General features: G+C 69.5%; 52 protein-coding genes (2 of these 52 running past the window's edge). 30 read left to right on the forward strand and 22 right to left on the reverse strand.

Going from position 1 to position 57,391, the window contains the following annotated elements; translation table 11 throughout:
• From HEP74_RS13680 to HEP74_RS13690, 3 genes are all read right to left on the reverse strand, one after another.
• Positions 1-363, reverse strand: partial view of a YhdP family protein gene (locus tag HEP74_RS13680; RefSeq protein WP_185813343.1) — the 5' end (the start) only. Its footprint begins 3,537 nt before the window's first position; only the first 363 of its 3,900 coding nucleotides appear in the window; it begins with the start codon at positions 361-363; its stop codon lies off the left edge, out of view.
• A gap of 124 nt (positions 364-487) precedes the next feature.
• Positions 488-1,978: a ribonuclease G gene (gene rng, locus HEP74_RS13685; protein WP_185813344.1), complete on the reverse strand. Its 1,491-nt coding sequence runs from the start codon at positions 1,976-1,978 to the stop codon at positions 488-490.
• Positions 1,978-2,544, reverse strand: coding sequence for a Maf family nucleotide pyrophosphatase (locus HEP74_RS13690; RefSeq protein WP_185813345.1), 567 nt, complete (start codon positions 2,542-2,544; stop codon positions 1,978-1,980). Before HEP74_RS13690 ends, rng begins: the two co-directional genes overlap by 1 nt.
• A 132-nt stretch (positions 2,545-2,676) precedes the next feature.
• Between HEP74_RS13690 and HEP74_RS13695 the strand changes: the two genes are divergently transcribed.
• From HEP74_RS13695 to HEP74_RS13705, 3 genes are all read left to right on the forward strand, one after another.
• Positions 2,677-3,414 carry an SIMPL domain-containing protein gene (locus tag HEP74_RS13695; RefSeq protein ID WP_185813346.1) on the forward strand — a complete coding sequence of 246 codons (738 nt, stop codon included), beginning with the start codon at positions 2,677-2,679 and terminating at the stop codon, positions 3,412-3,414.
• A gap of 235 nt (positions 3,415-3,649) precedes the next feature.
• On the forward strand, positions 3,650-4,321 hold the full coding sequence (locus HEP74_RS13700; protein WP_185813347.1) for an energy transducer TonB: 672 nt from the start codon (positions 3,650-3,652) through the stop codon (positions 4,319-4,321).
• 225 nt (positions 4,322-4,546) lie between these two features.
• Positions 4,547-7,264: a TonB-dependent receptor gene (locus tag HEP74_RS13705; protein WP_255427977.1), complete on the forward strand. Its 2,718-nt coding sequence runs from the start codon at positions 4,547-4,549 to the stop codon at positions 7,262-7,264.
• Positions 7,265-7,425: 161 nt separating this feature from the next.
• On the opposite strand, the gene rlmH is transcribed toward HEP74_RS13705, so the two are convergent.
• From rlmH to HEP74_RS13745, 8 genes are all read right to left on the reverse strand, one after another.
• Positions 7,426-7,896 carry a 23S rRNA (pseudouridine(1915)-N(3))-methyltransferase RlmH gene (gene rlmH, locus HEP74_RS13710; RefSeq protein ID WP_185813349.1) on the reverse strand — a complete coding sequence of 157 codons (471 nt, stop codon included), beginning with the start codon at positions 7,894-7,896 and terminating at the stop codon, positions 7,426-7,428.
• A 10-nt stretch (positions 7,897-7,906) separates the two neighbouring features.
• Positions 7,907-9,076, reverse strand: a complete 1,170-nt coding sequence (locus HEP74_RS13715; protein ID WP_185813350.1) for a J domain-containing protein — start codon at positions 9,074-9,076, stop codon at positions 7,907-7,909.
• Positions 9,069-9,488, reverse strand: coding sequence for a ribosome silencing factor (gene rsfS / locus HEP74_RS13720; protein WP_185813351.1), 420 nt, complete (start codon positions 9,486-9,488; stop codon positions 9,069-9,071). Before rsfS ends, HEP74_RS13715 begins: the two co-directional genes overlap by 8 nt.
• 55 nt (positions 9,489-9,543) lie before the next feature.
• On the reverse strand, positions 9,544-10,323 hold the full coding sequence (gene nadD, locus HEP74_RS13725) for a nicotinate-nucleotide adenylyltransferase (protein ID WP_255427746.1): 780 nt from the start codon (positions 10,321-10,323) through the stop codon (positions 9,544-9,546).
• Positions 10,324-10,346: 23 nt separating this feature from the next.
• Positions 10,347-11,381, reverse strand: coding sequence for a DNA polymerase III subunit delta (gene holA / locus HEP74_RS13730; protein ID WP_185813353.1), 1,035 nt, complete (start codon positions 11,379-11,381; stop codon positions 10,347-10,349).
• An 86-nt stretch (positions 11,382-11,467) separates the two neighbouring features.
• Positions 11,468-12,070, reverse strand: a complete 603-nt coding sequence (locus HEP74_RS13735) for an LPS-assembly lipoprotein LptE (protein WP_185813354.1) — start codon at positions 12,068-12,070, stop codon at positions 11,468-11,470.
• Positions 12,071-12,221: 151 nt separating this feature from the next.
• A complete protein-coding gene (leuS, locus tag HEP74_RS13740) occupies positions 12,222-14,864 on the reverse strand; it encodes a leucine--tRNA ligase (protein ID WP_185813355.1) in 2,643 nt (880 codons plus the stop codon).
• 266 nt (positions 14,865-15,130) lie between these two features.
• Entirely contained in the window at positions 15,131-15,754 is a 624-nt protein-coding gene (locus tag HEP74_RS13745; protein ID WP_185813356.1) for a DUF998 domain-containing protein, read from the reverse strand.
• Between the two features lie 210 nt (positions 15,755-15,964).
• Here HEP74_RS13745 and trxA point away from each other — a divergent pair, with 210 nt between their 5' ends.
• A complete protein-coding gene (trxA, locus tag HEP74_RS13750; RefSeq protein WP_185813357.1) occupies positions 15,965-16,828 on the forward strand; it encodes a thioredoxin in 864 nt (287 codons plus the stop codon).
• A 153-nt stretch (positions 16,829-16,981) separates the two neighbouring features.
• Complete coding sequence (locus HEP74_RS13755; protein ID WP_185813358.1) at positions 16,982-17,431, forward strand: DUF4442 domain-containing protein; 450 nt, start codon at positions 16,982-16,984, stop codon at positions 17,429-17,431.
• A gap of 26 nt (positions 17,432-17,457) precedes the next feature.
• On the opposite strand, the gene HEP74_RS13760 is transcribed toward HEP74_RS13755, so the two are convergent.
• Complete coding sequence (locus tag HEP74_RS13760) at positions 17,458-18,798, reverse strand: hypothetical protein (protein ID WP_255427747.1); 1,341 nt, start codon at positions 18,796-18,798, stop codon at positions 17,458-17,460.
• A gap of 87 nt (positions 18,799-18,885) precedes the next feature.
• On the opposite strand from HEP74_RS13760, the gene HEP74_RS13765 reads away from it, so the two are divergent.
• The 3 genes from HEP74_RS13765 (at position 18,886) to HEP74_RS13775 (ending at position 22,512) form a co-directional block, all read left to right on the forward strand.
• Complete coding sequence (locus tag HEP74_RS13765) at positions 18,886-19,563, forward strand: DUF502 domain-containing protein (protein ID WP_185813359.1); 678 nt, start codon at positions 18,886-18,888, stop codon at positions 19,561-19,563.
• Between the two features lie 10 nt (positions 19,564-19,573).
• Positions 19,574-20,347 (forward strand): queuosine precursor transporter, encoded by a 774-nt coding sequence (locus HEP74_RS13770; protein ID WP_185813360.1) that lies wholly within the window; start codon positions 19,574-19,576, stop codon positions 20,345-20,347.
• Positions 20,348-20,640: 293 nt separating this feature from the next.
• Positions 20,641-22,512, forward strand: a complete 1,872-nt coding sequence (locus tag HEP74_RS13775; RefSeq protein WP_185813361.1) for a DUF885 domain-containing protein — start codon at positions 20,641-20,643, stop codon at positions 22,510-22,512.
• Between the two features lie 185 nt (positions 22,513-22,697).
• On the opposite strand, the gene mmuM is transcribed toward HEP74_RS13775, so the two are convergent.
• Positions 22,698-23,651, reverse strand: a complete 954-nt coding sequence (gene mmuM / locus HEP74_RS13780) for a homocysteine S-methyltransferase (protein ID WP_185813362.1) — start codon at positions 23,649-23,651, stop codon at positions 22,698-22,700.
• A gap of 224 nt (positions 23,652-23,875) precedes the next feature.
• On the opposite strand from mmuM, the gene HEP74_RS13785 reads away from it, so the two are divergent.
• The 19 genes from HEP74_RS13785 to HEP74_RS13875 all read left to right on the forward strand — a co-directional run bounded on the left by HEP74_RS13785 (position 23,876) and on the right by HEP74_RS13875 (position 44,366).
• A complete protein-coding gene (locus tag HEP74_RS13785; protein WP_185813363.1) occupies positions 23,876-24,241 on the forward strand; it encodes a bleomycin resistance protein in 366 nt (121 codons plus the stop codon).
• Positions 24,242-24,243: 2 nt separating this feature from the next.
• Complete coding sequence (locus HEP74_RS13790; RefSeq protein ID WP_185816634.1) at positions 24,244-24,633, forward strand: VOC family protein; 390 nt, start codon at positions 24,244-24,246, stop codon at positions 24,631-24,633.
• Between the two features lie 151 nt (positions 24,634-24,784).
• Positions 24,785-25,678 (forward strand): ABC transporter ATP-binding protein, encoded by an 894-nt coding sequence (locus tag HEP74_RS13795; RefSeq protein WP_185813364.1) that lies wholly within the window; start codon positions 24,785-24,787, stop codon positions 25,676-25,678.
• Between the two features lie 13 nt (positions 25,679-25,691).
• Positions 25,692-29,297, forward strand: a complete 3,606-nt coding sequence (locus HEP74_RS13800) for an ABC transporter permease/M1 family aminopeptidase (protein ID WP_185813365.1) — start codon at positions 25,692-25,694, stop codon at positions 29,295-29,297.
• A 223-nt stretch (positions 29,298-29,520) separates the two neighbouring features.
• Positions 29,521-29,973: a DUF2147 domain-containing protein gene (locus HEP74_RS13805; protein WP_185813366.1), complete on the forward strand. Its 453-nt coding sequence runs from the start codon at positions 29,521-29,523 to the stop codon at positions 29,971-29,973.
• Positions 29,974-30,146: 173 nt separating this feature from the next.
• The gene (gene metG / locus HEP74_RS13810; protein WP_185813367.1) at positions 30,147-32,216 is read left to right on the forward strand and encodes a methionine--tRNA ligase; all 2,070 of its coding nucleotides are present in this window, start codon (positions 30,147-30,149) and stop codon (positions 32,214-32,216) included.
• Positions 32,217-32,303: 87 nt separating this feature from the next.
• A complete protein-coding gene (locus tag HEP74_RS13815) occupies positions 32,304-32,906 on the forward strand; it encodes an HAD family hydrolase (protein WP_185813368.1) in 603 nt (200 codons plus the stop codon).
• 43 nt (positions 32,907-32,949) lie between these two features.
• Positions 32,950-33,366: an Rnf electron transport complex subunit RnfB gene (gene rnfB / locus HEP74_RS13820; RefSeq protein ID WP_185813369.1), complete on the forward strand. Its 417-nt coding sequence runs from the start codon at positions 32,950-32,952 to the stop codon at positions 33,364-33,366.
• Between the two features lie 295 nt (positions 33,367-33,661).
• Positions 33,662-34,450: a hypothetical protein gene (locus tag HEP74_RS13825; protein WP_185813370.1), complete on the forward strand. Its 789-nt coding sequence runs from the start codon at positions 33,662-33,664 to the stop codon at positions 34,448-34,450.
• 88 nt (positions 34,451-34,538) lie between these two features.
• Positions 34,539-34,910, forward strand: a complete 372-nt coding sequence (locus HEP74_RS13830; RefSeq protein ID WP_185813371.1) for a DUF4345 domain-containing protein — start codon at positions 34,539-34,541, stop codon at positions 34,908-34,910.
• Between the two features lie 58 nt (positions 34,911-34,968).
• Positions 34,969-35,526 carry a sigma-70 family RNA polymerase sigma factor gene (locus HEP74_RS13835; RefSeq protein WP_185813372.1) on the forward strand — a complete coding sequence of 186 codons (558 nt, stop codon included), beginning with the start codon at positions 34,969-34,971 and terminating at the stop codon, positions 35,524-35,526.
• Entirely contained in the window at positions 35,523-36,305 is a 783-nt protein-coding gene (locus HEP74_RS13840) for an anti-sigma factor (protein WP_185813373.1), read from the forward strand. Before HEP74_RS13835 ends, HEP74_RS13840 begins: the two co-directional genes overlap by 4 nt.
• Before the next feature lie 1,194 nt (positions 36,306-37,499).
• Positions 37,500-38,492, forward strand: a complete 993-nt coding sequence (locus HEP74_RS13845; RefSeq protein WP_524540740.1) for an acyl-CoA desaturase — start codon at positions 37,500-37,502, stop codon at positions 38,490-38,492.
• Complete coding sequence (locus HEP74_RS13850) at positions 38,489-39,751, forward strand: NAD(P)/FAD-dependent oxidoreductase (protein WP_179563757.1); 1,263 nt, start codon at positions 38,489-38,491, stop codon at positions 39,749-39,751. Before HEP74_RS13845 ends, HEP74_RS13850 begins: the two co-directional genes overlap by 4 nt.
• Positions 39,748-40,611 (forward strand): DUF1365 domain-containing protein, encoded by an 864-nt coding sequence (locus HEP74_RS13855; RefSeq protein ID WP_185813374.1) that lies wholly within the window; start codon positions 39,748-39,750, stop codon positions 40,609-40,611. Before HEP74_RS13850 ends, HEP74_RS13855 begins: the two co-directional genes overlap by 4 nt.
• Entirely contained in the window at positions 40,608-41,939 is a 1,332-nt protein-coding gene (locus HEP74_RS13860) for an SAM-dependent methyltransferase (RefSeq protein WP_255427748.1), read from the forward strand. The genes HEP74_RS13855 and HEP74_RS13860 overlap by 4 nt, the downstream gene beginning before the upstream one ends.
• Positions 41,936-42,487 carry a DUF2878 domain-containing protein gene (locus HEP74_RS13865; RefSeq protein ID WP_185813375.1) on the forward strand — a complete coding sequence of 184 codons (552 nt, stop codon included), beginning with the start codon at positions 41,936-41,938 and terminating at the stop codon, positions 42,485-42,487. The genes HEP74_RS13860 and HEP74_RS13865 overlap by 4 nt, the downstream gene beginning before the upstream one ends.
• Positions 42,484-43,266 (forward strand): DUF1295 domain-containing protein, encoded by a 783-nt coding sequence (locus HEP74_RS13870; RefSeq protein WP_185813376.1) that lies wholly within the window; start codon positions 42,484-42,486, stop codon positions 43,264-43,266. The genes HEP74_RS13865 and HEP74_RS13870 overlap by 4 nt, the downstream gene beginning before the upstream one ends.
• A gap of 23 nt (positions 43,267-43,289) precedes the next feature.
• On the forward strand, positions 43,290-44,366 hold the full coding sequence (locus tag HEP74_RS13875; RefSeq protein ID WP_185813377.1) for an SAM-dependent methyltransferase: 1,077 nt from the start codon (positions 43,290-43,292) through the stop codon (positions 44,364-44,366).
• A gap of 161 nt (positions 44,367-44,527) precedes the next feature.
• On the opposite strand, the gene HEP74_RS13880 is transcribed toward HEP74_RS13875, so the two are convergent.
• Both HEP74_RS13880 and HEP74_RS13885 read right to left on the reverse strand, forming a co-directional pair.
• The gene (locus tag HEP74_RS13880) at positions 44,528-44,872 is read right to left on the reverse strand and encodes a RidA family protein (RefSeq protein WP_185813378.1); all 345 of its coding nucleotides are present in this window, start codon (positions 44,870-44,872) and stop codon (positions 44,528-44,530) included.
• Positions 44,869-45,555, reverse strand: a complete 687-nt coding sequence (locus tag HEP74_RS13885; RefSeq protein WP_185813379.1) for a DUF998 domain-containing protein — start codon at positions 45,553-45,555, stop codon at positions 44,869-44,871. Before HEP74_RS13885 ends, HEP74_RS13880 begins: the two co-directional genes overlap by 4 nt.
• Positions 45,556-45,835: 280 nt before the next feature.
• On the opposite strand from HEP74_RS13885, the gene mprF reads away from it, so the two are divergent.
• Complete coding sequence (gene mprF, locus HEP74_RS13890) at positions 45,836-48,406, forward strand: bifunctional lysylphosphatidylglycerol flippase/synthetase MprF (RefSeq protein WP_185813380.1); 2,571 nt, start codon at positions 45,836-45,838, stop codon at positions 48,404-48,406.
• 173 nt (positions 48,407-48,579) lie between these two features.
• Here mprF and HEP74_RS13895 read toward each other — a convergent pair whose 3' ends face one another.
• The 5 genes from HEP74_RS13895 to HEP74_RS13915 all read right to left on the reverse strand — a co-directional run bounded on the left by HEP74_RS13895 (position 48,580) and on the right by HEP74_RS13915 (position 52,367).
• Positions 48,580-49,983 (reverse strand): AcvB/VirJ family lysyl-phosphatidylglycerol hydrolase, encoded by a 1,404-nt coding sequence (locus tag HEP74_RS13895; RefSeq protein WP_185816637.1) that lies wholly within the window; start codon positions 49,981-49,983, stop codon positions 48,580-48,582.
• A 204-nt stretch (positions 49,984-50,187) separates the two neighbouring features.
• Positions 50,188-50,376, reverse strand: coding sequence for an oxidoreductase-like domain-containing protein (locus tag HEP74_RS13900; protein WP_185813381.1), 189 nt, complete (start codon positions 50,374-50,376; stop codon positions 50,188-50,190).
• A 70-nt stretch (positions 50,377-50,446) separates the two neighbouring features.
• Entirely contained in the window at positions 50,447-51,052 is a 606-nt protein-coding gene (locus tag HEP74_RS13905) for an HD domain-containing protein (protein ID WP_185813382.1), read from the reverse strand.
• Positions 51,049-51,732 carry a 2'-5' RNA ligase family protein gene (locus HEP74_RS13910; protein WP_255427750.1) on the reverse strand — a complete coding sequence of 228 codons (684 nt, stop codon included), beginning with the start codon at positions 51,730-51,732 and terminating at the stop codon, positions 51,049-51,051. Before HEP74_RS13910 ends, HEP74_RS13905 begins: the two co-directional genes overlap by 4 nt.
• A gap of 179 nt (positions 51,733-51,911) precedes the next feature.
• Positions 51,912-52,367, reverse strand: coding sequence for a PA2169 family four-helix-bundle protein (locus HEP74_RS13915; protein WP_185813383.1), 456 nt, complete (start codon positions 52,365-52,367; stop codon positions 51,912-51,914).
• A 466-nt stretch (positions 52,368-52,833) separates the two neighbouring features.
• On the opposite strand from HEP74_RS13915, the gene HEP74_RS13920 reads away from it, so the two are divergent.
• Entirely contained in the window at positions 52,834-53,910 is a 1,077-nt protein-coding gene (locus tag HEP74_RS13920) for a tetratricopeptide repeat protein (RefSeq protein ID WP_255427751.1), read from the forward strand.
• A 109-nt stretch (positions 53,911-54,019) separates the two neighbouring features.
• On the opposite strand, the gene HEP74_RS13925 is transcribed toward HEP74_RS13920, so the two are convergent.
• Positions 54,020-55,228 carry an MFS transporter gene (locus HEP74_RS13925; protein ID WP_185813384.1) on the reverse strand — a complete coding sequence of 403 codons (1,209 nt, stop codon included), beginning with the start codon at positions 55,226-55,228 and terminating at the stop codon, positions 54,020-54,022.
• 434 nt (positions 55,229-55,662) lie between these two features.
• On the opposite strand from HEP74_RS13925, the gene HEP74_RS13930 reads away from it, so the two are divergent.
• Positions 55,663-56,751: an alkene reductase gene (locus tag HEP74_RS13930; protein WP_185813385.1), complete on the forward strand. Its 1,089-nt coding sequence runs from the start codon at positions 55,663-55,665 to the stop codon at positions 56,749-56,751.
• Positions 56,752-56,796: 45 nt separating this feature from the next.
• Here the strand turns inward: HEP74_RS13930 and HEP74_RS13935 are convergent, their stop codons facing one another.
• Positions 56,797-57,391: the end of an alpha/beta hydrolase family protein gene (locus HEP74_RS13935; protein WP_185813386.1), read on the reverse strand. The gene runs 1,913 nt beyond the window's last position; only the last 595 of its 2,508 coding nucleotides appear in the window; the start codon falls outside the window, past its right edge; its stop codon occupies positions 56,797-56,799.

Below are 57,391 nucleotides of genomic sequence, written 5' to 3' on the forward strand. Positions count from 1 at the left end.
GGTCAGCGCCAGCCCGCGCAGGCGCAGCTCGGTGAACGAGCGGCCCGGCAACAGGCCGGCGTACATCGACACCAGCACCTCGGCCTGGCCGACGCGCACGCCGTCGCCGGCGCCCACGCGCAAGCCGTCCAGGCGCAGCAGCGGACCGCGCCGGGTCCACGCGGTCTCGACCCGGTCGAACTGGATCGGGCGCCCGGCGCGCTCGCTGAGCCAGGCCTGGATCCGCTGCGGATGCCGCTCCACGAACGGCAAGGCCTGGCTCAACGCCCCCACCACCAACGCCACGCACACCAGCCCGATCGCCACCGCGTAGAACGCGAAACGGCGAGCCAGGCGCAGGCGGCGGCGCAGGGGGGTAGGCATCAGAGGCGGGGATTGGGCATTCGGGATTGGGGATTCGCAAATGCCGAAGCGACGCGTGCGGACAGCAACCGGTTGCGATCACGCCGCTCAACCAATCCCCAATCCCGAATCCCGAATCCCGGCTTCACAACAACACCACGTCGAACTGCTCCTGCAGGTATTGCTCGTCGGCCTGGAAGCGGATGGTCTTGCCGAGGAACTCTTCCAGCTCGGCCACCGCCGAGGATTCCTCGTCAGTGATCCGCGCTACCACCTTGCTCGAGGCGATCACCAGCAGCCGCGCCGCGTCGAACTGGCGCACCGCGCGGGTGATCTCGCGGAAGATCTCGTAGGTCACGGTCTCGGCGGTCTTGATCGAACCGCGTCCGCTGCATTCCGGGCACGGCTCGGACAGCTGCCGCTCCAGGCTCTCGACGGTGCGCTTGCGGGTCATTTCCACCAGGCCCAGCGGCGAGAATTCGTACACCGTGGTCTTGGCGTGGTCGCGCGACAAGGCCTTCTCCAGCGTGCGCAGCACCTGGCGGCGATGCTCGGCATCGTCCATGTCGATGAAGTCGATGATGATGATGCCGCCCAGGTTGCGCAGCCGCAGCTGCCGCGCCACCGCCTGCGCCGCCTCCAGGTTGGTGCGGAACACCGTTTCCTCGAGGTTGCGCTGGCCCAGGAACGAGCCGGTGTTGACGTCGATGGTGGTCATCGCCTCGGTCTGGTCGATGACCAGGTAGCCGCCGGACTTCAGCGGCACCTGCTTGTCCAGCGCGCGCGCGATCTCGTCCTCCACGCCGTACAGGTCGAAGATCGGGCGGTCGCCGGTGTACAGCTCCAGGCGCTCGGCCAGGATCGGCATGTACTTGGCGACGAACGCCTGCAGCCGTTCGAAGGTCTCGTGCGAATCGACCTTGACCTTCTCCACGTCCTTGCGGATCAGGTCGCGCACCGCGCGCAGCGGCAGGCTCAGGTCTTCGTAGATGATGCTGGCCGGGGCGCCGTCGCGGCCGCGCCGCTCGACCACGGCCCATACCCGCGACAGGTAGGCGATGTCCTCGGCCAGCGCTTCGGCCGGCTGGCCCTCGGCGTTGGTGCGGATGATGTAGCCGAAGCCGCCGTGGCTGGCGGCCAGGTCGGCGACCAGGGTCTTCAGGCGCAGCCGCTCGGCTTCGTCCTCGATCCGCGCCGACACCCCGATCACCCGCGACTGCGGCAGCAGCACCAGGTAGCGCGAGGGAATGCTGATCTGCGTGGTCAGCCGCGCGCCCTTGCTGCCGATCGGGTCCTTGACCACCTGCACCACGATGTCCTGGCCGTCGCGCAGCAGCTCCACGATCGGCACCCCCGACGCCACCGGCAACGGCGGCGCCTCGTCGGTGTCGCCGTTGGCCACCGGCGCCGGCCGCACCACGTCGTTGGCGTGCAGGAACGCCGCGCGCTCCAGCCCGACCTCGACGAACGCCGCCTGCATGCCCGGCATGACCCGCTGCACCCGGCCCTTGTAGATGTTGCCCACCACCCCGCGGCGCCAGCCGCGCTCGATGTGCAGTTCCTGCAGCATGCCGTTCTCGATGACGGCCACCCGGGTCTCGCGCGGTGTGACGTTGACCAGGATCTCTTGCGACATCAAAGCACTCCGAAGGCGCGCAGCAGTTGGGAAGTTTGGTGCAGGGGCAGGCCCATCACCCCGGAATAACTGCCGTCCAGGCGGCTGACGAAGCGCTCGGCGCCGCCCTGGATCGCGTAGGCGCCGGCGCGCCCCATCGGTTCGCCGCTGGCCACGTAGTCGGCGATGTCCTGCGCCGACAAGGCCGCGAAGCTGACCTGGGTCGGCACCAGCAGCACCTCCTCACGCGCCGCGGCGACCAGCGCCACCGCGGTGATCGCCTGATGAGTGCGCGCGGACAGCGCGGACAGCATCGCCGCCGCGTCGGCGGCGTCGGCCGGCTTGCCGAACACACGATCGTCCAGCACCACCTCGGTGTCGGCGCCGAGCACCACCGCATCGGCCGCACCGGCCAGCTGCGCCATGCCGGCGCGGGCCTTGTCCAATGCCACGCGGCGCACATAGGCTTGCGCAGATTCGTCGGCCGCGCGCACTTCCGGCACCTCCAGATCAAGGATCCGGAACGGCACGCCCAGGCGCGTCAGCAGTTCGTTTCTGCGGGGGGAACGGGAAGCGAGATACAGCATGGCTGAAGGATAACCCGGCGGGCCTGACTGAACGATCGCTAATTCCGCAGGCGCACACTCGACCCCGCTCCGAATCACGACGCGTTCATCGTCGCGGCAACACCCTCGCCTCACTTTCAAGGAGAACCTCCAATGCGTGCACCCTCGATCCGTCCGCTGCTGCTGGCCCTGACCCTCGCCCTAGGAGGCACGATGACCGCCCATGCCCAAACCGCCGCACCGGGCTACGCCGTGCCCGCCGACGGCACCCTGCTCAACATCGCCGCCCAGGCCGAGGCCAAGCACGCGCCGGACGTGGCTACGCTGTCGGCCGGCGTGGTCAGCCAGGCCAGCGACAGTGCCGCGGCGATGCGCCAGAACGCCGAGCAGATGACCAAGGTGCTGGCCGCGGTGCGCGCCGCCGGCATCGCCGACAAGGACGTGCAGACCAGCGGCATCAATCTCAGCCCGCAGTACAAGTACGTCGAGAACCAGGCCCCGCAGATCCTCGGCTACCAGGCCAGCAACTCGGTCAACCTGAAAGTGCGCGACATCGCCAAGCTCGGCAAGGTGCTGGACGCGCTGGCCGCGCAGGGCGCCAACCAGATCAACGGCCCCACCTTCGAGATCGACGATCCGGAACCGCTGTACGACCAGGCCCGGGTCGATGCGCTGAAGAAGGCGCAGGCCCGTGCGCAGACCTACGCCAAGTCGCTGGGTCTGCGCGTGCGCCGCATCGTCAGCATCTCCGAAGGCAGCGGCGGCGGCGTACGGCCGATGCCGATGATGCGCACGATGGCGATGAAGGCGGAGATGGACAGCACCCCGGTGGCGACCGGCGAGAGCAGCGTGTCGGTCAACCTGGACGTGGTGTTCGAACTGGGCAAGTAAGCCCCGCTCGCACCAGCTTGCCGACGACGGCGCCTGCGGGCGCCGTCGTCGTTTCCGCGCCATGCGATCGCGTGGCGCGGCGCTGCCGTGCGGTCCGCTGCCGGCGCTTGCCATGGCAGCTGCAACAGGCGCAATGTCGGAGACGCGGGCGGGTGCCGCATCGACCCCGTCCGCCGCGCTGGCGCGTTTGGTCGTACCGCAAGTCCACAAGACGCACTCATCATGGAGGTGGATCATGGTTCGCACGCAACTCCCCGCTCCCTCGTTCGGTATCGACCTGTCGCGGATCCTGGCGCTCAGCGCCGCGATCGGGCTGCACCTGTTGGCAATGCTGCTGTTGCTGATCCCGCTCTCGCACGTGGCGCCGCCGCAGGAGCCGGCCAAGGCGCAACCCGTCTGGCAACAACCGATCGTGGTCCCGGTCACGCCAACGCCGCCGCAAGCCACGGTGCTGCCCGAGAAACGACCCATGACCCAGCCGCGGGTGCCGACCGCCGTACCGGTCCCGACCCCGGTGCAGGCGCCGCTGGCCGACACCAGCCCGATGCCGATGCAGGCCGAGGCCGCCGATCCGGCGCCCACCGCGGCCGAGCCAAGCGTGCCGTCGGATCAGGTCAGCGCACCGGTCGCCGGCATGCAGCTGCAATACCTGCGTGCGCCGGCCCCGCCCTACCCGCGCGATGCGCTGCGCGACGGCCTGCAGGGCAGCGTGTTGCTGCGCGTGCTGGTCGGCGTCGACGGGCAGCCGCTGGAGGTCAGCATCGCCAAGAGCAGCGGCCACCGGATCCTCGACCAGGCCGCGCGTGAGCAGGTGCTGAAGCGCTGGAAGTTTCATGCTGCATTGCAGCAAGGAGTGCCGGTTCAGGCGTATGGCTTGGTGCCGGTGGATTTTTCGCTAGGCCGTTGATGGGCGGGGAACGGTCCCGGCGCAGCGGCTATCCGCCGGGGCCGTTCAATCGAAAAATTCACTATTTATTCACGATAAATGCACCTAGATGGCACGCAGCCGGACACCATAAGTCGGCGCCAATTGCTCCATTAGAAATTAAAACTTGCGTTTCCAGTTAGGAGAGAAACTGTGAACACCCAGAATCAACGGCGTGCGACCCGCCGCCTTGCGCTATGCGCGTGCATTGCCAGCGCCCTGGCCACCACCGCGGCAGCACCGGCGGCATTCGCGCAGGAAGCGGCGACCAACCTCGACCGCATCACCGTCACCGGCTCCAACATCCCCCGTACCAATACCGAAACCCCGTCCCCGGTCCAGGTGGTCACCCGCCAGGAAATCGACCGTACCGGCAAGAGCACGGTGGCCGAATACCTGCAGACGCTGACCTCCGATGGCGCCGGCTCGATTCCCAAGAGCTTCGGCAACGGCTTCGCCGGCGGCGGCGCCGGCATCTCGCTGCGCGGCCTCGGTGCCGGCTCCACCCTGGTGCTGTTGAACGGCCGGCGCATGGCCACCTACGGCCTGGCCGACGACGGCCAGAAGGTGTTCACCGACCTGAGCACCATCCCGCTGGACGCGGTCGAGCGGATCGACATCCTGAAGGATGGCGCCTCGGCGATCTATGGCTCCGACGCCATCGCCGGCGTGGTCAACATCATCCTGCGCAGCGACTTCGAAGGCGCGATCCTGCGCGGCTCCTACGGCATGTCCGGCGACAGCGACGGCGACACCCGCAAGGCGACCCTGACCGCCGGTACCGGCAACTTCGCCAACGACGGCTGGAACGCGTTCTTCAGCCTGGACGTGGGCAAGTCCGACGCGATCAAGATCAGCGACCGCAAGGACCGCAAGTGGATCGGCACCGGCGATATCCGCCGCTACGGCTACGACGCCGCCGACGTGCAGTTCCTCGGCGGCGCCTACCTCAGCGGCGGCACCGCTGGCGGCGTGGGTCCGAACGGCTCGGTGTTCAACAACGCCGCCACGCCGCAGTTGGTGGCTCTGCCCGGTTGCGCCGGCTTGACCACGATTCCCGGCCAGTCCGATGCCACGGCCCAGGCCCAGGGCTGCCTGTGGGATCCGGCCCAGCTGTACCGCGACCTGAGTCCGGAAGAGAAGTACGTCAACGTGTTCGGCCGCGCCAGCTTCGCCTTCGGCGAAGGCGGCGAGATCTACACCGAGATCGGCTACTCGAAGAAGGAGACCGTGTTCTCCAATACCCCGTCCAGCGTGTCCGGCGGCTGGGGCTATCCCGGCGGCCCGGTCAACGCCAACAGCGGCGCTGGCGCCACCACGCTCTATGCCGGCCATCCCGACAATCCGCTGCCCTACGCCGCGCGCGTGCGCTACAGCGCCTGGGATGTGGGTCCGCGCGTGACCGACAACACCAACGAGTTCAACCGCTTCCTGGTCGGGGTCAAGGGCAACTGGGGCGAGTGGAGCTACGACACCGCCTACCTGCATTCGGGCACCGACCTGGTCAACAAACGTACCGGCTTCCTACGCTACAGCGCGGTGCAGTGCGTGCTGGGCAACCCGGCCTGCGCGGCCGGCACCTGGCGCATCGGCGACAACGCCGGGCTGAACTCGCAAGCGTTGTACGACTACATCTCGCCGACCATCAGCGCGACCGCCAAGTCCAGCCTGGACATGTTCGACTTCAAGGTCTCGCGCAGCCTGGCCGACCTGCAGGGCGGTCCACTGGGCCTGGCGCTGGGTACCGAATGGCGCAAGACCAGCAACAGCCTGACCCCGCAGACCTTCACCGACGTCGGCGACATCATCGGCCTGGGCTACTCGGCCTACGACGGCACCCAGAACGTCTATGCCGCCTACGCCGAGCTGTCGGCGCCGGTGCTGGAGCAGTTGGAACTGTCGGCGGCGGTGCGTTACGACAAGTACGAGAGCGGCGACGGCAAGGCTACGCCGAAGCTGGGCGTGAAGTGGACCCCGGCCGAGTGGATCGCCCTGCGCGCCAGCTATGCCGAAGGCTTCCGTGCGCCGAACCCGGCCGAGAACGGCGATGGCGGCCTGGCCGCGTTCTCCAACGCACGCGATCCGGTGCGGTGCGCCATCGATCCGGCCAACGAGTGCACCGCGCGTTCGGTGGCGATCATCACCCGTCCCAACTCGGCGCTGGTGCCGGAAGAGTCGAAGAGCTACTCGGTAGGCTTCGTGCTGCAGCCCACCGCCAGCACCTCGCTGACCGTTGATGCGTGGCAAATCAAGCGCACCAACGAGATCGCCCAGGGCAGCACGGCCGACGCGATTGCCGCCGGCAATGTGCTGCGCGACAGCAACGACATCGGCGGCGTGGCCGGCAGCGGCACCATCCTGGCGGTGAACACCGAATACGTGAACGCCAACTCCTCGCGCGTGCGCGGCATCGATACGGATATCCGCCAGACCTTCGAGATCGGTCCGGGCCAGCTGGAGCTGGACGCGCAGTGGAGCCACCTGCTCAAGTTCGAGCGCACCGAAGGCGACACCACGGTCGACTACGTCGGCACCCACGGCAACTGCGACGTGACCAACTGCATCGGCACCCCGCAAGACCGTGTCAACTTCGGCACTACCTGGAAGCAGGGCAGCTGGAGCGTCAGCGGCGTGGTCAACTACATCGACAGCATCGAGAACAAGGACCGCCGCGGCGGCGACTACCTGGCGTTCTACGCGGACGGCAGCCCGGTCGAGAAGATCGCCTCGTTCACCACCTTCGACCTGTCCGGCCGCTGGAACGTCACCGACGCGTTCGAACTCAACGCCTCGGTGCAGAACGTGTTCGACCGGATCGCGCCACTGGATCCGTCGACCTACGGCGGCGTCAACTACAACCCGCTGCACTTCAGCGGCGCGGTCGGCCGCTACTTCACGGTGGGCGCCAAGTACACGTTCAACTGATCGAACGCGTCGCGCTACACGAAAAAGCCCGGGCGCGAGCCCGGGCTTTTTTGTTTGCCGATGCTGCAGAGATGCTGCAGAGGACGCATTGCGATGTCGCCGTGGGCGACGCGCGGCTGGCGCGTCGTGCACGCACCAGGCGTATCAGGCGAACCCGACGATCACGCGCGATGGTAGGGGTGGTTGGCCAGCATCGCCGCGGCGCGGTACAGCTGTTCGGCCACCACCAACCGCACCAGCATGTGCGGCAGGGTCAGCGGACCCAGCGACCAGGATTCGCTGGCCACCGCCAGCACTTCGGGCGAATGGCCTTCGGGACCGCCGATCAGCAGCGCCAGGTCGCGGCCCTGGCCGCGCCAGTGTTCCATGCGCTGCGCCAGCTGTTCGGAACTGTACGGCTTGCCGGGCACATCCAGCGCCACCACCAGCGCGTTCTTCGGCAGCGCGGCGAGCACGCGGCGGCCTTCGTCCTCGATCGCGCGATGCGCGTCGCGGCCCTTGCCGCGCAACCCGGGTTCGATCTCTACCAGCTCCAGCGGCAGCCAGTGCGACAGGCGTTTGCGGTATTCGGCGAAGCCCTGCGTGACCCAGGCGGGCGCGCGTTCGCCGGTGGCGATGAGTCGCGCCTTCACAGCGCGCGCCTCACCAGCGCTCCGGCACGAACGCCACGTCGAACATCCCGTCGTCGATCTGCTGCTCGATCAAGCGCGCACGGTATAGCTTGATCCACTGTTTGAGCGTATCCGGCCGACTTGCCGCGGCACGGTCTTCGGCGCATTGCTGGATCTCGTCCTGCAGCTGGCGCTTGAACTGCGCCAGCAACGCGTCCAGGCGCTGCGGCTGCGGACGACGCTCTTCGTACAGGCCATAGCGCCCCATGAAGTCATCGACCACCTGCGCCAGCTCCAGCTCGACCTGCTTCAGTTGCGTGGCGAACATGCTGTTGTAGTCGCGAATCCGTTCCTCGGCCATCGCCGCGATTGCGGCCTGATCCAGTTGACCGATCTCCAGTTGCAGTTCCAGCAGGGTCAGCAGGTCGTCGTCGCGATAGGCCTGGTTGAGCCGCTGCATCAACGTGGTCTTGCGTTCGCGCTGCTGCGGATCGGGCTCGCGGTCCGGATGCAGGGCCGCGACCAGGTTGCGGTACAGCGCGCGGCGCGCCTGTTGCGGATCGGCGACGCTGTCCGCTGGCTTGCCGGCACCGGCGCGGCGACGCTTCGCGCGCTGCTGCGCGCGCCCGTCCGCGTGCGCCTGTTGCGCCTGCAGGCGCTCCTGCACCTGCGCGTACAGCGCCTCGGGCGACTGGACATGCCGCAACTCTTCCTCGGTCAGGCCGAACTCCTCGCCGATCACCGACTTCAGCAGCGCCTCGGACTCGGCCAGTCCCTGGTCGAAACCGACCGGACTGTGGCGGTCGTAGATGCGCTTGAGTTCGTCGCCGCCACCGTCCTGGATCAGCAGCGCGGCCAGTTCGCAGATCGCCTCGGACAGATCGGCGCGATCGCGCTTGCTCAGCTTGTAGGCGGCATGCGCCGCATCCAGTTCCCGCAGCAGCTGCGCCTGCGCCGCATCGCGCGCCTGCAGCAACGGCTCGACCTGTTCGTGGAAACGCTGTTCCCAACGCGGCAACGCCTCGTGCCAGGCGCGCAATTGCACGCGCGTGCGCTCGAGACGTTCGATCAGTGCGCCGAAGCGCTTGCGCGCGGGGGTCGCGCGCGACTGCGCGACCTCGCCGACCGCGACGCGCACCCGCACCCGCACCGGCGACGCATCGCCGCCGGCGCCGCGCGCGTCGTCGTGCCGCTTAGGCATCGCGTGCCGGTGCGTCGCCGTCGTCATCGCTCGGCGGCTGGTCGCCGACCGTCCACAGCCGCTCCAGCGCATAGAACTCGCGCACCCGCGGCAGCATCACGTGCACCACCACGTCGCCGAGATCGACCAGCACCCACTCGGCCTCGCGCTCGCCTTCCACGCCCAGCGGCATCACGTCCAGCTTCTTGGCGTGCTTGATCACTTCGTCGGCGATCGACTTGACGTGGCGGGTGGAGGTGCCGGAGACGACGATCATGTAATCGGTGACGCTGGACTTGCCGCGCACGTCGATTTCCACCGCGTCCTTGGCCTTGAGCTCGTCGAGCGCGTTGCGGACATGGGCGAGCAGTACCGGCAACGACGGCGGCGGGTTGGGCAGTTGGGTCTTGATGACGTGGGCTTGACTGGACAAAGGTGCGAACTCGATGGAATGGGCGAATTATAGGGAACTGTGCGAAGACGCGTATTCAGCTAGTCGGCGCGGGAGCGGCAGGGTCCACCGCATACAGCCCGGCGGCACGGATGTAGTCGGCGACCGCGGGCGGCACCAGCGCCGCCCAGTCGCCGCCGGCGGCGATGCGCGCGCGCACCTGGCTGGCCGATTCGCTGCGCAGCGGCTGCCGCAGGCACCACAGCAGGCCGCCCGGCGCGCCGGCCAGCGCCTGCGGCGACGCCGCCCAGCGCCCGGCCACCGCCTGCGCCAGTTCGGCCGGCAAGGCGCGTTCCCAGCCGCTGCCGGCACGGTCGGCGACGACCAGATGCGCCGCGTCGAGCAGGCCGCGCCAGTCGCGCCAGCTATTGAACCCGACGAAGCTGTCGGCGCCGATCAGCAGCGCCAGCGGCGCGGCGGCGCCGAGTTCGGCGCGCAGTTCGCGCACCGTGTCGATGCTGTACGAGGCCACGCCCGGCTGCGCCAGCGCGCGCTGCAGCTCGTGCCGGTCGAGCAGCAGCCCGGCTTCGCCGTCGATCGCCAGCGCCAGCATCTCGCAGCGCTGCCGGGCATCGGCGCCCGGCGCCTGGCGATGCGGCGGATCGGCCGCCGGCATCAGCCGCACCGGTACCCCGAACGCATCGCGCGCCGCCCGCGCGATCGCCAGGTGGCCGTTGTGGATGGGGTCGAAGGTGCCGCCGTAGATCAGGTGGAGGAAAGGCCGGGATTCGGGATTGGGGATTGGGGATTCGTCAACGGCGGGAAGTTCTGCGCTCGCATCCGGCATCACCGGATCGCCGCTGTTGCCAATCCCCAATCCCGAATCTCCAATCCCGGCCTTCATACCACCAACAACCGCACCGCCCGCGCCTCGGCGATGGCCAGCAGGAGGCGCTCCAGTGCGATCCAGGCGTCGCCGTCGGCGCGGCCCTTGGCGATACGGTCGATGCGCCCGGCTTCGGCGGCGAAGCGTTCCCAGCGGCGCGGTTCGGCATGCCGCTGCAGGGCGCGCTTGAACGGGGCCTGGCGCGACTCCCAGATGCCATGCCCCTTCATCTCCGCGGCCAGGTTGCCGCCGGCCGCCTGGACCTTGGCCAGCGCCGCGGTGCGCAGCAGTTCCTTGATCAGGATCGGCAGCAAGGCCGCCACCGCTTCGCCCTCGGCGCGCAGGCCGGCGAGCATGCGTCCGACCGCCGGCGCCTGCCCGGCCAGGGTGGCCTCGGCCAGGCGGAACACGTCGTAACGCGCGGCATCGGCGACCAGCGACTCCATCGCCGCCACGTCCAGGCTCTGCCCGTCGGCCAGCAACGCCAGCTTGTCGATCTCCTGCGCGGCGGCCAGCAGATTGCCTTCGACCCGCTCGGCCAGGCGCTGCACCGCGCCGGCGTCGGCACGCAGGCCCTTGCTGCGCAGGCGGCGCTCGATCCAGTCGCCCAGTTCGTGCGGCTTGATCGCCCAGGCCACCGCGATCACCCCGAGCCGGCCGACCGCGTCGGCCCACTTGCCCTGGTGCGCCTTGCTCCATTCGTTGCAGGTGATCAGCAGCACCACGTCCGGCGGCGGATCGGCGCAGAACGCGCTGATCACCTCGCCGCCTTCCTTGCCGGGCTTGCCGCTGGGCAGGCGCAGTTCGATCAGCCGGCGCGGGCTGAACAGGCTCGGCGCGTTGAAGCTGGAATACAGCTGGCTCCAGTCGAAATCGCGGCCGTCGGCGTCGAACACCTCGCGCTCGCCGATGCCTTCGGCGCGCGCACGTGCACGCACCGCATCGGCGGCTTCGAGCACGCGCAGGGTTTCCGGGCCGGCGATCAGATAGACCGGATGCAGCGGCTGTGCGGCCGGCTGGGTGACGAGCTGTTCGGGACGCAATTCCATGGCGGCAACCTAGGGCCTGTCGCTGCGCGCCGCCAGCGGATCGCCGGTTACGGGCGAGCGACAGGCGGCGGACGGTGGCCGGCCGATCAAGGCTGCGGCGAGGTCGCCGGCGGCGTGCCGGGGTCCGGCGTGCCTTCGACCGGCGTGCCGGTGGCGGCCGGCGGCGCTTCGTTGACGTTCTTGCCGCTGCGCACTTCGGCGCGTACCACGCTGTCGATCCGGCGCAGCATCGAGGCCGACATCTCGCGGCGCAGTTCGTCGGCGAGGATCTCGCGCTCGGTGGTGGTGCCGGTGGCGTCGGTCGGCGGCGACACGTAGTCGCGCGACAGCTCGATCACCTGCTGCGGCACCAGCACGCTGCCGTCGGCGCGGCGGAACACGAAGATCGCCGCGTAGCGCAGGCTGTATTCCTGGGCGCGGCCTTCGGCGTCGAGCGCGATCGGCAGGTCGCCCCAGCGCTCGGACAGCACTTCCAGGCGCGCCACGCCGGTGTTGACCTCTTTCGGCGCGATCTCCGCACCGGCGGCGCGCAGGCCGCGTTCGAGCAGCTTCACCAGCTCGCTGTAGGGCGCCGAGGAGACCACCTTTACCGAGGGCGTGCCGGCCGGCAGGGTCAGCTTGTCGCGCAGATGGAAGCCGCAGGCGGTCAGGGTCGTCGCGAGGACGAGGGCGAGCAGGAGTCGGGTCATGGACACAGTCTGGAGGAGCCGGCTGGGCGCGGCAACAGGCGGCTAGCCTGCCCGATGCCGCGTGAACGAAGGTTGAGACGTACCGAAGCGCGCGCCGACGCTGCCGCCGCACCCGGCGCCGCGACACCGCGTGCGCCCGCGGTGGCGCGGTTCACGCCGCCACCAGGTTCACGATCTTGCCCGGCACGATGATGATCTTGCGGATGCTCAGGCCTTCCAGGAACTTGGCGGTGTTCGGCTCGGCCTGGGCCAGCGCCTCGATCTGCTCGCGCGGGGCGTCGGCCGCGACCTCGATGGTGCCGCGCAGCTTGCCGTTGACCTGCACCGCCAGGGTCAGCGCGTCGCGCACCAGCGCGGCCGGGTCCGGCTGCGGGAACGGCAGGTCTTCCAGCAGCGTCGGCGCATGCCCCAGCGCCTGCCACAGCGCATGGCTGGCGTGCGGGGTGATCGGGTTGAGCAGCAGCACCGCCGCTTCCAGCGCTTCCTGGCGCACCGCGCGGCCCTGGTCGCCGGCATCGTCGAACTTGGCCAGCGCGTTGGTCAGCTCCATCACCGCGGCGATCGCGGTGTTGAAGCTGTGGCGCCGGCCGTAGTCGTCGGCGACCTTGCCGATGGTCTCGTGGGTCTTGCGCCGCAGCGCCTTGTGCTCGGCGCCCAGCGCGGCCGCATCCAGCGCCGGGGCGGCGCCGTCGGCGACATGCTTATGCACCTGCGCCCACAGCCGGCGCAGGAACCGTGCCATGCCGTCCACGCCGGCCTCGTTCCACTCCAGCGACTGCTCCGGCGGCGCGGCGAACATCGAGAACAGGCGCACCGTGTCGGCGCCGTACTTGCCGACCATCGCCTGCGGGTCCACGCCGTTGTTCTTGGACTTGGACATCTTCTCGGTGCCGCCGATCTGCACCGGCGCGCCGTCGGCGATCAGGCTGGCGCCGACGATGCGGCCGCGCTCGTCGCGCTGCACGTCCACGTCGGCCGGGTTGATCCAGTCCTTGGAGCCGTCGCCGTTGTCGCGGTAGTAGGTCTCGGCGATCACCATGCCCTGGGTCAGCAGGTTGGTCGCCGGCTCGTCGCTGTCCACCAGGCGCGCGTCGCGCAGCAGCTTGTGGAAGAAGCGGAAGTACATCAGGTGCAGGATCGCGTGCTCGATGCCGCCGATGTACTGGTCCACCGGCAGCCAGTAGTTGCCGCGCTTGTCGACCATGTCCTTGGCGCCGGGCGAGGTGTAGCGCGCGTAGTACCAGCTCGACTCCATGAAGGTGTCGAAGGTGTCGGTCTCGCGCTCGGCCGCCGCGCCGCACTGCGGGCAGGTGGTCTTGCGCCATTCCGGATCGGTCTTCAGCGGCGACCCGGTGCCGCTCAGCGCCACGTTCTCCGGCAGCAGCACCGGCAACTGGTCTTCCGGCACCGGCACCGCGCCGCAGCTGGCGCAGTAGATCACCGGGATCGGGCAGCCCCAGTAGCGCTGGCGACTGACGCCCCAGTCGCGCAGGCGGTAGTTGATGCGGCGCTGGCCCTGGCCCTTGCGCTCGAAGCGCTCGGCCAGCGCCTCGAACGCGCCGTGGTAGTCCAGGCCGTCGAACTCGGCCGAGTTGACCAGTTCGAACTCGCGGGTCTTGTCGGTGTACCAGTCGCGCCAGACGCTCGACTCCCAGGTGCGCTCCTCGTCGTTCTTCGGCGCCGTCAGCGCGATCACCTGGCGGATCGGCAGCGCGTACTTGTTGGCGAACTCGAAATCGCGCTGGTCGTGGCCGGGCACCGCCATCACCGCGCCGGTGCCGTAGCCCATCAGCACGAAATTGGCGACCCACACCGGGACCTGCTCGCCGCTGATCGGATGCACCGCCACCAGGCCGGTGTCCATGCCGCGCTTTTCCTGGGTTTCCAGTTCCGCCTCGGACACGCCGCCCTGCTTCAGCTCGGCCAGCAAGGCGGCCAGCTGCGGGTTGGACTTGGCCGCATGCAGCGCCAGCGGATGTTCGCTGGCGATGGAGACGAAGGTCAGCCCCATCAGCGTGTCCGGGCGCGTGGTGAACACGCGCAGCGGATCCAGCGCCGCGCCGTCGGCGTCGCGCACCTCAAACTGGATTTCCAGGCCTTCGGAACGGCCGATCCAGTTGCGCTGCATGGTCTTGACCGATTCCGGCCAGCCCGGCAGCTGGTCCAGGCCGTCGAGCAGTTCCTGCGCGTAGTCGGTGATGCGCAGGAACCACTGCGGGATCTCGCGCTTCTCCACCAGCGCACCGGAGCGCCAGCCGCGGCCGTCGATGACCTGCTCGTTGGCCAGCACGGTCTGGTCGACCGGATCCCAGTTCACCACCGCATTGCGGCGGTAGGCCAGGCCCTTGCGCATCAGCCGGGTGAACATGCGCTGCTCGTGCACGTAGTACTCGGGCCGGCAGGTGGCGAATTCGCGCGACCAGTCGATCGCGTAGCCCAGCGACTTGAGCTGGCTGCGCATGTGCTCGATGTTGGCGTAGGTCCACTTCGCCGGCGCGGTCTTGTTCTTGATCGCGGCGTTCTCGGCCGGCAGGCCGAACGCGTCCCAGCCCATCGGCTGCAGCACGTTCTTGCCGTTCATGCGCTGGTAGCGGCTGATCACGTCGCCGATCGTGTAGTTGCGCACGTGGCCCATGTGCAGCGCACCGGACGGGTACGGCAGCATCGACAGGCAGTAGAACTTGGGCTTGTCGGAGGTCTCGTTGACCTCGAAGGCGCGGGTGGCGTCCCAGAACTGCTGGGCGGACGATTCGACCTGCTGCGGGTCGTAGGCGGTGGGCTCGACGGCGGACATGGAAACGGGCAAGGGCCAGGCGGCAACAAAGCAGGCAAGGGTACCGCAGCGCAGCAAGCGGCTCCAATCCTGGCGACGAGCGGTGCCGGCGCCGCTCGCCCGCGCCCGGCCCGGGGAACCGCGCGCGCATCGCTGCCAGCGCGACGGAGACGGGGAAAACCACGCTTGCCGCGCCGCCCGGCGCGGCGGACGGACCGCGCAACGGCCTTGCGCCGGGCGGGTTGGAGGCGCTGCGGGACAGCGCCGATTGCGCGGCGGCGACGGTTTCAGCCGCTGCGCGGCAGCGCCTGCGGCCCGGGCCAGCAGGCCAGCAGCGCCAGCCAGGCCCACCACAGCGCGAACACCAGCCGCTGCGCCACCGCCGCCGACAGCAGCGCGTCCAGCGCGAACGCGCCGAGCGCGGCCAGCAGCGCCACCGCCAGCGCGACCCGCGCCCAGCCGCGCGCGCCGGGCTGGCGCCAGGCACCGACGGCCAGCAGGCTGGCGGCCGCCACCAGCGCCACCACCCACAGCAGCCAGGCGCTGGCATGCAACTGGGTGGCGCGCGACTCCAGGTCGGCCGGGTCCAGCGGCAGCAGGCCCATGCCGGCGAAGGCCAGCCCGGCCAGCAGCAGCAACTGGCCGCCGACGCGCAGCGACCAGGGCGCGCCACGGCCGCTGCGCAGCAGCAGGCGCAGCGCCAGCGCCACCGCCAGCGCCCCGGGCAGCACGAAGGCCAGCAGGTCGAAGGCCCCGGCATGGGGGATGCCGGTGGCGCCGAGCAGCGCCACCGGATGCGACCACGGCAGGTAGCCCGGCAGGGCCAGCCCGAAACCCACCACCGCGGCCACGGCGACCAGCGCCAGCAACGGCCCTGCATAGCGCAGCGCCTGATCGTATCGGTTCGCCATCGTGTCTCCGGGCACCTGCGCCGCCACGCCACCGCGGCGCGCCAAACGCCCATTGTCGCCGCTGCGGCCGCGGCTGGCACCCTGCGTGCCCGCCACGGCCGCGATCGCCGCGGCGCCGGCGCGGAGGCCATCGCCGCCCTGCTTACCCTTGCGTCGCCGCCGGTCTGCCACCATAGAACCCATCATTCTTCGCCAGCCACGATGCCTCCCATGTCCGACATGCCCCACGTTTTCGACGCCAAGACCGAGACCTTCGAAGCGGAAGTGCTGCAGAAATCGCTGCAGACCCCCGTGCTGGTGGACTTCTGGGCGCCCTGGTGCGGCCCGTGCAAGACCCTGAGCCCGATCCTGGAGAAGCTGGCCGCCGAGTACCACGGCGCGTTCGAGCTGGCCAAGGTCGATGTGGACCAGGAGCAGCAGATCGCCGCCGCGTTCCAGATCCGCTCGGTGCCGACCGTGTTCCTGGTCAAGGATGGGCAACTGGTCGACGGCTTCCCCGGCGCCATGCCCGAAGGCCAGCTGCGCGAGTTCCTGACCCAGCACGGCATCGCGCCGCTGCCGGCGCCGGCCGAGGTCCAGGACGACGCGCCCGCAGCGCCGCTGGACCCGCACGCCGAGGTGCTGCGTTTGCGCGACGCGGTGGCTGCGGAGCCGGACAAGGACGAACTGAAGCTGGACCTGGCGCTGGCGCTGGTGAAGACCGGTGCGGCCAGCGAAGCCGAGGCACTGATCGACGCGCTGCCGGCCAACCTGGCCACCGACGAACGCGCGGTGCGGGCGCGGGCGCGGCTGGGCTTCGTCAGCGCGTTGCAGTCGGCGCCGCCGCTGGAATCGCTGCAGGCGGCGATCGCGCAGGACCCGGCCGATCTGAAGTCGCGCTACCTGCTCGGCGTGCAGCGCCTGGTCGGCGGCGAGGACGAAGCGGCGCTGGAGCAGTTCCTGGAGATGCTGCGGCAGGACCGCAGCTTCGAGGACGGCCTGCCCAAGAAGTCGCTGATCGACGCGTTCCGGGTGATCGAGGACGAGGACCTGGTCGGCCGCTACCGGCGCAAGATGTCGGCGCTGTTGTTCTGAAGCTTGCACGGAAGGCAGCAACCGGCCGTGCCTATGTCAGGCCGGCCGTTGCGTGACGTGGGAGGCGGCGCACCGGCATTACCCGCCGCCCAATCCCACCATACCCATGCGAATGGTAAGCTCACCCTCCCCTAGCGCCGCTCACCGTTCGCCATGAAAGCCTCCCTGTTCCGCCTGGGCCTGAACCTGTGGCCGCCGTTTCTGTTCGCCGGCATCCATCTGGTGGAACTGAGTCCGGACTATCGCTACGCGCGGGTCGAGTTGCGCATGCGGCCATGGAACCGCAACTACGTCGGCACCCATTTCGGCGGCAGCCTGTTCGCGATGACCGATCCGTTCTGGATGCTGCTGGCGATGCAGAACCTGGGCAGCGCCTACTACGTCTGGGACAAGGCCGGCAGCATCGAGTTCGTGCGCCCGGGCCGCGGCACGGTGACCGCGCAGTTCCGTCTCGACGACGCACTGCTGGACGAACTGCGCACCGCCACCGCTGGCGGCGACAAGTACCTGCGCTGGTTCGACAACGAGATCCTCGACGCGCAGGGCGAGGTGGTGGCGCGCACGCGCAAGCAGCTGTACGTCAAGCGCAAGCCGGCGCGGTAATGCACGCGGCGCGCATGTCGCCATTTTCAGTTTCTGTGCGGCAGCCTGCTGCCCGGCAACGGCAAGCGCAGCGCATCGCCTTCGCTGTGGGCGTACAGCGCCACCTGCACGCCCTGTCCGTCGGCTGTCGCCTGCAGCGGCCGCTGCGCCCCGCGCAGATCGAGCGGTAGCGCTGCCAAGCGCTGCGACAGCGGCTGGACGCCGGGATGCGCACGCAGCCACAGCAACGCCGAGGTCAGCCGCATCGCCGCAGCGGTATCCTGCAGCACCCGTTGCGCACCGCCGACGAAATTGGACGCCGGCAAGCTCACCAACGCGCATCCGAACTGATTGGCCAGGCAGGAGAACGGCGAGCCCACCGGCGCGGTCATCTGCGCCTGGGCCAGCCGCCGGTCCGCGCGCAGGCTCGCACGCACGTCTGCCGCGCACGTCCGGGTGTAGGCCGGCGCGACCAGCGCCTCGCTGCGCGCGCGGTCGAACAGCAGGGTCACCCCCAATGCTTCGTACCAGCGCTCATCCGGCGCAGCGCGCGTGCGATCGAACGCGTCGAGCGACGCGAACAACGCACGCGCCTCGCCACGCAACGGCCGGCATAGGCTGACCTCGTCGACCGACAGCGGCGCGAACGCCTGTGCGCACTGCGCCGGCAGCGCCTGCTGCGCGGGCAGCTCGGCGAGCATGGCGGCGAACAGGCGCGCATTGCCGCGCAACATCGCCGCCCCGATCGTCGTCGCCAGCATATTGTCGCCACTGCGCAGCAAGACCCGCGCCACACTGGCGTCGTTGCAGACTCCGGCCAGGGCCGGATCGGTCCGACCCTCGACGAAATCCAGAGCGCGGCGCATCGGCGGCGTCTGCAGCACCGAGAACGCAGGCAGTGCCCCTTCCTGGTGCACCGGGAAGGGCGTGCGATAGCCAGATGCCGCCGTCGGCACCGGCATGCGCGCCAACAAGGCGTCCTGCGCCGCCAGCGCCTGCGCATAGTCCTGCCGCCGCGCACGCACCTTGGCCAGGCAATCGTCCTCGTCCCAATTGCAACGCGATACGCGCTCGGACGGCCAGTCCGGCGTGCGCGGATAATCGCTGGCCGCACTGCGCAACGGCTGCCCGGCCAGCCCCTGGCGGAACCTGCGCAGGTCTTCGTCGAGCACCGCCTGCCGCTGTGCCGGCGGAATGGCGTAAGGCAGCAGCCACAGGTCGACGAACAGGTTCGGCCCCTGCAGCGGCGGCGGCGCTTGCCGCAGCTGCGCCAGCGCAGCGCGCTGCGCCGCCGGCACCGGCCACCACCGCGATGCCAGATACAGCGCCACGGCCAGCAGCAGCACCGCGCCGAGCCCGCCCCCGATCCACTTTCCGATCCTCGCCACGCCGCTTCCCCAATCGCACCTGCACGGAGTGCGCCATCTTAGCCGCCGTGCGCAGCGGCCAGCGCAGTGCGCCGCTACACTAGGCGGATGTCGCCCGATACCCCCGCTCCGCACCCCCGCCCGTCCCTGCAACGGCTGTTCTTCACCGGCCTGCTGACCCTGCTGCCGATCTGGCTGACCTGGGTCGTGGTCAAGTTCGTGTTCGTGCTGCTGTCGGGCATCAGCAGTCCGTGGGTGGTGCCGCTGTCGGCGCGCATCGCGGCCTCGTTCCCGCGCGAGATGGGCTGGGCCACCGCGCTGTGGGTGCAGAATACCATCGCGCTGATCGCCACCCTGGCGGTGATCCTGCTGGTCGGCATCCTCAGCCGGCGGGTGATCGGGCAGCGCCTGCTGCGCTGGTTCGAGGCGGTCATGCGCCGCATTCCGCTGGCCAGCGTGGTCTACGACAGCGCGCGCAAGCTGCTGGACATCCTGCAGACCCAGCCCGGCAGCACCCAGCGCGTGGTGCTGATCGACTTCCCGCACCGCGACATGAAGTCGGTGGGCCTGGTGACCCGGGTGATCAAGGAACAGGGCACCGGCCGCGAGTTGGCCGCGGTGTACGTGCCGACCACGCCGAACCCGACCTCCGGCTATCTGGAGATCGTGCCGGTGGAGCTGCTGACCCCCACCGACTGGAGCGTGGACCAGGCGATGAGCTTCATCATCTCCGGCGGCGCGGTGGCGCCGGACAGCGTGCCGTTCACCCGCACCATGGACCGCTGAGGGAAGGCGCATGCGCAACGGCACGCTCGACGATCGCGCCGTCCGCCTGTTCATCGGCCTGGCCGCGTTCTTCTGCGTCAACGCCGCGCTGGCCGAATTCATCGGGGTCAAGATCTTCGCCCTGGAAGACACCCTGGGCATCGCGCCGCTGAACTGGAACCTGTTCGGCCAGACCGGCTCGATGAACTTCACCGCCGGCACGCTGCTGTGGCCGCTGGTGTTCATCCTCACCGACACCATCAACGAATTCTTCGGCCGCCGCGGGGTGCGCTTCATCTCCTGGCTGGCGGTGGCGCTGATCGGCTACGGCTTCCTGTTCGCGTTCGCGGCGATCGCGCTGGCGCCGGCCGGGTTCTGGGTCGGCGCGGCGCAGAACCAGGGCGTGCCGGACTACCAGGCCGCGTTCGCGGCGGTGTTCGGCCAGGGCCTGTGGACCATCGCCGGCTCGCTGGTCGCGTTCCTGGCCGGGCAGCTGATCGACGTGGCGGTGTTCCACCGCATCCGCAACGTCACCGGCGAAAAGCACGTGTGGCTGCGCGCCACCGGCTCCACCGCGGTGTCGCAGCTGATCGACAGCTTCGTGGTCATCTACATCGCCTTCGTGCTCGGCCCGCAGCACTGGTCGATCCCGCTGTTCCTGGCGGTGAGCACGCTCAACTACATCTGCAAGATGCTGCTGGCGGTGCTGCTGATCCCGCTGCTGTACCTGATGCGGCGGTTGATCACCGACTACCTGAGCCCCGAGCGCGCCGAGCAGCTGCGCGAGGAAGCCGCGGCCGACTGAGTGCGCGGATCGGCCGCGCTGGCGCAGCATCGAGCGGGGCCGTGCATGCCGTCGCATGCCATCTGCACACGCCGGCGACGCTGCCGCTGCACCCTGGCGGCGGCCCCTGCGCGGCCGCCGCAAACGCCGAAGACAACCGCCCGGCCTGGCCCATGCCCCGTCACGGACCTGCCGTCCAGGCATCAGCGGCCCTCCGCCTTACCGGTTTTTTCCTGACCGTGCGCGCGGCGGCGGGTGGCCTCCACGGTGCGGATCGGGCAAGCTCCCGTGCTCGCTTGTCGTTGGAGCCCGTAATGCCGCCCAGCTTTCCCCGCCTGCTGTCGCTCGCCATCGCCGCCGTCCTGAGCCTGTCGTTGGCCGCACCGGCGGATGCGGCCAAGAAGAAGGCCGTCAAGAAACAGCAGACCGTGCAGACCCGCAGCAAGGCCAGGAAGGCGCGACCGGCGCAAGCGCCGGTGGTGTTGAGCAAAGCGCAGCAGCTCAACCGCCTGTACGACGACTACTGGGAAGCATCGCTGAAGCTCAATCCGCTGCAGGCTACGTTCCAGGGCGACAGCCGCTACAACGACCAGCTGCCCAACTTCCTGTCCCCCGCCTTCCGCCAGCAGTCGCACGACTTCACCGTGCTGTGGCTGGGCAAGGCCGAGGCGATCGGCAAGGACGGGCTGAGCGGGCAGGACCTGCTCAGCTACGAGATCTTCGTCAGCGATGCGCGCACGGCGCTGGAAGCGGAGAAGTACCCGAGCTGGATGCAGCCGGTGAACCAGTTCTACAACGTCGGCAGCATCATGGTGATGCTCGGCTCGGGCACCGGCGCGCAGCCCTTCCACACGGTCAAGGACTACGACAACTGGTCGCGGCGCGCGCTCGGCATTCCCGTCCTGTTCGACCAGGCCATCGCCAACATGCGTGAGGGCATGAAGGCCGGCGTGGTGCAGCCGCGCGCCCTGGTGGAAAAGGTGCTGCCGCAGCTGGACTCGATCATCAAGCCCAGCGCCGAGGAGAGCCTGTTCTGGGGTCCGGTGCGCAACCTGCCGGCGGACATGCCCGAGGCCGACAAGCAGCGCATCACCGCCGACTACAAGCGCCTGATCGAGTACCGGATCATGCCGGCCTACCGTGAGCTGCGCGGCTTCATCGCCACCGAATACCTGCCGGCCACGCGCAACACCGCCGGCGTCGGCGCGCTGCCCGGCGGCGCGGATTGGTACGCGTACAACGTGCGCCAGAGCACCACCACCGACCTGAGCCCGGCGCAGATCCACCAGATCGGCCTGGACGAGGTCGCGCGCATCCAGGCGCAGATCCAGGTGGTGATGAAGCAGGTGAAGTTCCGCGGCTCGATGCCGAAGTTCTTCAAGTTCATGCAGACCGACAAGCGCTTCAATTTCAAGAGCGAAGACGAGCTGCTGAGCTATTACCGCGGCCTGGAGTCGCGGGTGGACGCGGCGGTGCCGCGCCTGTTCGCGCTGAGGCCGAAGGCCGCGTTCGAGATCCGTCCGGTGGAGCCGTACCGCGCGCAGTCGGCGGCCAGCGGCTCGTACATGCGGCCCAGCGAGGACGGCTCGCGCCCGGGCATCTTCTACGTCAACACCTACGACCTGCCCAGCCGCAAGACCTGGGACGCGGAAGACCTGTACCTGCACGAGGCCATCCCCGGCCATCACTTCCAGCTCGGTCTGCAACAGGAATTGAGCAACCTGCCCAAGTTCCGCCGCTTCGGCGGCGAAACCGCCTACATCGAAGGCTGGGGCCTGTACACCGAATCGCTGGGCAAGGAACTGGGCCTGTACCAGGATCCGTACAACTACTTCGGCTACCTGCAGAACGAGTTGTGGCGGGCGATCCGCCTGGTGGTGGACACCGGCCTGCACAGCAAGGGCTGGACCCGCGAGCAGGTGATCGACTACATGCTCGAGAACTCGGCCACCAGTCGCACCGATGCCGAAGCGGAGGCCGAGCGCTACATGGCCATCCCCGGGCAGGCGCTGTCCTACAAGATCGGCGAGATGAAGATCATGCAGCTGCGCGAATACGCGCGCACCCAGCTCGGCGCCAAGTTCGACATCCGCGAGTTCCACGCCGAGATCCTGAAGGACGGCTCGGTACCGCTGGACGTGTTGCAGGAGAAGGTCGAGCGCTGGGTGGCGAGCAAGAAGGGCTGAGCGCAATCGCGCTACACCTGTAGGAGGGGTTTCAACCCCGACCGGGCGTTACTGATAACGTCTGGTCGGGATGGATGGCCCGAGACCATCCAGGGCCCCGCCTATATCGCATGGTCGACGCACCGAGGCAGCCCGCCTCGTTCTTGCGGAACCGGTATCGGCACTGCGTTGATGCGCTCGTCGCGTCAACCGCCCGGCAACCCGCTCGTCGCCAGACGCTGCGCCAACAGCGCGATATCACGCGGCCTGGTGCGGCAGCAACCGCCGATCAGGCGCGCACCGGCAGCACGCCAGGCATCCAGACGATCGACCAGCGCGCAGGCCTCGGCAGCGCCGCCGTCCCAGCGCTTGCCGGCAGCGTCGTAGCGCTCGCCGGAGTTCGGATACGCCACCAGCGGCAACCGGGTCAACGGCGCCAGATGCTGCAGCGCCGGGGTGCACAGCGCCGGCGCGATGCAGTTGACGCCGAGCGCGACCACCTGCGGATGGCCATCGAGCAACGCCACCACCTCGCGCAGCGGCGTGCCGTCGCTGAGATGCATGGCATCGCGCAGGGTGAACGAAAACCACGCCGTGCTCTGCGGGAACTCCTGCAACAACGCCAGCAGCGCGGCGATCTCCGCCGCCGACGGCTGCGTCTCGCAGGCCAGCAGGTCCACGCCGGCTTCGACCAGCGCGGCAATGCGTGGGCGGTGGAAATCCAGCATCGCCGCCTGCGGCAGCGCGTAGTCGCCGCGGTATTCCGAACCATCGGCCAGGTAGGCGCCATACGGCCCCACCGAGCCGGCGACCAGCAGTGGGCCTGCCTCGGGATGCGCGGCCAAATGGGCGTCGCGCGCCTGCAGCGCCAGCTGCGCGCTCAAGACGATCAGCCGCCGCGACTGCACCGGATCGATGCCGCGCGCGGCGAACCCCAGCGGCGTGGCCTGATAGCTGGCGGTGATCGCGCATTGCGCGCCGGCTTCGAAATAGTCCTGATGCACCTGGCGGATCAGCTGCGGCTGCTCAAGCAGCACCTTGGCCGACCACAGTGCATCGCCGAGATCGCAACCGCGCGCCTCCAGCTCGGTGGCCAGTGCGCCGTCGAGCACGATGCAGCGGTCGTCGGCCAGCAACACGGTCAACGGGTTGTGCGGCATGCTCGCGTCCTCGCGGGCGAAACGTGATGCCGCCATTGTGTCAGGCAGTGGCCGCCGCGCGGAATCTGGGCGGTGGCGCGTAGCGCCCGTTGCGCGTACGCAGCGGATGGCGCCGCCACCGCATGCGAACGCCGATCTCCAACAGGTATCGTCCAGACGCACACCTGACGCTGCGCTATGCTCGGCGCATGGCTGACCATCTTCCTTCCTTGCCGGAGCAGCGCATGACGTTCACAGCGTTGACGCCGATGCTGCGCAGCACCGATCTCGCCGCGGCGCTGGCGTTCTACACCGACACGCTGGAGTTCCACATCGACGGCGGCGGTGCGGACGCCGGCTGGGCATCGCTGCGGCATGGGTCGCTGGCACTGATGCTGGCCGCGCAGCAAGCACCTACCGGTGTCGCTGCTGCCGGTTTTCCCGGCTCGCTGTACTTCCGCACCGACGACGTCGACGCCTGGTGGCAGCGGCTGCAGCCGCGCGCGCGCATCGCCTATCCGCTCGAGGACTTCGCCTACGGCATGCGCGAATTCGCGATCCACGATCCGGACGGCCACCTGCTGCAGTTCGGCCAGGCGCTGTGCCGATGAGCCTGACCCTGCGCGGCGTGCACCACGTGGCGATCATCGCCGCCGACTACGCGCGCTCGAAGGATTTCTACTGCCGCATCCTCGGCCTGCGCGTGATCGCCGAGGTCTACCGCGACGCGCGCGACTCCTGGAAGCTGGACCTGGCCCTGCCCGACGGCACCCAGATCGAACTGTTCTCCTTCCCCGCGCCGCCGCCGCGGCCCAGCCGCCCGGAAGCCTGCGGCCTGCGCCACCTGGCGCTGCGCGTGGACGACCTGGACGCCGCCGTCGCCCACCTGCAGGCGCACAGCGTGGTCACCGAACCGATCCGTGTCGACGAATACACCGGCCGCCGCTTCACCTTCTTCGCCGACCCCGACGACCTGCCGCTGGAGCTGTACGAGATCGGCTGAGCGGCGCCATGCCTGGGCCGTCCAGCCCCGTTGCACATCACCCGCAGCCGCACTAGCCAGCTCGCAGCGTCGCCGCTGGCAATGACTTCCGGCGCATGCGGCAACGCACGATCGCGCCAATACTCGGATATCGACCAGGGGAAGGTGCGCCATGCTGCAGATCCGCGAGTTGTCCAAGACCTACGCCAATGGCGTCCATGCGCTCAAGGGCGTCACCCTGGACATCCCGCGCGGCATGTTCGGCCTGCTCGGCCCCAACGGCGCCGGCAAGTCCTCGTTGATGCGCACCCTGGCTACGCTGCAGGAAGCCGATTCCGGCAGCGCCACGCTCACCACCGCCGATGGCCAGACGATCGATGTGCTGCGCGACAAGGACGCGCTGCGGCGCAAACTCGGCTATTTGCCGCAGGATTTCGGCGTCTATCCCAAGGTCAGCGCGCTGGACCTGCTCGACCATTTCGCAGTGCTGAAAGGACTCACCGAGCGCCGCCAGCGCAAGGAGCTGGTCGAGGCACTGCTGCAGCAGGTCAACCTGTGGGACGCGCGCAAGCGCAAGCTGGGCACCTATTCCGGCGGCATGCGCCAGCGCTTCGGCATCGCCCAGGCGTTGCTCGGCAATCCGCAGCTGGTCATCGTCGACGAACCCACCGCCGGCCTGGATCCGGAGGAACGCAACCGCTTCCTCAACCTGCTGGCCGAGATCGGCGAGAACGTGGTGGTGATCCTGTCCACCCACATCGTCGAGGACGTCACCGACCTGTGCCCGGCGATGGCGATCATGAACAAGGGCCAGGTCCTGCTGACCGGCCGCCCCGCCGACGCGATCGCCACGCTCAGCCAGCAGGTCTGGCGCAAGCAGGTGGCCAAGAGCGCGCTGGCGGAGTACGAAGCGCGCTTCACCGTGCTGTCCACCCGGCTGGTGGCCGGCAGCCCGGTGATCCATGTGTTCAGCGCCGAATGCCCGGAAGCGGGCTTCGAACCGGTCTCGCCCGACCTCGAGGACGTGTATTTCCAGCGCCTGCGCCAGCAAGCGCGGGCCGCCTGACGGAGCGCCGACCATGATCCTGGCTTTCCTGCGCTTCGAGCTGCGCGAGCAGTTGCGTTCTCCCCTGCTGTGGCTGCTGGCCGCGCTGCTCGCCCTGCTCGCCTTCGGCGCCACTTCCAGCGACGCGGTGCAGATCGGCGGCGGCATCGGCAACGTCTACCGCAACGCGCCCTCGGTCATCGCCACGATGATGACCGTGTTCACCCTGATCGGCCTGCTGGTGGCCACCCTGTTCGTCAGCAACGCGCTGCTGCGCGACTTCGAGCTGGGCACGGCCGAACTGGTGTTCTCCAGCCCGGTACGGCGCCGCGACTATCTGCTTGGACGCATCGGCGCGGCCTTGCTGGCCTGCATGGTGATGTACCTGATCGTCGCGTTCGGCATCTTCATCGCCCAGTTCATGCCATGGATCGATCCGGTCCGGCTGGGGCCGGTGGCCGTCTCGTCCTACCTGTGGACGCTGGCGGTGATGGTGCTGCCGAACGTGCTGTTCGCCACCGCGCTGCTGTCGCTGCTGGCGGTGACCGCGCGCAACATCCTGTGGGTGTACGTCGGCGTCATCGTGTTCCTGGTGCTGTACGGGGTCAGCCGCGCGGTGCTAGCCGACCTGGACAACGTCTGGGCGGCCACCCTGTCCGACCCGCTCGGCATCCGCGCGCTGGCGCAGACGCTGCGCTACTGGTCGGCGGAAGAGCGCAACCACAACCTGCCCGAACTCAGCGGCTACCTGCTAGCCAACCGCGCGCTGTGGCTGGGCGTGTCGGTGCTGCTGTTCGCGGCGACCTTCGCCCTGTTCCGCACCGAGCGCAGCGGCACCCGCCGCCGTTTCGGCCGCAAGCAGCCGGCGCCGGCCGTCGCAGTGCCCGTGGCCGCAGCCGTGACCGCTGCGCGCACCGTGCGAGTGCCGGCAGTCACGCCGTTCGCGCAAACCGGGACCGGCTGGCGGCAACTGCTGCGGCAGGTGCGCTTCGACACCCTGGGCGTGTTCCGCAGCGCGCCGTTCGTGGTCCTGCTGCTGCTCGGCATCGCCAACTTCGTGCCGCAGGCCTTGTTCGGCGGCAGCCTCTACGGCACCGACATCTGGCCGGTGACCTCGATCATGCTGCAGGGGCTGCAGAACAGCTACAGCTTCCTGCTGGTGATCATCGTGCTGTTCTATGCCGGCGAACTGGTGTGGAAGGAACGCGGCGTGCGCATCGACGGCATCACCGATGCGATGCCGGTCCCGAACTGGGTGCCGCTGCTGGGCAAGCTGTTGACCCTGATCGCGGTGATCGCGGCGTTCCAGGCGGTCGGCGCGCTGGCTTCGGTCGCGGTGCAGCTGGGCAAGGGCTATACCCAGATCGAGCCGCTGCTGTATCTGAAGACGCTGGCGCTGGGTTCGGTGTTCTACGTGTTGATGGGCGGCATGGCGCTGGTGCTGCAGGTGCTGAGCAACAACAAGTTCTTCGGCTATGCGCTGTTGATCCTGCTGCTGATCGGGCAGGTGGCGCTGTCGATGCTCGACTACACGCAGAGCCTGTACAACTTCGGCAGTTGGCCGAATGCGCCGTATTCGGACATGAACGGCTTCGGCCACTTCCTGCCGGGGCAGCTGTGGCTGCAAGGCTATTGGGGCCTGTTCCTGCTGACCTTGCTGTTGCTGGCGGCCGCGTTCTGGCCGCGCGGCGTCGGCAACGGACCGCGCCAGCGGCTGCGGCTGGCGCGGCAGCGCCTGCGCGGCGGCGCCGGGGTCGCGACCGCGCTGTCGCTGCTGGCGTTCGCCGCGGTCGGCGGCTGGATCTACTGGAACAGCAATATCTACAACACGTTCCGCTCGCCCGACCAGGAACTGGACCTGCAGGCCCGCTACGAGCGCGACTACCGCAAGTACAAGGACCTGCCGCAGCCACGCATCGTCGCGGTGACCAACCAGGTCGATCTGCACCCGGAAACGCAGTCGGTCGTGGTGGATGCCACCTGGACGGTGCGCAATACCCACGCCACGCCGATCGGCGACGTGCACCTGGGCATGAGCGGCGAGGATGGCGACGACACCTTGGTCGCGGTGGACCTGGGCGGGCAGACCCTGGTCAAGCACGACAAGGCGCTGGGCTACCGCATCTACCGGCTGACCACGCCGCTGCAGCCCGGCGAGCAGCGCAGCTTCCGCTTCCGTATCGATCGCCATCCGCACGGGCTCACCGTGCGCCAGGCGCAGAGCGAGATCGTGGGCAACGGCAGCTTCTTCAACAGCGGCATGCTGCCATGGTTCGGCTACAACGAGCGGCAGCAGATCGAGGACCGCAACGAGCGACGCAAGCGCGGGCTCGGCGAACCCACGCGCATGCCCAAGCTCGAAGACCAGGCCGCGCGCGCCAACACCTATATCAGCGACGATGCCGACTGGATCGATTTCGCCACCACCATCTGCACCGCGCCGGACCAGATCGCACTGGCGCCCGGCTATCTGCAGAAGGAATTCGTCCGCCAGGGCCGGCGTTGCTTCAGTTACGCGATGGACCGGCCGATGCTGAACTTCTACGCCTACCTGTCGGCACGCTGGCAGGTGAAGAAGGCGCGCTACAAGGACATCCCGATCGAGGTCTACTACGACGCCAAGCATCCGTACAACGTGCAGCGGATGATCGAGGGCGTACAGAAGTCGCTGGCCTACTACGAGCAGCACTTCTCCCCGTACCAGCATCATCAGGTGCGCATCATCGAGTTCCCCGGCTACCAGAGCTTCGCCCAGTCCTTCGCCAACACCATCCCGTACTCGGAGTCGATCGGCTTCATCGCCGACCTGCGCGACCCCGACGATATCGACTACGTGTTCTACGTCACCGCGCACGAAGTGGCGCACCAATGGTGGGCGCACCAGGTGATCGGCGCCAACGTGCAAGGCGCGACGATGCTGTCCGAATCGCTGGCGCAATACTCGGCGCTGATGGTGATGGAGCAGGAGTACGGACGTGCGCACATGCGCCGCTTCCTGAAGTACGAACTGGACCGCTATCTGAGCGGGCGCGGTGGCGAAAGCCTGGAAGAGCTGCCCCTGTACCGCGTGGAGAACCAGCAGTACATCCACTACCGCAAGGGTTCGCTGGTGTTCTACCGGCTGCGCGAGGAGATCGGCGAGCAGGCGTTGAACCGCGCGCTACACAAGTTCCTGCTGGCCAAGGCCTTCCAGCAGCCGCCCTACACCACGTCGGCCGAGCTGTTGCAGTTCATTCGCGCCGAGGCACGCCCCGAGCAGCAAGCGCTGATCACCGACCTGTTCGAGAAGATCACCTTCTACGACAACCGGGTCGAGGCGGCGAGCGCGCGCAAGCGTGCCGATGGCCGCTACGACGTGACCCTGAAGTTGCACGCCGCCAAGCACTATGTGGACGGCAAGGGCAAGGAGCGCGACGGCGCGCTGGACGACTGGATCGAGGTCGGCGTTTTCGCCAAGGGACCGTCGGGGAAGGAACGCGACGAGCAGGTGCTGTACCTGCAGCGCCTGCACGTGACCACCACCGCGCCGACGATCACGGTGACCGTGGAGCGCTTGCCCAGCGAAGCCGGCTTCGATCCGTACAACAAGCTGATCGACCGGGTCTCGAACGACAACCGCAAGCAGGTGACGCTGCAGTAACGGGGGGGCTGCCGCTTCGGCGGCGGCGGGCGCGCCGGCGGCCAGCCGGGGGCCACGCGCCGCCGCTTGGATCGCGCGGCGCCGCCAGCCGCCGGCCCGCCAGCGCCGGCGACTCGCTGAACCGCCCGCGGCCGGCGATTCCCAGCACCATACGCTTGGGTATACAGTCGGCCCCAGGTCGGCAGTGCGCCGACCGCTTCGCACACACCCTGGGAGGGGACACATGCGCACCACCTTCAAGACCCTGCTGCTGGCCCTGCCGTTGAGCGTGGCTGCGTTCGTCGCGCAGGCCGCCGACACCTCGCCGGTCGGCCGCTGGCAGACCATCGACGACGAAACCGGCAAGCCCAAGTCCATCGTGCAGATCGAGCAGGCCGGCAATGGCACGCTGAGCGGCAAGGTCGTCGAGATCCTGCAGTCCAACCACGGTCCGAATCCGCTGTGCGACAAGTGCGATGGCGCGCAGAAGGGCAAGCCGATCAAGGGTATGACCATCCTGTGGGGGCTGAAGCCGGACGGCGCCGCGGTATGGAGCGGCGGTTCGGTGCTGGACCCGGCCAAGGGCAAGACCTACAAGGCCAAGGTCACCCTCACCGACGGCGGCAAGAAGCTGCAGATGCGCGGCTACATCGGCATCGAGGCACTGGGACGGACGCAGACCTGGATCAGGGAGTAGGAGCCGGGAATCGAGAACCGGGAATCGGGAATCGACAAAGCAGGGCGCCCGCGAGGGCGCCTTTTTTGTGCGCGGCGGCCAGCGGCCTGCTCTTGCTTCGACCGATTCCCCATTCCCGATTCCCCATTCCCGAGTAATGCGATAATCGCAATCCCCCAGGATCGCCGTTCGCCATGACCCGCACCGCTCTCGTCACCACCGCCCTGCCCTATGCCAATGGTCCGCTGCACCTGGGCCATCTGGTCGGCTATATCCAGGCCGACATCTGGGTGCGCGCGCGGCGGCTGCGCGGCGACCGCACCTGGTTCGTCTGCGCCGACGACACCCACGGCACGCCGATCATGCTCGCCGCGGAGAAGGCCGGGGTCACCCCGGAGAACTTCATCGCCAACATCCAGGCCAGCCACGAGCGCGACTTCGCCGCGTTCGGCGTGGCCTTCGACCATTACGACTCGACCAACTCGACTGCCAACCGCGCGCTGACCGAGGCGTTCTACGCCAAGCTCGAGGCTGGCGGGCACATCGCGCGGCGCTCGGTGGCGCAGTTCTACGATCCGGCCAAGGGCATGTTCCTGCCCGACCGCTACATCAAGGGCATCTGCCCCAACTGCGGCAGCGCCGACCAGTACGGCGACAACTGCGAGGTCTGCGGCGCCACCTATGCGCCGACCGAGCTGAAGGAGCCCAAGTCGGTGATCTCCGGCGCCACCCCGGAACTGCGCGACTCCGAGCACTTCTTCTTCGAGGTCGGCCGCTTCGACGGCTTCCTGCGCGAGTGGCTGGCCGGCGACGTGGCCCTGCCCGGGGTCAAGGCCAAGCTGATGGAGTGGCTGGACAGCGAGGGTGGGCTGCGCGCCTGGGACATTTCGCGCGACGCGCCGTATTTCGGCTTCGAGATCCCCGGCCAGCCGGGCAAGTATTTCTACGTGTGGCTGGACGCGCCGATCGGCTACCTGAGCAGCTTCCAGAACCTGTGCGCGAGCCTGGGCGAAGCGTTCGAGCCGCACCTGGCCGCAGGCACCGCCACCGAACTGCACCATTTCATCGGCAAGGACATCGTCAACTTCCACGGCCTGTTCTGGCCGGCGGTGCTGCACGGCACCGGCCACCGCGCGCCGACCCGGCTGCACGTCAACGGCTACCTGATGGTGGACGGCGCGAAGATGTCCAAGTCGCGCGGCACCTTCGTGATGGCGCGCACCTATCTGGACGTGGGCCTGGAGCCGGAAGCGCTGCGCTACTACTTCGCTGCCAAGTCCTCCGGCGGCGTGGACGATCTGGATCTGAACCTGGGCGACTTCGTGGCGCGGGTCAATGCCGACCTGGTCGGCAAGTTCGTCAACCTGGCCAGCCGCTGCGCCGGCTTCATCGACAAGCGCTTCGGCGGCAAGCTGGCCGACGCGCTGCCGGACCCGGCGCAATACGCGCGCTTCGTCGCCGCGCTGGCGCCGATCCGCGACGCCTACGAGCGCAACGACGCGGCCAGCGCGCTCCGCCAGACCATGGCCCTGGCCGACGAGGCCAACAAGTACATCGACGAACACAAGCCGTGGGTGATCGCCAAGCAGGACGGCGCCGACGCGCAGTTGCAGGCGGTCTGCACCCAGGGCCTGAACCTGTTCCGCGTGCTGGCCGGCGCGCTGAAGCCGGTGCTGCCGCGCACCAGCGCCGAAGCCGAAGCCTTCCTGTCCGCACCGCTCAGCGCCTGGGAAGACCTCGACGCGCCGCTGCTGGCGCACGTCATCCAGCCCTACGCCCCACTGTTCACCCGAATCGACCCCAAACTGATCGACGCCATGACCGAAGCCTCCAAGGACACCCTCGCCCCCGCCCCCGCCGCGACCAAGCCGGCGCCAGCCAAGCCCGAAACGAAGGCGGCTGCCACTCCCGAATCCCAAATCCCGAATCCCGGCCTCATCGGCATCGACGATTTCGCCAAGCTCGACCTGCGCATCGGCAAGGTGCTGGTGTGCGAATTCGTCGAGGGTTCGGACAAGCTGCTGCGCTTCGAACTGGACGCCGGCGAACTGGGCAAGCGGCAGATCTTCTCCGGCATCCGCGGCAGCTACGCCGAGCCGGAAAAGCTGGTCGGCCGCAGCGTGGTGTTCATCGCCAACCTGGCCCCGCGCAAGATGCGCTTCGGCCTGAGCGAAGGCATGATCCTGTCGGCCGGCTTCGACGGCGGCGCGCTGGCGCTGCTCGACGCCGACAGCGGTGCGCAGCCGGGGATGCCGGTGCGTTGAAGGCTGGGATTCGGGATTGGGGATTCGGGATTCATTGAAGCGAATCCCTTGCCCGATCCGCTCCATGACGCGCTTTGCGAATCCCCAATGCCGAATCCCCAATCCCTTGCTCTTTTCGACTTCGACCACACGGTCACCACCACCGATACCTATTCGCGGTTCCTGCGCCGCGTCGCCACGCCGCGGCAGCTGGCGCGGGCGAAATGGTCGGTGGGGCCGTGGTTGGCCGGGTATCGGCTGGGCCTGGTGTCGGCGCAGGCGATACGCAGGCGGGTCACGCGGATCGTGTTCGCTGGCCGGACCGCAGAGGAGATCGCCGCGCACGCCCGGGCGTATGCGCGCGAGGTGCTGCCGACGCTGCTGCGGCCGGAGATGATGCAGCGCATCGCCTGGCATCAGGCGCAGGGCGACAGCCTGGTGCTGGTGTCCGGGTCGCTGGACCTGTACCTGCAGCCCTGGTGCGAACAGTATGGGCTGGGGCTGATCTGCAACCGCCTGGAAGCGCGCGACGGCCGACTGACCGGGCGCTATGCCGATGGCGATTGCGGGCCGCACAAAGCGCGGCTGATCCGCGCGCGCTACGATGTGGCCGCCTATCCGCGCGTCTACGCCTACGGCGACAGCCGCGAAGACCGGCCGATGCTGGCGCTGGCCCACGAGCGCTGGTACGGCGGACGCCGCATCGCCTGACCCTCGCCCTGCAGCGCGCCGCATCCGACGCGCCGAATTCGCCATGAAGCCCGCCCAAGACAATCTGCTGGAACGCCTCGATCGCCTGCTGCCGCAGACCCAATGCGGCCAGTGCGGCTTCGATGGCTGCCGCCCATACGCCGAGGCGATGGCACGCGGCGCGGCGCAGGTGGACCGCTGCCCGCCCGGTGGCGATGCCGGCGCGCGAGCGCTGGCGCGCGCGCTGGGCACCGCGCCGCTACCCTACGACCGCGGCCGCGGCGCGCACAAGCCGCCGCAGGTGGCGTTCGTGATCGAGGCCGACTGCATCGGCTGCACCAAGTGCATCCAGGCTTGCCCGGTGGACGCCATCGTCGGCGGCGCCAAGCACATGCACACGGTGCTGGCGCCGCTGTGCACCGGCTGCGAACTGTGCGTGCCGGCCTGCCCGGTGGACTGCATCGAGCTGCGCCCGGTCTAGCCGCGCGATCCGCCCCCGCGCAGGTCGGGCCGCGCTTGGCTTGCGCGTGCATGGTGCAAGCAAGTGGGATGAACACGTGTCCACGCCCGCGAGATGCCGCAGCACCATGCGAACGCGGGAATGCCCCTGCGCTGGGCTTGTCAGAACAGCCACCGGCTCGCGCCGCGTGTCCTGACGCGGCCTGCCCGGAATGGATGCCGCGCCCTGGCATCCGGCATCGGCGCGGCCGTCAGCGCATCCGGATCGGCGCCGACTGCGTATTGACAGCTGTCACCGTCTCACGGAAGCGCCACGCATGCCCATGCCGATCGCCACGTTCCCCCTCGCCTGCGCGCGCCTGCCGCTGGCCGCCGCTGTGTGCCTGGCCGCGCTGGGCGTCGCCGCCCCGGCGCGGGCGATGCTGCACTACGACGGCCTGGCCTATGCGCCGAACGGCCAGCAACTGCTGTACCGCGAGAGCCACTGGGTGCGCGACGATGGCGCGCGGCTGGTGCTGTACCGCTGCGCCGACGGCACGCCGTTCGCGCGCAAGCGCATCGCCGACGGCGGCATCGCCCCGGATTTCGAACTGGTCGACGCGCGCAGCGGCTACCGCGAAGGCGTGCGCCGTGCCGGCAGTGGCCGGGTGATGTTCAGCCAGCGCGACGGCGAGTCGGAGCGCAGCGCGCCCTTGCCGGCGTCGACGGCGCCGCAGGTGATCGATGCCGGGTTCGATGCCTTTCTGCGCTTGCATTGGGACGCATTGCGCCAGGGCACGCCGCAACGCGTCGCCTTCGTGTTGCCCAGCGCCTTGCGCACGCTGGAATTCCAGATCAAGCCCGCGGCGGCCGACGCCGGCGTGCAGCGCTACACGCTGTCGGTGGACGCCTGGTACGGCGGCGTGCTGCCGAATATCACGGTCGCCTACGCGCACGACGATCGCCGCCTGCTCGAGTTCCGCGGCATCGGCAACGTCCGCGACGCGCGCGGCCGCTACGCGCAGGTGCGTATCGATTTTCCCGAGCGGCTGCGCGGCCAGGCCGACGACGCCGCATGGAACCAGGCGCTGCAGCAACCGCTGGTCGCGCAATGCGGCGCGCGCTGAAGCGCGTCGGCGCCGTCTTCACGCCTGCGTCCCTCGCGGACGCTACACCCATGCAACCGCGTCGTCCCTCTCCCGACAAGGAACATCCATGGCCAAGGCCTATCTGTGGTTCAACGCTGCGCTGTACGCGATCCTGGCGCTGTGGTGCACGCTCCTGCCGGCGCAGACCGCCGCAGCGGTCGGCTACATCGGCCTGGACCGCTCCGGGCAGTCCGAATACCTGGTCATCTACGGCGGCCTGCAATTGGGCATGGCGTTCCTGTTCGGCTATTTCGCCCGTAGCGGGCAGATCCGTACCGGGCTGCTGCTGGCGCTCGCCTTCTACGTCCCGATCGTGCTCTACCGCAGCGCCAGCCTGCTGCGGTTGTGGCCGGTCGGACCGACCACCACCGGCCTGGCCGTGTTCGAAATCGCGCTGCTGCTCGCCGCGCTCGCGCTGTGGCGCGGGCAGCGTCGCTGAGCGACGCGCGCGCCGAAAGCCTGTAGCATCGCTGCCACCTTCGCCACCGCTCCCCGGCATGACCGAGACGCCCGATCACGACGAAGCAGGCCAATTGCTGGTCGCCACTGCGGCCGGCGACAGCGCCGCGTTCGAACGCCTGTACCGCAGCACCTCGCCGCGCCTGTTCGGCGTGTGCCTGCGCATCGTGCCGCAGCGCGGCGAAGCCGAAGACGTGCTGCAGGAAGTGTTCAGCTCGGTCTGGCGCAAGGCCGCGCAGTTCGATCCGCAGCGCGCGCGCGGCCTCACCTGGCTGACCATGATCGCGCGCAACAAGGCCATCGACTACCTGCGCGCGCGCGCGCCGGCGCGTCACTCCGTGGCGCTCGACGACGCCGGCGAACTGCACGACGACGGCCGCGACCCGCTGGCCGAAACCGAGTGGCGCGTCGCCGGACGGCGCCTGGACGTGTGCATGGGCGAACTGGAGCCGCCGCGCGGCGACCTGATCCGCACCGCGTTCTTCGAGGGCATCACCTACGAGGAACTGGCTCACCGCAGCGGAACGCCATTGGGCACGGTCAAGAGTTGGATCCGGCGCGGTCTGGCCAAGCTGAAGGCGTGCCTGGAACGATGAACGCATCCGTGCCCGATCCGCAGGAAACCCCGCCGCCGCGCGACGTGCTGGCCGGCGAATACGTGCTTGGCGTGCTCGATGCAAGCGAACGCCGCGCCGCCGAACAACGCATCGACGCCGAAGCCGAGTTCGCCGCGGCGGTAACGCAATGGCAGCAGCACCTGATGCCGCTGGCCGACGAGATCGCGCCGGTCGCGGTGCCGGAACGCGTGTGGGTGCGCATCCGCGCATCGCTCGGCCTGGATGCGCCGGTGCCGCGCGCGCCGACGGCATCGCCTGGCTTCTGGGAAAGCGTGCGCACCTGGCGTTGGCTGAGCGCCGGCGGTTTCGCCACCGCAGCGGCGTGCATGCTCACGCTGATGGTCGCGCGGCAGCCGCTCCCGCCGCAAACGCCCACCCCGCCGGTCGTCACGGCGCCAGCCGACACCGGCATCGCGATGACCTCGACGCTGATGCAGGACGACGGCAAGCCCGGCTACGTGGTGCTGATGGACGCCGACAAGAAGCGCATCACCCTGACCCCGCTGGCCGGCAGCCGCGACCCCGCGCGCGTGCCGGAGCTGTGGCTGATCCCGGCCGACGGCAAGGCGCGCTCGATGGGCGTGTTCGACGACGCGCAGGCGCGCGCGGCGCGCATTCCCGACGCGCTGATGCCGTTGCTCAGCGACGGCGCCTTGCTGGCGGTGACGATGGAACCCCCCGGCGGCGCGCCCGGCGGCGTCGCCACCGGCCCGATCGTGGCCAAGGGCGGCATCAGCACGCTGCGCCTGGCGCCGTAGGCAACAGCCGCGCCCTGCATCCCTTCCTCCTCCGGGGGAAGGTGCCCCGAAGGGGCGGATGAGGGTACGTGCGAAGCCTCACAGATCCAGATGCGCCAGCCTATTCGTGCCGACGCACCCTCACCCCAACCCCTCTCCCGATGGGAGAGGGGCTAACGCGGCCTGCGCTTTCAGTGCGCCACGCTTGACGCCGTAGAAAAAACAACACGGCATCGAGACTACGCGCCATGCTCCCTTCTCCCATCGGGAGAAGGTGCCCCGAAGGGGCGGATGAGGGTACGGGCGAAGCCACGCAAATCCAGGTGCGCCAGCCTGTCCGTGCCGATGTACCCTCACCCCACCCCCTCTCCCGGTGGGAGGGGGCTAATGCATCTCGTAGACAACGCAGCGCAGACTAAGCGCCTCCCTTCTCCCTCCAGGAGAAGGTGCCCCGAAGGGGCGGATGAGGATACGGGCGAAGCCTCGCAAATCCAGGTGCGCCAGCCTGTCCGTGCCGACGCACCCTCACCCCAACCCCTCTCCCGATGGGAGAGGGGCTACTGCAGCTCGTAGACAACGCAGCGCAGACTGCGCGCATCCCTTCTCCCATCGGGAGAAGGTGCCCCGAAGGGGCGGATGAGGGTACGGGCGAAGCCTCGCAAATCCAGGTGCGCCAGCCTGTCCGTGCCGACGCACCCTCACCCCAACCCCTCTCCCGATGGGAGAGGGGCTAATGCAGCTCGTAGACAACGCAGCGCAGACTAAGCGCCTCCCTTCTCCCCCCGGGAGAAGGTGCCCCGAAGGGGCGGATGAAGGTACGGGCGAAGCCTCACAAATCCAGGCACGCCAAGCCTGTCCGTGCCGGCGTACCCTCACCCCAACCCCTCTCCCGGTGGGAGAGGGGCTTGAGCGATATGCATCAATGACGCCCTCGGCTCTCGCGCTGCACGTGATCACCAAAAGCATCGCGAACCCGCACATTCACCCGGCCACCACTCGCGCGCAGGCAGCATCGCCGCAGCCGTCGCGCATGCGCCGGGCAGCCTGATCCTCCGACGATTCCGACCTGCGTGGACGCCGCTTCGAGCGGCGACCGCATGCGCTGCCGTGGCCGACCATCCACGTCAGCCGCATTGCGCACAGACGCCGCGACGTGAGTGCATCCGTCTTCCGGCTTTGTCCGTATCGCTATCCGAATCCCCACGAGATGCGCTTGTGCCAAGCCCCGTTCCGGACCATTCCCGTGAACCCACCGCCACACCCGCCGAGGCGCCCGCGCGCCGCGGTGGCGTGGTGCGCACGTTGCGGCGCTGGTTCGACACCGGCGCGGAGATCGAACTGGACGAGGCCCGCGCCGATCGCATCGACTGGCTGCGTGCCGCGCCCTATGTCGGCCTGCACCTGGCCTGCCTGGGCGTGTTCTGGGTCGGCGCATCGTGGTTCGCGGTGGGCATGGCGGTGGCGATGTACGCGGTGCGCATGTTCGCGCTCACCGGCTTCTACCACCGCTACTTCGCGCACCGCGCGTTCAAGACTTCGCGCGTGGTGCAGTTCCTGTTCGCCGCGCTCGGCGCCACCTGCGTGCAGCGCGGGCCGCTGTGGTGGGCCGCGCACCACCGCAACCACCACCGCCATACCGATACCCCGGCCGATCCGCATTCGCCGCGCCAGCATGGTTTCTGGTGGAGCCATAGCGGCTGGTTCCTGACCCCGCGCGGCTTCCGTACCGACTGGGAGGCGATCCCGGATCTGCGCCGCTTCCCGGAACTGCGCTTCCTCGACCGCTTCGATCTGCTGCTGCCGGTGCTGCTGGCGCTGGCGCTGTTCCTGCTCGGCGGCTGGCTGCAACGCCACCATCCGCAGCTCGGCACCGACGGGCCGCAGCTGCTGGTGTGGGGTTTCTTGGTTTCCACCGTGGCCCTGTTCCATGCCACCTTCACCATCAACTCGCTGGCGCACCGCTTCGGCAGCCGCCGCTTCGACACCCGCGACGACAGCCGCAACAACGCCTGGCTGGCACTGCTGACCTTCGGCGAGGGCTGGCACAACAATCACCACTTCTTCCCCGGCGCGGCGCGGCAAGGCTTCCGCTGGTGGGAAATCGACCTGACCTGGTATGGCCTGAAGGCGCTGTCGTGGACCGGCCTGATCCGCCAGTTGCGGCCGGTACCGGCAGGGCTGGTACGGGCGCAGGCGCGCGCACGATGAGCCGCATCGCGGTAGTGGGCTCGGGCATCGCCGGGCTGGGCTCGGCCTGGCTGCTGTCGCAACGGCACGAGGTCACCCTGTACGAGGCCGCCAATTACTTCGGCGGGCACACCCATACCCATGCGATCGAACTGGGCGGCGTGGAGTACGCGGTGGACAGCGGCTTCATCGTGTTCAACCCGCAGCACTATCCGCTGCTGAGCAAACTGTTCGCGCAGCTCGGCGTGGCAGCGCAACCGACCACGATGAGCTTTTCGGTACACGAAGCGCGCAGCGGCCTGGAATACAACGCAGGCAGTCTCGGCGGCCTGTTCTGCCAGCCCGGCAACCTGGCCAGCCCGCGCTTCTGGCGCATGCTGGGCGATCTGCGCCGTTTCTACCGGCAGGCGCCGCAGGTACTGGCCGATGCGGCGCAGGCGCAGCTGACGCTGGGCGAATTCCTGCAGCGACATGGCTATTCGGACGTGTTCCGCGACGCGCACCTGGTGCCGATGGCGTCGGCGCTGTGGTCTTCGCCGTCGCAGCGGATCCTGCAGTTCCCGATGCGCCAGCTGATCGGCTTCATGGCCAACCATCACATGCTGCAGATCAGCGGCCGGCCGCAGTGGCAAGTGGTGCAAGGCGGCTCCAACAGCTACGTGCGCGCGCTGCGCAGCCGCTGGCGGGTGCACGAGCGCATCGGCACGCCGGTGCGTTCGGTGCAGCGGCTGTCGCAGGGCGTATCGGTGCTGACCGAGGCCGACAGCGATGCCGATGCGCAGCACTACGACCACGTGGTGCTGGCCTGCCACGCCGACGACGCCCTGCGCCTGCTCAACGACGCCAGCGCCGCAGAGCGCGAGATCCTCGGCGCGATCGCCTACCAGGACAACGACACCGTGCTGCACACCGATGCGCGCGTGCTGCCGCGCAACCGCCGCGCCTGGGCCGCCTGGAACGCGCACGTGCCGGCCGATCCGGACGCGCCATGCACGGTCAGCTACTGGATGAACGCGCTGCAGTCGATCGCCTCGCCGCAGCCGTTCATCGTCAGCCTCAACCGCAGCGACGACATCGATCCGGCCAAGGTGCTGCGGCGCATGCGCTACCGGCACCCGCTGCAAACCCACGCTTCGGTCGCCGCGCAGGCGCGCAAGGGCGAGATCCAGGGCCAGCGCGGCACCTGGTTCGCCGGCGCCGGTTGGGGCTTCGGCTTCCACGAGGACGGCCTGCGCAGCGCGGTCGACGTCGCCGCCGGGCTAGGGGTACCCTGGCCATGAATCTGCTGCGCAGCGCTACCGTGTCCGCCCCGCCGGCTGGCGCCGTCTCGACAACGCCGGCGGCGGCGGGCACGACCAAGCGCGGGCTGCACAGCGCGCTCTACAACGGCTGGGTCCGGCACCGTCGCCATGCGCCCAAGCCGCTGGCGTTCCGCTATCCGATCTTCCTGATGTACCTGGACTTGGCCGAACTCGAACAGGTGTTCGCGCGGCGCTGGCTGTGGTCGGTCGGCCGCCGCAACCTGGTCGAATTCCGCCGCAGCGACTACCTCGGCGATCCGGCGCAGCCGCTGGACGAAGCCGTGCGCGACCGCGTGCAGCAGCACTGCGGCGAACGTCCGCTCGGCGCGGTGCGCATGCTGACCCACTTGCGCTACTTCGGCCACTGCTTCAATCCGGTCACCTTCTACTACTGCCACGACGCGCAGCAGCGCCTGCACAGCATCGTCGCCGAGATCACCAACACGCCGTGGAAGCAGCGCCATGCCTACGTGCTGCCGGTGGCCGCCGCGCGCAGCCACGGCAGCGTGCATGCCTGGCGTTTCGACAAGCGCTTCCACGTCTCGCCGTTCATGGCGATGGCGCACGAGTACGCATGGCGCTGCAGCGAGCCGGGCGCGCAGTTGCGCGTGCACATGGACGTGCTGGATCCGCAGCCGGCGGCCAGGCGCTTCGACGCCACGCTGGTGCTGCAGCGGCGCGAACTCTCCGGCGCCAGCCTGGCGCGCGCGCTGCTGCGCTATCCGGCGATGACCCTGCAGGTCGTGGCCAAGATCCACTGGCAGGCGTTGCGCCTGTGGCTGCGCGGCAATCCGGTGCACGACCACCCCGATCACTCCCTTCCGCGAGAACGCCGATGAACGCTCCGCACGCGCCCTCCTCCGCCGCTGCCGCGTTGACCCCGGCCGCGCCGCCGCTGCGCGGCCTCGACCGCCTGCTGCGGCAACGCCTGTTCGCCACGCTCGACGGCTTGCGCGACGGCCAGTTGCAGATCGAGGAAGCCGGTGCGATCACCACGTTGGGGAGCGCCATCCTGGGCAGCGCCACGCAGGCCGATAGCGCACTGCACGCGCACCTGCGCATCCGCGATCCGCGCTTCTACCGCCAGGCCGCGTTGAACGGCAGCGTCGGCGTCGGCGAGGCGTACATGGATGGCTTGTGGGAATGCGACGACCTGGTCGCGCTGGTGCGCCTGCTGGTGCGCAACCGCGAGCGCCTGGACGCCATGGAGACCGGCCTGGCCCGTCTCGGCGGCATGGCGATGCGCGGGCTGCACACGCTGGCACGCAACACACGTGCCGGCAGCCGCCGCAACATCGCCGCGCACTACGACCTGGGCAACCCGTTGTTCGAACTGTTCCTGGACCGCAACCTGATGTATTCCTCGGCGATCTTCCGCGACGAAGACGCCGCGCTCGGCGACGCCGCGCTGGAGCGCGCCGCCGAGCGCAAGCTGCAGCGCATCTGCGCCAAGCTGGACCTGCAGCCACACCATCATGTGGTGGAGATCGGCAGCGGCTGGGGCGGTTTCGCGCTGCACGCGGCCAAGCATCATGGCTGCCGCGTCACTACCGTGACCATCTCGCGCGAGCAATACGAGCTGGCGCGCCAGCGCGTGGATGCGGCCGGCCTGTCCGAGCGCGTCGAGGTGCTGTTGCGCGACTACCGCGACCTCGACGGCCACTACGACCGGCTGGTCTCGATCGAGATGATCGAGGCGATCGGCCACCAGTACCTGGACACCTATTTCAGCAAGGTCGGCAGCCTGCTCAAGGACGACGGCCAGGCGCTGATCCAAGCCATCACCATCGAGGACCACCGCTACGCGCAGGCGCTGAAATCGGTGGATTTCATCAAGCGCCACATCTTCCCCGGCAGCTTCATTCCCTCGGTAGCGGCGATGACCGGCGCGATCGCGCGCGCCAGCGACCTGCGCCTGTTCAACCTGGAAGACATCGGCCCCAGCTACGCGCTGACCCTGCGCGCCTGGCGCCAGCGCTTCATGGCCAAATTGCCGCAGGTCCGCGCGCTGGGCTACGACGAACGCTTCATCCGCATGTGGGAGTTCTACCTGGCCTATTGCGAGGGCGGCTTCCTGGAACGCTCGATCGGCGACGTGCACCTGTGGCTGAGCAAGCCGGGCGCGCGCCCGGCGCAGTTCGCGCCGGCGCTGGCGCACGACGCATGAGCAACCTCGCCAACTACGTCGCGTTGCAGCTGCTGTGGCTGGCGGCCGTAATGGGTGCCGGGCATGGACTGGCCTGGGCCGGCCCGGCCGCGCTGGCGCTGTTCGCGCTGTACCAGTTGCAGCCGCGCCGCCGCGCGCGCGGCGATGCGGCGCTGATGGCGCTGGCGCTGCTGCTCGGTGCCGGCGTCGATACCGCGCTGGCTGCGGGCGGCTGGGTGCGTTACGCCGCGGCGCTGCCGCCGGCGCCGTGGGCGCCGCTGTGGATCCTGGCGCTGTGGGCCGGCTTCGCGCTGACCTTCAACCATTCGCTGGCCTGGGTCATGCAACGCCCGTGGCGCGCGGCGCTGTTCGGCGCGGTGTTCGGTCCGCTCGGCTATGTGCTGGCCGCGCGCGGCTGGCAGGCGGTGACGCTGGGCGCGCCGCTGCTGCACGCGGTGCTTGCGCTGGCGCTGGCCTGGGCTGCGGCGCTGGCAGTACTGAGCGTTGCGACGCGGCGCCTGTCCGCGACGGCGCAATCCGCGCCCCGCATCGCAGGCGTCGCGCCATGAACGCCTGGCCGCTGCTGCATGTGGGTGCGTTCACCGCGCTGGCGATGCTCGCCGGCTGGGCCTGGCAGCGGCGCAGCCGCAACGCCGGCGTGGTCGATGTGCTGTGGGCGGCGTGCATGGCGCTGGCCGCGGCGTACTGCGCATGGCGTGCCGACGGCGCCGCGCTGCCGCGCGTGCTGACCGCGGCGATGGGCGGGCTATGGGGCGCGCGCCTGGCCTGGCACCTGGGCGTGCGCGTGTTCGGCGATGCGCACGAGGACGGCCGCTATCGCGCGCTGCGCGAGCACTGGCACGGCGACCAGCGCCGCTTCCTGCTGTTCTTCCTCGGCCAGGCGCTGGTGGTGGTGCTGTTCGCGGTACCGCTGTCGATCGCCGCGCACAATCCGCTGCCGCAGTGGAGCGTGTGGACCACGCTGGCGCTGGCGACCTGGCTGCTGGCGGTAGGCGGGGAAAGCCTGGCCGACCGCCAGCTGGCCGCGTTCCGCGCCGATCCGGGCAACAAGGGCAAGACCTGCCGCCGCGGCCTGTGGCGCTACTCGCGGCATCCGAATTATTTCTTCGAATTCGTGCATTGGTTCGCCTACGTGTTCCTGGCGGTGGGCAGCGGCGCGCTGTGGGTCGGCATCGCCGCGCTGGGGCCGCTGCTGATGTTCGCGTTCCTGTACCGGGTCACCGGCATTCCCTACACCGAACAACAGGCGCTGCGCTCGCGCGGCCAGGACTACGCCGACTACCAGCGCAGCACCAGCGCCTTCTTTCCGTTGCCGCCGCGGCAATGACCCCGCTTCCAGGAGATCCGCCGATGTCCAGCACCCTCGCCCCTTCGCCTGCGCCCGCGCTGCCGGCCGAATCGTTGGCCACCCGCGTGGCCGAATCCGGCCTGCTGCCGGATGCGTTGCTGCGCGCCGCGATGCGCAAGCTGTGCACGCAGCGCCTGCGCGACGAGCGCAGCGGCGGTGCCGACGCGGCCTGGGAACGCCAGCGCGCCTTCGTCGAGGCCTTGCGCGGCAGCGCCATCGCCATCGAAACCGATGCCGCCAACCGCCAGCACTACGAACTGCCGCCGCGCTTCTTCGAGCTGTGCCTGGGCAAGCGCCTGAAGTACAGCAGCTGCTACTGGGACGCCGGCACCCAGGATCTCGACGCGGCCGAGGAACGCATGCTGCACCTGTACGCCGAACGCGCGCAGCTGCGCGACCGCCAGCGCATCCTGGAACTGGGTTGCGGCTGGGGTTCGCTGACCCTGTGGATGGCCGAACACTATCCCGGCGCGCGCATCACCGCGGTGTCCAACTCGCGGCCGCAGCGCGAGCACATCGAGGCGCAATGCCGCGCGCGCGGGCTGCGCAACGTGGAGGTGATCACCCATGACGCCAACACCCTGAGCCTGCCGCATGCGAGCTTCGACCGCGTGGTGTCGATCGAGATGTTCGAGCACATGCGCAACTACCGCGAGCTGCTGGCGCGGATCGGCCAGTGGCTGGTGCCGGGCGGCCGGCTATTCGTGCACATCTTCTGCCACCGCGACCTGGCCTACCCGTTCGAGGTGCAGGGCGAGGACAACTGGATGGGCAGGCACTTCTTCACCGGCGGGCTGATGCCGGCCGCCGACACCCTGCTGCAGTTCCAGGACGACCTGGCGCTGGAACGGCGCTGGCTGCTGTCCGGCGAACACTACGAGAAGACCGCCAACGCCTGGCTACGCAACCAGGACCGGCATCGTGCCGAACTGATGCCGGTGCTGCAGGCCACCTACGGCCGCGACGCGAAGATCTGGTGGCAGCGCTGGCGCATGTTCTGGATGGCCTGCGCGGAGCTGTTCGGCTACGAACAGGGCCAGCAGTGGGGCGTGGCGCATTATCGGTTCGTGAGGCGCTGAAGCGCCGGGATTCGGGATTCGGGATTGGGGATTCGCAAAGGCGAGGCTGCATGCTCTGAGGCGCGACGTGATGCGGATCGGCCCTTGGACCGACCGTATGGTCAAGCAGCCGGGGAGAGGATCGAATCCCGAATCCCGAATCCCCAATCCCGGCCTTCAACTCACACGGCAGCGGTGATCACGATCTCGATCTTCCACTCCGGGTTGGCCAGCTTGGCCTGCACGGTGGCGCGCGCCGGGGTGTTGCCCGGGCAGACCCAGCTTTCCCAGACCTTGTTCATCTCGGCGAACTCGGCCAGGTCGGTCATGTAGATCTCCGCGCGCAGCACCTTGCTCTTGTCGCTGGCGGCGCGGCCCAGCAGTTCGTCGATCGCCGCCAGGACCTGGCGGGTCTGGCCGGCGATGTCGGCACTGGTGTCGTCGGCGATCTGCCCGGCCAGGTAGGCCACGCCGTTGTGCACGGTCATTTCCGACATACGCGGGCCGGTATCGAATCGCTGGATCATGAGGCGGTGTCCTGAAGAGGGGAAACCCGGGCATTGTCGCGCGATTGCGCCAGGCCTGCAGGCCGCCACAGCCGGTAGGCGACCAGCAGCAGCCAGGCCAGGATCAGCACGATCGCCAGCTTCTGGGTCAGCCCGCGCGGCGGCGCGCGCCACAGCACGTGCACCCACAGCGCCACGAACGCCGCCACCGCCAGGGCCAACAGCATGCCGGCACGGCCCTGCCACGGTGCTTGCCGGCGCAGCCAGGCGCTCTGCAGCAGCATCGCGCTGGTCGCGCACAGGAACGCGGTCTGCGCGAACAGCCCGTGCAACAACGGCGCCAGCAACGGTACGCGCTGCGGCAGGTAGCTGTCGCCGATCGCCACCCCGCACAGGCCTAGTGCGGCGACCGCGAACAGCAGCAGCGGTGCGGCGCTGCGTGCCGACGGCGGGGCCTGCGCATACAGGCCGGCGGCCAGCGCGACGATGCCCGCCGCCAGCAGTACGTAGACAATCCGCAGCAGCAGCCCGCCGGGGCCGTGCAGGTACAGGCTCAGCGTCGCCTGCTGCCAGTGCAGGTCGGCGCGCAGCAGCTGCAGCGCCAGCGCCACGCCCAGGAACAGCAGGCACAGCAGCGTGGCGAGGGCGCCGGCGGCGCGCGGCCAATGCGGCGGCGCGGCGGCGGGGGCCAGGGGCGTGGGCATGGAATCGGCTCCGGGTCGTAGCGGGGAACGCGATGCGCGACGCAGCGCGCGCCCGCACCCTCCGCGCACGCCGACGCGGTGCCGACGTGCGATTCCACTATGATGCGCGTCGCCGGTGTCGCCGGTACAGCCCCAGGCCAGCCGATATCGCGATGCACCAGCCCCTTTTCGCCTGCAGGCGCGCCATCGCGATCGCCCGCACCGCCAACGCTACCAGCCTGCGCAACGCCGCCGGCGCCTGCGCACAGTTCCCTCTCTCCTTCGCTTACGCTCCCCTGCAATGACCGACGCCGCGCCTCCCGTTTCCCCGTCCCCCTCCACCGCTGGCTGGCGCCGTGCGCTGCCGGTGGTGTTCAGTCTGGTGATCCTGGCGCTGGCGCTGCGCGCGCTGGCCACCGAGTTCAGCACCCACGGCTACGCCGCGATCCGCCATGCCTTCAACCAGCTCGGCGTCGGCCAGATCGCGCTGACCCTGCTGCTGGGGCTGAGCAGCTACGCCTGCCTGATCGGCTTCGACGCGGTCGGCCTGCACCGCAGCGGGCGCAAGCTGCATCCGATGCGGATCGGCGTCACCGCGTTCCTGGCGCATGCGGTCGGGCAGACCCTGGGCTTCGCCGCGCTCACCGGCGGCGCGGTGCGCCTGCGCGGCTACGGCCGGGTCGGGCTGAGCCTGGCCGAGATCGGTCAGGTGGTGCTGATGAGCACGCTCGGCTTCGTGTTCGGCGCCTGGTTGCTGCTGGCCTTGGCGCTGACCCTGGAACCGGCCTCGGCGGCGCTGGCGCTGCCGCTCGGCGCTTCGGCGGTACGCGCGTTCGGCATCGCGCTGCTGGTCGGCTTCGGCCTGATGCTGCTGCTTGCCGGGCGCGAAGGCCGCACCCTGCGTTGGCGCACCCACGAACTGTGGCTGCCGGACCGGCGCACCGCGCTCGGCGTGACCGCGCTGAGCGTGGTCGAACTGGGCCTGGCCAGCGCCGCGTTCTACGTGTTACTGCCGAACGAGTCGGGCATCGAGTTCGTCGGCTTCGTCGGCCTGTACCTGGTCGCGGTGGTGGCCGGGTTGATGTCCACCGTGCCGGCCGGGCTGGGCGTGTTCGAGTGGAGCCTGCTCAAGCTGCTGCCCGGCGTGGCCCCGGCCGCGGTGCTGGCCGCGGCGCTGATCTACCGCATCACCTACTACGTGGTGCCGCTGCTGCTGTCGGTGCTGATGGCCGCGACCTCGGGCCTGCGCCGGCCGCTGGCGGCGAGCGCGGGCGGGGTGCGCGTGGCCTGGGGCACGCTGCGCCCGTGGCTGCCGCAGATCATCGCCATGGCGGTGTTCGCGGTCGGCGCGGCGCTGGTCATCGACGGCACCCTGCCGACGCCGAAGCGGCGCCTGGGCATGGCGCCGCTGTCGATCGTGGAGACCTCGCACCTGCTGGCCAGCCTCGGCGGCGTGGTGCTGCTGCTGATCGGCCAGGGCCTGCAGCGGCGCAGCCATGCGGCGTGGGTGCTGGCGATCGGCATCTGCGTGCTGCTGCCGCTGCCGGCCTGGCTGCGCGGCGGCCACGCCTCGGTGGCGCTGTCCTCGCTGGTGGTGGCGGCCGGGCTGTGGGGCGCGCGCCGCGAGTTCTACCGCCAGGGCGCGCTGCTCGACGAGGCCTGGTCGTGGCCGTGGCTGCGCAACCTGGGGCTGGTACTGATCGCCACGGTGTGGCTGCTGTTCTTCGTCTACAGCCACGTCGAATACCAGAACGAATTGTGGTGGCAGTTCGCCACCTCGGCCAATGCACCGCGGGCGCTGCGCGCGGTGCTGCTGGTCAGCGTGGCGGTGGTGGTGTTCGGGTTGGCGCGCTTGCTGCACAGCACGCGCTCGCCGCTGCCGGCGGCCGACGCGGCGCAACTGGACGCGCTGGCGCCGGTGCTGGCCGTGGCCACCGACACCCAGGCCTGCCTGGTGCTGACCGGCGACAAGGCGCTGCTGCCCGACGAAGGCGGCCAGGGTTTCGTGATGATGCAGCGCTACGGCGGCTCGCTGGTGGCGATGGGCGACCCGGTGGGACCGCCGGAGGTCGCGCGGGCGCTGATCTGGCGCTTCCGCGAGGAAGCCGACCGCATGGGCCTGCGCCCGGTGTTCTACCAGGTCGGCGAGCAGCACTGGCAGACCTACCTCGATCTGGGCCTGACCCTGGTCAAGCTGGGCGAGGAAGCGATGGTGTCGCTGGAAGACTTCCACCTGGAAGGCCGCGACCGCGCCGACCTGCGCCAGGCCTGGAACCGCGGCAAGCGCAGCGGACTGAGCTTCCGCATCGTGCCGCTGGAGGACATCGACGCGCTGATGCCGGTGCTGGCCGACGTTTCGCAGCAGTGGCTGGAGGAAAAGGCCGGCGAAGAGAAAGGCTTCTCGCTGGGCAGCTTCGACCCGGCCTATCTGCGCCGCTTCCCGATCGCGGTGGTCGAGGCCGAGGGCAAGGTCGTGGCCTTCGCCAACCTGTGGCAGGCGCCGGCCGGACACGAACTGTCGGTGGACCTGATGCGGCACATCGCCGATGCGCCGAAGGGCACCATGGATTTCCTGTTCATCGAGCTGTTCCTGTGGGGCCGCGAACAGGGCTACAAGCGCTTCTCGCTGGGCATGGCGCCGCTGTCGGGCCTGGCCCAGCACCGCCTGGCCGGACGCTGGAACCGCTTCGGCAACCTGATCGTGCGCCACGGCGAGCGGTTCTACGGCTTCACCGGCCTGCGCCGCTTCAAGTCCAAGTTCGCCCCGGCCTGGCGCACCCGCTACCTGGCCGCCCCCGGCGGTATGCACCTGCCGGCGGCGCTGCTGGACGTGACCCGGCTGATTTCGCTGGATCCGCGTAAGCCTGATTGACGGCCGGGATTGGGGATTGGGGATTCGGGATTGGTGGCTAATCGGTTGCGGACGCAATGTCGGTTTGTGGGAGGGGCGTCAGCCCCGACGCTTTAGCGGCGGTGCGTCGGGGCTGAAGCCCCCACAAATGCCGCTTTTGCGAATCCCCAATCCCGAATCCCCAATCCCGGCCTTCAATCAATGCGCTGCAGAATCTGCTTGGCCAGTTCCGCGTAGTCGCCCTTGAAGTGATGGTCGCCGGGCAGCTTCACCAGTTGCGCGCCGCCGTGCGGCAGGTCCGGGCACAGCGTGTCGTCGTCGTCTTCGCCGTAGATGCACATTGTCTGCGCGCCCGGCATCTTCGCCACGTCCGGGGCGATCGGCAGGCCGTCGTCGCCGGAGCTGATCCAGTTGGAGACGTGGAATTCGTAGTCGGCGGTCTTGCCCAGCGACAGCAGCGCGGTGGCCTGCACCTGCTCGCGCATCGCCGGCGGCAGTTGGTTGTAGGCGGCCGGCAACACGTCGGCGCCCTGCGAGAAGCCGATCAGCACCACCCGTCCGCGCTGCCACAGGTGGCTGTAGTGGCGGTAGATCCGGTCCAGGTCGGTGGCGAAGCCCTGCGGGGTACGCTCGCTCCAGAAATAGCGCAGCGAGTCCACGCCGACCACCGGGATGCCGGCCTGGGCCAGCGCGCCGGCCACCTGCTGGTCGAGTCCGGCCCAGCCGCCGTCGCCGGAGACGAAGATCGCGAACACCTGCTCATGGCCCTTGCCCGCGGCCGCGTCGCCAGTGGGCGCAGGCACCTCGACCACTGGCAGCCCGGCCAGGTCGACCGGCGTCGGCGGCAGGCTGACGCCGCGCTGCGCGCCCAGCGAGCGCACTGCCGCGCGTAACCCGGGCAACGCATCGCCGCTGGCGCTGCGGCGGAACTGCTGCGCCTGCGGCACCTTCTGCACGAACGCGTCGCTCTGCTGGGTGCAGCGGCCCTTGCCCGGCGCATCGATCGCCGCCAGCCAAGGCAGCGGCAGCGTCGCCGGCTGCAGCGCGCGTGCCGGCGCGGTGATGCCGGCGCCACAGATCTGGTCGTCCAGCACCTGCACCGGGCAGAAATCCTCGGTGACCAGGCCGGCCAGCAGGTGCTTGGGCGCCTGCGCCGCGACCGCATAGGCCAGCGCGGCACCGTCGCCGTCGCCGACCAGCAGCGGCAGGCGGTAGGTCGGCACGTGGTAGTAAGCCTGCACGTAGCGCGAGAAATTCTCCACGTCGCCGGCGGAGAAGCCGCAGGTGCCGGGGATCTTGGCCAGCACCGCCTGCAGGTGCGCGCCGTCGATCACCACCACCATCGCGCCGTCGTCGCGCAGCGCCTCGATCTGGCGCATGCGCGCCGCCGCGCCGCGCTTGCCGCCGGCGAACCACAGCACCACGCGCTGCGCCTCGCCGTGCGGCAGCAGCACCGGGACCTGTTCGAAGCGGCCGTGGCTGAGTTTCTCCGGGACCGCGGCCGCTGGCGCCGCTGACGCTGGCGCTGCGGCCGTCGTCGCAGGCGCCGCCGAGGCGGCGGCCGCGGCGGTCAGGCCGGCCAACGCACATCCCCACATCCATCCGCCACGCATTCGCATCATCCGGCAATCCTGAAAAGGCCAATCCTGAAACAGCGTGTAAAGATAATCCCGAACGGCGGTGGCGCGAAGCGCGGCGCAGGCGCCGGTTCATGCGGGGTACGCCGCAAGCGTGCCAGCGCGGCGCCGCTGCAGCCATCAGGCGGCCGCGCCGGTGCGGCTGCAGCGACGCGCAGCGGGCGCTCACGCGCCCGGGTCGGCCTCGGGATGGCGCAGCCGCCACGCCGCCAGCGCCTGCCGATAGCGCGCCACTTCGTCGTTGTACAGGTCGTGCACGCACAGCGGACAACCGCTGTTGCAGCAATCGCTGGGCAGCGGCGGCTGCGGCGCTTGCGGGCACGGATCGGCAGTGGCGGGATCGGGATCGGACATCACGGTGCGCGGCGGGTGGCACGCCAGCGGCGCGAACAGGTGCCCATTGTAGAACGCCGCCGCGGCCGGCTCAGCCGATCGCCTGGCGCAGGTTGGCGCGCGCCGCCGCGTCGTAGCGCGCATGGAACCAGTCGCTGAGGAAGATGCGCGGCTGCGCCAGCACCGTCTTCAGGAACGCGCGGCGCTTGCGCCGGTACAGCCAGCCCGGCACCACGCCGCTGTATTCCTCGGCGATGGCGCGATCGTAGGCGGCGAACCCGGCGGGATCGGCGCCGAGGATGGCCATATCGCAATCCAGGAACAGCGCCGCCTCGGCATCCACCGCCGCGGCGGACAATTGCCCATGGCGTGCGGTCAGCTCGATCAGCGCGGCGACGCGCGCCGCGTCCAGCCCGGCGGCGGGCAGCCACTGCGCGATCGCCACCTGCGCCATGCGCGCCGACTGCGCCTCGTTGTCGCCACGCCCGGCCTGATACACCGCGTCGTGGTAGAGCACGGCCAGATACACCTCGCGCGGCTGCCGCCAGCCCAGCGCCGTGGCGACCTCGGCATAGTGGCCCAGCACCGCCTGCACGTGGCCGAAGTGGTGATAGGCGCGCGGCGGCGTGGCATAGGCCGCCTGCAGCTGCTCCCACTGCGCGGCGGGCAGGGTCAGCGGCGGCGCCGGTTCGTTCATCGGATCGCCTCGCCGCCGGCGGACGCAGGCCCGGCCGCATCCTCCGACAGCGGCCAGGTCGCCTCGTGCACATAGCGTCCCTGCCCTTGCACGCTGCGGATCAGGCTCAGCGAGGCGACCGGGCAGCGCAGTTCCGGCACGGCTTGCGGCGGCACCGTCTGCTCGTCGTAGCTCAGGGTGATATGCGGGACATAGGCCGGGTCGGCGCGCGTGGCCACGCCCTGCCGGCCGAGTTGCTGCTGCAGCGCCTCGCGCAGGTGGCGCAACGCGGGCGACTCGCCGTCGCCAAGCAATACTAGCGGCCGCGTGCGGGCGCGGCCGCCGAAGCTGGCGATCCGATCGAAACACAGGTCGAACGGCGCCGCCGCCAATGCCTGTCCGGCGGCATGCGCCTGCTGCAGCAGACGCGGCGGAATGCCGGCGTATTCGCCAAGGTAATGCAGGGTCAGGTGCAGACGTTCCACCGGCAACGCGCGACCGCGCAGGCCATGCTCGGCACGCAGGCGCTCGCCCAGTGCGAAGGCGCGCTGCGCGGTGGCCGGCTCCGGCAGCACGGCGAAGAACAGGCTCTCGCGCGGCGCCGGCGCAGCGAAGCCGAGCGAGAACTGCGCATTTTCGGAAGAAGGATCGTGGGCCATCGGCGGGGTGCGGAAGCCGCAAGCGCTGCGGCGACTGGACAAGGGCCGTCATCGTAGCAAGCGCATCGCGCCCGGCGTGCGACCGCTCGCTTGGAAAACGCAAAAGGCCGACCGGACAGAATCCGGTCGGCCTTTGCGTTTTTCTGCATCGGCGTGTTGCGACCCACGCGGACCGCAACGCACCTCGCCTTTGATGGCCGGGCGCGAACCCAGCCTGCAGCTTACGCCGCGTTCTTCATCGCCAGCTTGCGGTTGCGCATCACGTCGTGGCAGGCGCGCACTTCCGGCAGCAGCTTGGTGGCGGCATCGCGTGCGGCGACCGGAGTGTCGTTGTCGGCGATGGTTTCGTTGAACGCCTTCAACAGGCGATCCTCGGACTCTTCCAGCTCGGCCACGTAGCCGTACTTGGTGTCGCCCAGCGTCGCACGCACCTTGCCGTACATCTGCTGCATGCTGCCGACCAGCGTGCCGTGCTCGTCGGGCTTGCCGCCGACCGCCTGGACCACCGCGCTCAGGCTGCTGACGATGTCGGACTTGACCCCGGCAATGCGCAGGAACAACGCGGACAACTCGGCATCGCCGACCTTCTGCGCCGCTTCCTCGTAGAACTCCTTGCCGTCGCGGGAGATGGCGATGAGGTCGTTGAGGCTGTGGGTGGTCTTGCTCTGAATGCTCATGGATGGAACTCCTTCTGCAATGGGCCGGCGAACATCGCGCAACGGGCACGTCGGGTCGTGTTCCCCTGGATGTCGCTCGGCCGCGATATGGAAGCGTCTTGCCACGTTGCGTCGTGGGAGGGATGCTGGACGCCGGGGCATAAAGTGCACGTGAGCCGAAACGCTTGCGTCCTCACGCGGCGCTGGCAGGCATGAACAGGCATTCAGCGCCGACGCGCGGAGCGCCTTGGCGATATTTTCGCCAGCGGTTGGCGAAGGCTGGCGCAGATGGCCGCAACGCAGTTATCCACATGCTTGCCCAGCGATCGTCCACAGCCACTGTGGATGAATGCGCTGCTCCGGCCTGTGCTCAGACCCGGCATTGCGGCCTTCGCACTCGCCCGCGACCGCGCACGCCACCACCGCGCCGGCAAAGGGCTATATTTGCCCCGAGACCCTCCCATTCCGGGTCGCCACGAGGTGCGCCATGTTCGGTTGGACCGCGTTCGCCCTGGTCGCTGCCACAGCGATCGCGCCACCACCCGCGCCGCCCGCGGCGGACCAGATCATGCGCGTCCCGCCTGCGCTGCATGCGCTGGTGCAGCAGCGCGTCGATCTGCGCGCCCCGCGCGAGCAACGCCTGCAGCAACTGGTGAAGTTCGCCTTCGATGCCGACGGCCTGGACCTGCAGTACGACGCCAAGGCCACCAACAGCATCGCCGAGACCTACGCCACGCGCCGCGTCAATTGCCTGTCCTTCACTCTGCTGTTCGTGGCGATGGCGCGCGACGTGGGGCTGGACGCGCAGGTGGAAGAGGTAGGCCGCGTGCTGAGCTGGTACCAGGACGGCGACGCGCTATACAACGCCGGCCACGTCAACGTCGGCGTGCGCATCGACGGGCGCCATGCCAGCATCGACCTGGATCGCAGCGTGCTGATGGACCGGCGCGGCCCGCAGCCGATCTCCGACCGCCGCGCGCTGGCCCACTACTACAACAACCGCGGCGCCGAACTGATGGCCGACGGCGACCTGCCCGCCGCGCAACAGCATCTGGCGATGGCGCTGCAGATGGACCGCGACTTCGCCGCCGCCTGGAACAACCTCGGCGTGCTGGAGCTGCGCCAGGGCGATCCGCAAGCGGCCACGCAGGACTATGCGACCGCGCTGGCGGTCGACCCCAACCATATGTCCGCGCTGTCCAACGCCGCCATCCTGTACCGGCGCCTGGGCGATGGGCGGCGCGAGGCGGCGATGCTGGCGCGACTGCAACGCGTGCAGCAGACCGACCCGTTCCAGCAGTATCTGCTCGGCAACGAGGCGGAGCGGCGCCAGGACTACGCCGCGGCGATCGGCTACTACCGGCATGCGCTGCGGCTGTACGACGGCGCGGACCTGCTGTATTTCGCCCTGGCCCGCGCGTATCTGCTCAACGGCGATACGCGCCGCGCGAACACGGCGATGCAGCAGGCGCTGGCGCACGCCGACAAGGCCACGCAGCCGCGCTATCAGGCCAAGCTGGACGCGTTGCGGCGGCTGTCGCACAACACGCAGGCGCAGCGCTGAGTCCCGCCGCGCACGTCAGGCACGCCACGCGCGCCCGCGTCGCGCGTGCAAGCAGCTAGTCGCGCAATGGCGCGCGGCGCGTGGAAAGTCGAACCGCGCTCTTGAGCGCTTAGCCAGCCGTCGCCAGGCGCTGCGCACGGCGCGCGTCGTGGCGCGCCCACAGATACACCAGCAGACCGCCCAGCGCCGCCGCCGCGCCGACGTAGCCGGTCGAGGTCCAGCCCAGCCCGGCGCTGATCGCGATCCCGCCCATCCACGGTCCCAGCGCGTTGGCCAGGTTGAAGGCGGCATGGTTGGACGCCGCGGCCAGGGTCTGCGCCTCGCTGGCCACGTCCATCAGCCGGGTCTGCAACACCGGCGCCAGCGCACCCATCGTGCCGACCGCGACCACCGCCGGCAGCACCGCCCAGGGCGAGTGCGCGGCCAGCGGCCAGGCCAGCAGCACCGCCATCGACCACAGCAGCACCAGCGGCACGGCGCGGAACTGCAGCCGGTCGAACAACCAACCGCCGGCGAGGTTGCCGAGCAGGCCGCCGAAGCCGAACGCGCACATCGCGAACGGGATCCAGCGTTCGGACACGCCGGTGACCTGGGTCAGGGTCGGCGCCAGATAGCTGAACACGCAGAACATGCCGGCGAAGCCGACCGAGCCGATGCCCAGCGCCAGCCACACCTGCGGCCGGTTGAACGCGCGCAGTTCGCGTAGCGGCTGCTGCCGCGGTTCCTGCGGATCGGCCGGCAGCAGGCGCATGACCAGCACCACGGTCAGCACCGCGATCACCGCCACCAGCGCATACGCGTAGCGCCATTGCGCCACCTGGCCCAGCCAGGTCGCCAACGGATTGCCGACCAGCACCGCCAGATTGAGCCCCAGCAACACCCGGCTCACCGCCGCGCCGCGCTGGTCGGGGCGGCTGATCGACGCGGCGACCAGCGTGGCCACGCCGAAATATGCGCCATGCGGCAGCCCGGCGATGAAGCGCACCAGCAGCATGCTGTGGTAATCCGGCGCCAGCGCACTGGCCAGATTGCCGACCGCATAGAAGCCCATCAGCGCCAGCAGCAGCGTGCGCCGCGGCCAGCGCGCGCCGACGATCGCCAGCAGCGGCGCGCCGACCACCACGCCCAGCGCATAGGCGCTGATCAGGTGTCCGACCTGCGGCTCGTCGATCGCCAGCCCGCGCGCGATGTACGGCATCAGGCCCATGGTGGAGAACTCGCTGGTGCCGATCGCGAAGCCGCCCATCGCCAACGCGAACAGGATCAGCACGTAGCCGCGGCGCGACAGCGGCGCCTGGGGAGTGACGGGAGTGGACATGCCCGGGACCTGATGAGGGGCCGCCCATTATTGTGCATCGCAGCATGCAAGGGCACCCATGCGCGTGCAACACCGCGTTGCAGCGTGGCGCGTGGGCGTCGAGCGGCAGCCAGGCTGTACGGCTTCAGCATGCGGCCTCACCAGTACCGCCCTGGCGCGCAGCGCTCGGCGCGATGCCGCGGTGACAGCGGACATGCGCAGCACCTTAGTCAGTGCATCGCTATCGCTCGGACCGCAACGGCGTCGCGGCCAACTCCCAAGCATCGGCTCCAACACGGGAGGCTCCCTCGCTGGCGAGCCGGCCATCGGCAACGCACTGTCCCATCATGGCGACGCGCAACCGCGGCGGTCGTCCCCATGTCTTGACGGGTGACGACCGGCTCCGCCGGCGCCGTGCCGTCCATGCCCCCATTCCTGTTTCGAGAAACGTACCGATGACCGTTACCGCTTCCCCGTTGTTCGCCCCGCTGCGCCTGGGCGCGATCGAACTGACCAACCGCATCGTGATGGCGCCGCTGACCCGCAACCGCGCCGAAGGCGAAGGCCGCATCCCCTCACCGCTGGCGCCCGAGTACTACGGCCAGCGCGCCAGCGCCGGGCTGATCGTCGCCGAGGCCACCCAGATCAGCCCGATGGGCCAGGGCTACATGGACACGCCCGGGATCTACAGCGAAGCGCAGGTCGCGGCGTGGAAGAACGTCACCGCCGAGGTGCACCGCCGCGGCGGCAAGATCGTGCTGCAGCTGTGGCACGTCGGCCGCATTTCCCACGTCAGCCTGCTGCCGGACGGCGCCGCGCCGGTGGCGCCGAGCGCGCTGCGCGCCAACGCCAAGACCTACACCGCCGAGGGCTTCAGCGACGTCTCCGCACCGCGCGCGCTGCGCCTGGACGAGATTCCGGCGCTGCTCGAGGACTTCCGCCATGCCGCGCGCAACGCCATCGCCGCCGGCTTCGACGGCGTGGAAGTGCATGCCGCCAACGGCTACCTGATCGACCAGTTCCTGCGCGACGGCAGCAACCGCCGCGACGACGCCTACGGCGGCAGCATCGAGAACCGCACCCGGCTGCTGTTCGAGGTGGTGCAGGCGGTGGCGCAGGAAATCGGGGCCGAGCGCACCGGCGTGCGCCTGTCGCCGGTGACCCCGGCCAACGATGCGCACGACAGCGACCCGCAGCCGCTGTTCGAGCGCGCGGTCGAACGCCTGGATTCGCTGGGCCTGGCCTTCCTGCACGTGATCGAGGGCGCCACCGGCGGCCCGCGCGACAACATCGCCTTCGACTACGCCGCACTGCGCGCCAAGTTCCGCGGTCCGTGGCTGGTCAACAACGGCTACGACAAGGCCCTGGCCGAGCGGGTGCTCGGCTCGGGCGCTGCCGACGCGGTCGCGTTCGGGCGCCCGTTCATCGCCAATCCGGATCTGGTGGAACGGCTGCGCCGCGATGCGCCGCTCAACCCGCTGGATGCGGACACGCTCTACGGCGGCGGCGCCAAGGGCTACACCGACTACCCGACGCTGGACTGAGAAGCCAGGCACGCTGCGGCGGCACACCCGTGCCGCCGCCGCAGCTCAAGGCGTCGCCGCCTTCTGCGGCGGCGCGTCCGCGGACAGATGCGCCTGCAGGAAACCCGCCACCCCGCTCCACAGCGCGGCGCGGTGATCGACGTCGGCGAAGCCGTGACCCTCGCCCGCGAAGGTCAGCCCCACCGGCGGGTTGCCGGCCATCTCCAGCATCCGCAGCATGCGCCGGGTGTGTTCGTAGTCCACGCGCCGGTCTTCCAGCCCGTGCGCCAGCAGCACCGGCACCTTGATCGCGTCGTAGCGGTACAGCGGCGAGGTGCTGGTCATCTGCTCCAGCTGCGTGTTGGGATTGCCCAGCAGTCGTTCCAGATCGGCGCGACCATCGGCATCGCGCCCGCCGTCGCTGGCGGTATAGAACAGGATCCGGTCGGCGACGCCGGCGATCGAGGCCACGCAGCGGAAACGCTCCGGCCAGCGCATCGCCATCACCAGCGCCGAGTAACCGCCGTAACTGGCGCCAAGCACGCACATGCGCTGCGCATCCAGCGGGTAGCGCGCCAGCGCCTGCCCGATCGCCGCATCGATGTCGTCCTCGATCAGCGTGCCGAAACCGCCGCGCCCGGCTTCGCGGAACGCGCGGCCG

Source organism: Xanthomonas sp. SS, from assembly GCF_014236835.1.
Taxonomy (GTDB): domain Bacteria; phylum Pseudomonadota; class Gammaproteobacteria; order Xanthomonadales; family Xanthomonadaceae; genus Xanthomonas_A.

Coding starts and splice junctions, on each gene's coding strand:
- rng (WP_185813344.1), bottom strand. CDS start 1,978: ATGTCGCAAGAGATCCTGGTCAACGTCACACCGCGCGAGACCCGGGTG.
- HEP74_RS13690 (WP_185813345.1), bottom strand. CDS start 2,544: ATGCTGTATCTCGCTTCCCGTTCCCCCCGCAGAAACGAACTGCTGACG.
- HEP74_RS13695 (WP_185813346.1), top strand. CDS start 2,677: ATGCGTGCACCCTCGATCCGTCCGCTGCTGCTGGCCCTGACCCTCGCC.
- HEP74_RS13700 (WP_185813347.1), top strand. CDS start 3,650: ATGGTTCGCACGCAACTCCCCGCTCCCTCGTTCGGTATCGACCTGTCG.
- HEP74_RS13715 (WP_185813350.1), bottom strand. CDS start 9,076: ATGCCTAAGCGGCACGACGACGCGCGCGGCGCCGGCGGCGATGCGTCG.
- holA (WP_185813353.1), bottom strand. CDS start 11,381: ATGGAATTGCGTCCCGAACAGCTCGTCACCCAGCCGGCCGCACAGCCG.
- HEP74_RS13735 (WP_185813354.1), bottom strand. CDS start 12,070: ATGACCCGACTCCTGCTCGCCCTCGTCCTCGCGACGACCCTGACCGCC.
- leuS (WP_185813355.1), bottom strand. CDS start 14,864: ATGTCCGCCGTCGAGCCCACCGCCTACGACCCGCAGCAGGTCGAATCG.
- HEP74_RS13745 (WP_185813356.1), bottom strand. CDS start 15,754: ATGGCGAACCGATACGATCAGGCGCTGCGCTATGCAGGGCCGTTGCTG.
- trxA (WP_185813357.1), top strand. CDS start 15,965: ATGTCCGACATGCCCCACGTTTTCGACGCCAAGACCGAGACCTTCGAA.
- HEP74_RS13755 (WP_185813358.1), top strand. CDS start 16,982: ATGAAAGCCTCCCTGTTCCGCCTGGGCCTGAACCTGTGGCCGCCGTTT.
- HEP74_RS13765 (WP_185813359.1), top strand. CDS start 18,886: ATGTCGCCCGATACCCCCGCTCCGCACCCCCGCCCGTCCCTGCAACGG.
- HEP74_RS13770 (WP_185813360.1), top strand. CDS start 19,574: ATGCGCAACGGCACGCTCGACGATCGCGCCGTCCGCCTGTTCATCGGC.
- HEP74_RS13775 (WP_185813361.1), top strand. CDS start 20,641: ATGCCGCCCAGCTTTCCCCGCCTGCTGTCGCTCGCCATCGCCGCCGTC.
- mmuM (WP_185813362.1), bottom strand. CDS start 23,651: ATGCCGCACAACCCGTTGACCGTGTTGCTGGCCGACGACCGCTGCATC.
- HEP74_RS13785 (WP_185813363.1), top strand. CDS start 23,876: ATGACGTTCACAGCGTTGACGCCGATGCTGCGCAGCACCGATCTCGCC.
- HEP74_RS13795 (WP_185813364.1), top strand. CDS start 24,785: ATGCTGCAGATCCGCGAGTTGTCCAAGACCTACGCCAATGGCGTCCAT.
- HEP74_RS13800 (WP_185813365.1), top strand. CDS start 25,692: ATGATCCTGGCTTTCCTGCGCTTCGAGCTGCGCGAGCAGTTGCGTTCT.
- HEP74_RS13805 (WP_185813366.1), top strand. CDS start 29,521: ATGCGCACCACCTTCAAGACCCTGCTGCTGGCCCTGCCGTTGAGCGTG.
- metG (WP_185813367.1), top strand. CDS start 30,147: ATGACCCGCACCGCTCTCGTCACCACCGCCCTGCCCTATGCCAATGGT.
- HEP74_RS13815 (WP_185813368.1), top strand. CDS start 32,304: ATGCCGAATCCCCAATCCCTTGCTCTTTTCGACTTCGACCACACGGTC.
- rnfB (WP_185813369.1), top strand. CDS start 32,950: ATGAAGCCCGCCCAAGACAATCTGCTGGAACGCCTCGATCGCCTGCTG.
- HEP74_RS13825 (WP_185813370.1), top strand. CDS start 33,662: ATGCCCATGCCGATCGCCACGTTCCCCCTCGCCTGCGCGCGCCTGCCG.
- HEP74_RS13830 (WP_185813371.1), top strand. CDS start 34,539: ATGGCCAAGGCCTATCTGTGGTTCAACGCTGCGCTGTACGCGATCCTG.
- HEP74_RS13835 (WP_185813372.1), top strand. CDS start 34,969: ATGACCGAGACGCCCGATCACGACGAAGCAGGCCAATTGCTGGTCGCC.
- HEP74_RS13840 (WP_185813373.1), top strand. CDS start 35,523: ATGAACGCATCCGTGCCCGATCCGCAGGAAACCCCGCCGCCGCGCGAC.
- HEP74_RS13850 (WP_179563757.1), top strand. CDS start 38,489: ATGAGCCGCATCGCGGTAGTGGGCTCGGGCATCGCCGGGCTGGGCTCG.
- HEP74_RS13855 (WP_185813374.1), top strand. CDS start 39,748: ATGAATCTGCTGCGCAGCGCTACCGTGTCCGCCCCGCCGGCTGGCGCC.
- HEP74_RS13860 (WP_255427748.1), top strand. CDS start 40,608: ATGAACGCTCCGCACGCGCCCTCCTCCGCCGCTGCCGCGTTGACCCCG.
- HEP74_RS13865 (WP_185813375.1), top strand. CDS start 41,936: ATGAGCAACCTCGCCAACTACGTCGCGTTGCAGCTGCTGTGGCTGGCG.
- HEP74_RS13870 (WP_185813376.1), top strand. CDS start 42,484: ATGAACGCCTGGCCGCTGCTGCATGTGGGTGCGTTCACCGCGCTGGCG.
- HEP74_RS13875 (WP_185813377.1), top strand. CDS start 43,290: ATGTCCAGCACCCTCGCCCCTTCGCCTGCGCCCGCGCTGCCGGCCGAA.
- HEP74_RS13880 (WP_185813378.1), bottom strand. CDS start 44,872: ATGATCCAGCGATTCGATACCGGCCCGCGTATGTCGGAAATGACCGTG.
- HEP74_RS13885 (WP_185813379.1), bottom strand. CDS start 45,555: ATGCCCACGCCCCTGGCCCCCGCCGCCGCGCCGCCGCATTGGCCGCGC.
- mprF (WP_185813380.1), top strand. CDS start 45,836: ATGACCGACGCCGCGCCTCCCGTTTCCCCGTCCCCCTCCACCGCTGGC.
- HEP74_RS13895 (WP_185816637.1), bottom strand. CDS start 49,983: ATGTGGGGATGTGCGTTGGCCGGCCTGACCGCCGCGGCCGCCGCCTCG.
- HEP74_RS13900 (WP_185813381.1), bottom strand. CDS start 50,376: ATGTCCGATCCCGATCCCGCCACTGCCGATCCGTGCCCGCAAGCGCCG.
- HEP74_RS13905 (WP_185813382.1), bottom strand. CDS start 51,052: ATGAACGAACCGGCGCCGCCGCTGACCCTGCCCGCCGCGCAGTGGGAG.
- HEP74_RS13915 (WP_185813383.1), bottom strand. CDS start 52,367: ATGAGCATTCAGAGCAAGACCACCCACAGCCTCAACGACCTCATCGCC.
- HEP74_RS13920 (WP_255427751.1), top strand. CDS start 52,834: ATGTTCGGTTGGACCGCGTTCGCCCTGGTCGCTGCCACAGCGATCGCG.
- HEP74_RS13925 (WP_185813384.1), bottom strand. CDS start 55,228: ATGTCCACTCCCGTCACTCCCCAGGCGCCGCTGTCGCGCCGCGGCTAC.
- HEP74_RS13930 (WP_185813385.1), top strand. CDS start 55,663: ATGACCGTTACCGCTTCCCCGTTGTTCGCCCCGCTGCGCCTGGGCGCG.